Consider the following 57,671-nt stretch of genomic DNA (forward strand, 5'->3'; position numbering starts at 1 on the left):
ACCACCACCGCCCGCGACCTTCCATGGTTGCGGCGGGCGAGGGTGCGGGCCAGGGAGAGCAAGTTCGGGTCCTCGGCCTCGATGTACTCAGCGAGATCGGCAGCAGCGGCCGCGCGGCGCGAGGGCAACAGGCCGGAGACCGGCAGGGCCACCGGCTGGCCTTCGCCGACGGCGACCTGCGGGGCATCCTGGTGGGTCAGCCCGCGGTAATCGGTGAGGACGACGTGCGCGTTGGTACCGCCGAAGCCGAAGCCGGACACGCCGGCAATCTTCTGGCCGGAGTATTCGGGCCACTCGCGGGGGTCCTCGACCACTTCGAGGTGCTCGGCGTCGAAGTCGATGTAACGGTTGGGGCCGGCGTAGTTGATGTTCGGCGGGATAACACCATGGCGCATACCTTCGATGACCTTGATGAGGCCGACCACGCCGGCGGCCGACTCGGAGTGGCCGATGTTGGTCTTGGCGGAGCCCAGCAGGGTCGGTGTCGCAGCCTGGCGGCCCGGGCCGAGCACGCGGCCCAGCGCAGTGGCCTCGATGGGGTCACCGAGGATGGTGCCGGTGCCGTGGGCCTCGACGTAGTCCACGTCCTGCGGGCGGATGCCAGCATCCGCGTAGGCGCGCTCGAGGACATCAACCTGCGCCTCCGGGTTCGGGGCGGTGAGGCCGTTGGAGTGGCCGTCGGAGTTGACGGCGGAGCCCTTGATGACGGCGGCGATGGTGTCGCCGTCGCGTTCGGCGTCGGCAAGCCGCTTGAGCACCAGCACGCCGGCGGCATCCGCGCGGACGATGCCATCGGCGTCATCAGAGAAGGCGTGAATGGCGCTCGTGGGCGACGTGACGCCAAGCTCACTGAAGCCGATGGAGGCATGCGGGGAGGACAGGATGTTGACGCCACCAGCCAGAGCCACGTCCGCCGCGCCCACGCGCAGGTCCTTGACCGCCTGGTTGACCGCGACGAGGGAGGCAGAGCAGGCGGTATCCACGTTGATGGACGGCCCGCGCAGGTCGAAGGCGTAGGACAGGCGGTTGGCAATGATGGCCGAGGACGTTCCGGTCATGGCGTAGGGGTGCATCTCTGCCGGGTCGGCGGTGATGAGCATGCCGTAGTCATTGTTGGTGGAGCCCATGTAGACACCGGTAGCGGTGCCGCGCAGCTGGTTGGCGGGCACGCCGGCATCCTCGAGAGCCTCCCAGGCCACCTCGAGGAGGATGCGCTGTTGCGGATCCATATTTGCTGCTTCCAGCGGGGAGAGGCCGAAGAATTCAGCGTCGAAGCTGGCGATGTCCTCAATGTAGCCACCGTCGGTGTTCTGTTGCGCCATCTTCTCGCTGGTAATTGGGTCGGAGGAGTACTCCGACCAACGGCCAACAGGCAGCGGTCCGGTACCGGGGCGGCCCTCGGCAAGCATGTCCCAGAACTCGGCGACGTTCTTTGCGCCTGGGAAGCGACCTGCGTAGCCGATGACGGCGATATCGCCGCCTTCGATAACGGGTGCACTAGACCGCGTCACACCTGGTGTTTCTACCTGCGCCGTAGCCGCACCGTTGACGAGGCGATCCGCAAGCTGCGCGATGGTGGGGTACTCATAGGCCACGGTCGGCTCGAGTTTAATACCGAGGAGGTTTTCTAATTCGCCGGAGAGAACCACGGCGTCACGCGAGGACAGCCCGAAGTTCTCCAGCGGCTTGGTGTCCGTGATTTCCTCTGCGGACAGGCCGGTGGTCTGCGCAACCCAGGTGCGCAGCCAGCCACGAAGCTCTTCAACGGTCATAAATCTTTAGCTTTCTAACGCGGACTATATGCAAGGCGGTCGATTTTGCGCAGCACGAAGGCGCGCTCGACGACGCTTCTATACGAGTTATCGGACGATTATCTCACTTTGTTAACTTGGGTTTCATAACCGACATGCCCTTATGTTCCCCCACCTGCGAAAACCCCGTTTGAGATCCCCGCACTGACACATGCACGTGCGCGTAGAGCCGTGGCCCCACGCGCGGCCGAGGTTGACACAGACCGACAAGAGCCCCCACCACGGAAGGAAGCAGGGGCTGCGTTCGGGCTGAGCGCGGTAGGCGCCAGGCGCGGGCTAGGAGGCGAGGTACTCCTTCTTGGCCACGCGCCGGGCAATCTTGCCGGAGGAGGTGCGCTTAATCTCGTTGGCGTTGAACCACTGAATCGCCGCTGGGGTCACGCCATGGTGCGAGGACACAGCAGAACGGATGACCTCGGAGGCGGCTTCATCCTCGGCAGGGTTGGCACCATCGGCGCGCTCAATGAGCAGAACCAGCTCCTCGGTGCTGCCCCCTTCCACGGAGAAGGCCGCGATGGAATCCGCGCGCACGTGAGCGGAGGCCTCCTGCACGGTGCCTTCGATATCCTGCGGGTAGTGGTTGCGGCCAGCCACGACGATGAGGTCCTTGAGACGGCCGGTGATGTAGACCTGGTTATCCACAATCGTGGCCAGGTCACCGGTGGCGAGCCAGTTGTTGTCGTCCGGAGCATTCGCTACGCGCGAACCTTCAGCCAGGCGCTTACCCAGTGTGTTGTGGAAGGTCGAGGCAGTCTCCTCGTCGCGGCCCAAATAGCCGGCAGCGCGGTTTTCGCCGTGGAGCCAGATTTCGCCCACGTGACCGTCGGCAAGCTCGGCTCGAGTTTCCGGATCCACGATGGTCAGATCCTGGGCCACAACGCTCTGACCACAGGACGCATACGCCACCGAATCCTCGGACTTCTCCACGATGACGGCCTCGCCGTGCGCTAGGCGCTCGCGATCGAAGTGCGAAATGATGGGGCGCTCCGGGGTCTGTGGCGTCGTCACGATGAGGGAGGCCTCCGCCATGCCATAGGACGGGCGCAGGGTCTCGCGGCGCAGGCCGTACTCCTCTTTGCCGAAGGTCTCCCAGAAAGCATTCACCGCAGACTCCGTCACCGGCTCCGAGCCAATGATGATGCCCTCCACATTGGACAGATCCAGCTCCTCGCCCGCCGCCGGCGCACCGTAGCGCGCGGCGAGCTCCAAGGCAAAGTTGGGGACGACGGCGTAGGTGCCCTGCAGCTGTGCATCGATAGGCTGGCGCTTAATCTGATCCACCCACCGCTTGGGCTGCTGCACAAAGTCACGCGGGGTCATGATCTCCAGATTGAGGCCCAGAATGGTGACGAATACGGCAAGAATGATGCCCATATCGTGGTGCATCGGCAGCCAGGACACCACACGCGGCGGCAGCTTGATCTGCACCGCGGTAAAGATCTGCAGCACGTTCGTCATGATGTTGCGATTGGTCAGCAGCACGCCCGCCGGAGTACGCGTGGATCCGGAGGTGTACTGCAGGAAGGCCGGGTGATCCACCGGCGGGGTCTTCAGCGCAGCCAGGGCCGCCTTGCCCTCCTCGGTCTCCAGCGGGTTGGTCCAGCTTGCCGCCAGGGAATCCGGCAGGGAATCAATGGAGATGATGCGCGGGCGCTCCGCGGCCGGACGATCGGAGAAGTAGGCGCGGTTGGCTGCAGCCGAGACGTTGTTGGTGAGCACGACCGGCGGGTTGGCATCCCCGAACACGGCGCGCAGGTGGTCGGTGTGCCCCGGCTCATTCGGGTCATAGAGCGGAATGGGCGTCATACCCGCATACATGGCACCAAGGAAGCCAAAGATGTATTCCGGCGAGTTGCCGGCCAGGATGGCCACACGGTCCCCCATCTTGCCCACCTGCTGCAGGCGCGCGGCCACCACCTTGATGCGGGTGTTGACTTGAGAACGGGTGAAGTCACGCGGGGTACCCTCAGGGTTGTCGTTGTAGACCCACTGCCGCATAACCGGGCGGTCGGGGACTCCTGCCTGCTGTTCAGCGCCGTAGAGGTGCTCCGCGAGGCCCGCCAGAGTGAGGTGCGGGGGCAGGGCGATGTTGCCCTTCTCGTCGAAGAACTGGCCAATCAAGGCTTTCAGGTCCATGTGGGCTCCTTCGTGAGGGGATAGATAGGTCACGTACTTTTGATACTGAAAATATCAGACGGGACGGCAAGAGTGTTACATGGCACGCACTAGTGCGCGTCGATGATGTCCTTTGCCCACTGCGTTACCCACTGGCTAGCCGTCGTCCCTTCAATAACATGCGGGTTGGAGGCGTACATGGCATGCACACCGTTGGCTTCGATGAGGTCCATCGCACGATCAAGACCGTTGCTGACATCAAGCGGGGCATCACAGATGGAGTCATTGGGCGCGCAGATCTGGAAGGTGCGGTCAGCTAGTTCGCCGAACCCATTGGCGCGCGCGCCGCGCATCGTTGCTCCCGGAACGATGCCCTGAATGAGGGTAGAAACCGGCTGCAGCGCAATCTCCGCGCCGACACCACCGACGTGTGCGCCGGGGTTGATGCCAACGCCTTCTTCGCGACGCCCATCCGCAATCACCGCCACGCCGGCCACACTGCTGGCGGGGATGGGGCCATTGCCGCCACCGATGCGGTCGGCGACATCGCCCACGATGACCGCGCCCTGCGAGAATCCGGACAGGATGAACTGCGTATCGGGGCAGGTCTCGTGCATGTAGGTCAGCTCGCCCTCCAGGCGGGAGGTACCTTCATCGCGGGACTCGTCGTAGCTCATCTCCTGCTGAGCATTGATGTTCTTGAACTGCGCGGTGTACGGCAGCGTCCACACCTTGACGTCATTGGGGACGTAGGACTCCTTGAGCGGGTTGGTAATGGAAAGCATGAAGGAGTTCGGGTTCGCGCCGGGGTTGATGGGGTCATCGTCGGCGGCAGATTCCCACGTGCCCGGCGCGGAGACGAACTCGAAGCGCGGGCACCAGTCAGGCTGTGCGGGTTCCTCCTCACCGGGTTGCGCTGGGTCGTCGGAAGGCGCGACGAGCACTCCCGGTTCACCCTCGTTGCGGGTGTTGAGGAAGTGAACCGCTCCCCCGCCAATCACGGCGAGGAGGACGACGACGGCGAGGACGGTGAATGTTTTACGCATGGTGGGAAAATCTAGCTTGGGAAGGTGCGGGATTCCCTGCGGAATCCCTGACATGGAGCTGTGTGCGCTGGGCTTCGCTCTAGCCAGCGCACAGGGCGCGTCCCTGCTCAGTGATGAGCTGGGTGAGTTGCTCGTGACTCAGCTCGCTGCGGCCCTGTTCGATGAGCTGGCCGGCCACCGCGGGCACGGTAACGACATCACCTTGGCACGAAGCCTGGGCGGCGCCGATGAGCTGGTCCTCCACGCCGTCGGTGTTCACTCCACCCTGGGAGACCGCAGCCAGGAAGTCCTGGTTGGGGCCCTCATCGGGAGCGGGTGCGGGGATTTCGGAGACCTCGCGCGCGCCGCGGTCCTCAGGTTCGTCACCGGTTCCCCGGGATGAGCTGCCTGCAGAGGAGTTTTCGCTAGCGCTTGTCGACGTTTCAGAGGACGCCCCCGACGCCGCCGACGACGCGGACGCGGAACGCTCAAGCGGCGCCACGGAGGTCTCGGTGGCTTCACTCTCATCGACGGTGGCGGAACCGCAGCCGGCCAGCAGTGCGCCAGCGGCCAGCAGCGCCGCCGCTACGGTGGGATGGGAAAGACGTCGCATGCGCATGGCTTACTTCTTGTCTGCCTGAACGGTGCCCATGACCTTGCGGATGACTCCATGCTGGAAGGTCTGGGTCAGGCCGCCGGCCGGGATCTCCTTGTAGTCTTCCGTCGGCCAGCCGAATTCGCCCTGCTCGTAGCCGTGCTTGCCCCACTCCTCAAAGATGTCGCCCTTGAGGATGTAGTGCGCACCGGAGTCCATGGACCAGTAGATGTTGCCGTGCTCGAACTCTTGGAAGAAGCCGCCATTGACTGCCTTCTCCTCGCCGATCGGGTAACCCAGGTCGGATTCAGCGGCCTTGAGCTCCTTGTACTTGGCGCCGATAGCGCCGTGGACGATGTGGAAGGAACCATCCGGGTTGTGGGTGAGAACGCCGTCCTCGAATTCCTGGACCACGCCGTCACCGATCTTGCGGACATCGGAGGTCGGGTACTTGAGGTCACCGCCCTCGTAGCCGTTCTTGCCCCACTCGTCGAAGATGTCCTTCGGGATGGGCCATGCGCCGTTCTCCGGGGTCCAGTAGATGGAGCCGTGCTCGAAGTGGACGTAGCGGCCGCGGCCGTCCGGGGTCTTTTCTTCGCCGGTCACCGGGAAGCCCAGCCAGGAGGTCGGGCCACCGAGCTCGGAGTAACGCGCGCCGATGCGGCCGATGACGGCGTGGGCGCCGGTCTCCGGGGACCAGTAGGCGGTACCGGCCTGGAAGTCCTGGGCCTTGCCGCGGTCGGCGACGTCATACTCGTTGTTCAGGCACGTTCCGATGATGCCGGACTTGGTGGCATCGGCGATGGCGCCGACCGGGGTGCAGTCCGCACCGCGGTCGCTCTTGTCCAGACCGAGGGAGTCAGCAATGAACGGCCACGCCTCGGTCATTTCGAACTGCCAGTATTCCCAGCTGTGGACGCCGGTCGGGCGGAACTTCACCACCGGCTCCACGCCGGCGCGCTTGGCGTAGTCCACGAAGGTCTGGGTAGACATGCGGGAGATGGCCTCGAGACCCACGCCGGCCATGTTGGCCTGGCCCTTGGCCACGGAACCGATCTGGCCGTAGTCATCCTTGCCGTTGCCGGCGGAGACGTAGACCTTCATGTCCTTAAGATTCTCGATGCCCAGCTTCGGGTCGTGGTCAACCCAGTCCTGGGAGTACAGCTCGCCCCACATGTTGGTGGAGGTGTATCCGCCGGCATCTGCCTGGGCGGCGGTCACGGCCTCCGGCATGCCGGTGGTCGTGGTGTCGAGGTAGCCGGAGAAGGAGCCAACGAACTTGAAGGCCCACGGGTTGCGCTCGGCCAGGTTCATGGCGGCGGTACCGCCCATGGAGATACCGGTAACAGCGCGCTGGCCGTTGGAACGGTAGGCCTTTTCCAGCACTGGGATGAGTTCCTGCATGAGGAAGGTTTCCCACTTGTAGTGCTTGCCGTTGTCTGCCTTCTGCCAATCGGAGTAGAAGGAAGACTCGCCGCCCACCGGCATAATGAGGTTGACGTTGCGGTCAGCGTATTGGGACAGGATGTTGGTCTCGATGGTCCAGCCGGACTCGTCATCGCGGGCACGCAGACCGTCGAGGGCCCATACCTCCGGGAACGTCTTGTCCGGGCTGGAGTACCAGTCACGAGCCAGCTGAATCTGCACGACCTGCTCCTGGTCCGGCATGGCGGCGGACTTGATGTAGACCTTGAGGTGGCGGTTGGTCAGGTACTCGACGCGGGAGACGGAGACACCCTCCGGCAGTCCTTCGATGTCCGGGTACTCGGTATCGATCGGGGTGCGCTGCGGCGGGTTCGACGGCGCGAAGGAATCCGAGAAGTTGGAGCTTCCCAGGATGTCGGTGAGGCCCTCGCCGGAGCTGGAGCCGGAGGACTGTGCGTTAGCCATAGGCAGCAGTGCGAGGCCCACGGCCACGGCGGTGGGCAAAGCAGCAATAGTCAGGCCCTTGCGAGCAGCGGACGGGGAACGAAGGCCTGCACCTTTGGAGGGCTGTGCAGACTTCTGAGAGGGCGCAGTGTTCGGCATTGGTGAATCCTTGCGGTGTGTCGGGTGAAGGCACGTTGCATCGAGCGGGCTCCGCAGGTTCCCCTCCTGCGGAACTCGCCACTGCAGACGCGGTGAGCGGTCTAATGTGTGCTCAAGTTTAAGTTGAACTTGAGACTTTTGGAAGAGGGACACGCCCACGCTGCCCCACCGAACACGAAAAAGCCGGCTCCCCCAGCGCCTCAGCGAAAGGATGTCACTGAGACGCCAGAAGAGCCGGCGCAAAGAAGCTGCCGCGACGCTTACCAGGCGTTCATCACGTTGAGCACCTGCGGCTTGGAGTGCTCCAGCTCGTAGCCAAACTGCTCCCAGTTGTGCAGGCCCTGGGCCGGGTAGTTCGTCTGTAGACGGACACCCGACGCGCGTGCCTTGAGCTCCCACAGACGGGTCGTGGCATTCGCAAAACCTTCCAGCACCACACCGGAAGCGATGTGCTGCGGCAGGTAGCGCTGCTGATCCAGCGGGCCCGGGATACCGGAGGCCGCGGACACGAAGACGTCCGTGCCGTGCGCCGCCAGATCCGGAATCAGGTTGAACGGGTCATTACTGAAGCGCTTCGGGTTGATGACGGAGCCGTACATGGCGTTGATGTTGAAGCCGCCGGCGTCGAGAAGCGCAAGGCGCATAAAGGTCTGCGCACCCGGCAGAGTCGTGGTGAGGTAGCCGGAGTAGGACAGCGTCTGACGGAACTGCTCCGGGTGCTTGCCGGCCAAGGTGATGGCCGCGGTGCCACCCATGGACAGGCCGGCAATGGAGTTGTTGTTGCGGGCCACGCCGAAGTTGCCCTCGAGGTAAGCCGGCAGCTCCTGGGTCAGGAAGGTCTCCCACTTGTAGTTCACCGGCTTCACCAGGTCATAAGTGGCCGGGCCGCGCCAGTCCGCATAGAAGGACGCAGCGCCACCCACCGGCATGACGAGGGTGATGTTGTGATTCACGTAGGACTGAGCCGCGTTAACGTCATTGATCCAGGCGTTGGTGCGGTCCGTGGCACGGAGGCCATCGAGAAGGTACAGGCCCGCGTTGCCACCATTCTTGGCCGGCTGAACCTGAACCGGAACGGTGCGGCCCATGGCCTGCGACCAAACATCGCAGCGCTGGACCCAGTAGCCCACGCGGTCCCACTCGCAGGCGCCGGTGGCGTCCCCACGCAACCAGTCACGATTGGCCGCCGAGGCCTCCTGGGTGCCGGCGGTGACGACGAGGCCCAAGGCGACGGCGATGGCGGCGACAACCGCCACAACGCGCGTCCGCAGGGCAGAGCTCAGTGCACTCATTTTTCTCCTTAACGTTTTTACTGCCACTACTACATCGCCGACACGCCAGCGATGGTTACGGATCAATAACGAGAATCTTTTGTAGAGTAGCCCACTCGGCCGAGTTTTGCCTCCCCTCGGGGGTGGCTACCCGGCAGGAAGGTAATCGGACGGGTCCTCCGACAGCTGCAGCGTGCGGCCCGTCGTCAGGGAAAACCCCAGGTTAGCGCGGAAACGCTCCCACGACATGGGCTCGCTATAGGATGCGACAAGCTCCTTCAGCTCCGGGGTCTCCAGCGCCTCCCGCGCCTGGCGGGTTTTCTCCTTGTCGTACCACGGCGGCAGATAATCAATGTCCGCGCCGGACTCCGCGGCCTGCCATTCAAGGGCCAAGGACTTGTCGTGGCCAATGCGCCCGTTGTCCTCACGCGGCATGCGCGCCGCCAGCGGGGTGGCCAGACCGATGGTGTCCTGGACGCGGATGTCAAGCGGCGCGTTCATCGACGTCATTCCAAGGTTCACCAGGAACAGCGTCGGCTGATCCTTCCGGCCCTCCTCGCGCGGGACCGTAAGCCAGTTGAGGCGGTCGGCGTCCTTGTCCTCCACGTAGATGACGGCCAGGGCATCGCCGTCCTCGAGGTTCTCCATGGCGCTCGGGTAGCCGTTCATGAATTTCATTGTGAGGTAATCACGCGCCGAGCGCGGGGGATATCCAGCCTCGCGCTTGGTGGCGTAGGTCCAGAAATCACGCTCGTCAACGATGTCAAGGGGCTGCTCATAGGCATCCCAATCCGTTTCGTGGCCCCGCAGAATAACGACGAGGGCCCACACGGCACAGAAGGCCACCGCGAACCACGTGGCTAGGCCCTTGAGCGGCAGCACAAAAACCGGAAGTAGCGCGGCGAAAAGCGGCAGCAGGAGCATCCGGCCGTGCATAAAGTCGCCGCCGACGCGCAGGACATACAGCGTGTGTACTGCGGCCGCACCCAGGAGCACATAGGTTACGGCCGTGGGGCTGCGCAGCGCCGTGGGGCGCAGGTGCTCACGGGAGGCCCACGCGCCGGCCACCGCCAGCACGAGGACGGGCAGGTACAGGGCATACGGCCCGGCGAAATCCTGAAGATAGTTCAGGCCGCTGGCCCATGCGCTTTCCGACGCCGACTTCGCCACCGCCGTGTGCGGAGTCAACAGACCGTAGTAGCCCATGCGGAAAATCTGGTACGCACCCGGGATGGGCAGCGCCGCCCCGAGGATACCGAGCCACACCTTCCAGTTGCGGTGCGCCGCAAGGAGCACCAGCCCGGCCAATCCGCCATATAGCGCGAGTTCCGGGCGCACCAGCCAGGACAGGCCTGCCCACAAGGCCAGCCAGTACGCGCTGTGTGTGGAGGGGGACTGCGCCCAGTTCTGCAGCAGCGCCCACAGGGCCGCGAGATAGAAAATGGACAGGCCCCACTCAAGGCCGGAGGTGAAGAAGTCACGCGCCGGCGGCAGCGCGAGGTAGACCAGCGCGCCGGCGGGAAGCACGAGCGGCGCGGCACCGCGTGCAGCGGAAGCGTGGGAGCGGTAAAGCCCGCGGGCGGTTGCCCACACGCCAAGCATCATCGCCGCGACCGAAAGCAGCAGGCCCACGTTGACCGCGATGGATTCCAGCGGGGCATTCGACAGCCAGTGGGCAAGCAGGATGAGGTACTGCCACAGCGTTGACGTATTGGCTTCGACGCGCTCGCCCGCGTTAAAGACGGGGCCGTTGCCCGCTTCGAGGTTGCGGACGGTGCGGAGGACGATGAGACCGTCATCCGAAATCCAGCGGCGAGCGAACCCGCCCCAGAACGAGAAAACCCCGATCACGAGAACCGAGGCCAGCGCGCTGAGCGCCGCAACGGTGCGTGAATCGGGTTTTCGCATGGGGAAAGAGTCTAGCACTGTGACAGCAGTTAGTAGCTATCCACCAATCGAGGGCATGACGTAGACGGCCATGACGATGCAGGCCAGCCATGCCAGCGCCAGGATCTGCAGGACGCGATCCTCCAGCGCAATCTCATCCGGGGCGCCACCATTGCCGCGGTCAACGTCCGCCGCGTAGCGCAGGATGGCGATGGTAAAGGGCACCATGGACACCTGGTACCACACGCCCGCAGAACCCTCGGCCAGGTTAGACAGCTGGAAGCCCCACAGCGAGTACGACATGACCACCGCGGTGGCTGCCAGGGTCCACACGAAGCGCAGATACGTCGGCGTATAGCCTTCGAGGGACTTGCGGATCTTCGCGCCCGTGCGCTCCGCCAGAAGAATCTCCGAATAACGCTTACCGGAGGCCATAAACAGCGAACCGAAGGCAGCCACCAGCAAGAACCACTGGGAGAGCTCGATGCCGGCGGCCACGCCACCGGCCATGGTGCGCAGCATGAAGCCGGAGGACACCAGGGCGATGTCAATGACCGGCAGGTGCTTCCACCCGAAGCAGTAGCCCAACTGCAGGCCGATGTAGACAGCCATGACGATGGCCAGCTGCGGGCCCGCGGTAGCCAGGAAGGACAGGCCAATCGATCCCACGATGAGCACCGCGGCCATCACATAGGCCAGGCTCACCGGCAGCACGCCCGCCGCGATGGGGCGGAAACGCTTCGTCGGGTGCTCGCGGTCAGCCTCCACATCGCGGGCGTCATTGATGAGGTAAATCGAGGAGGCGCCCATGCAGAAGACGACGAAGGCCAGGAGGACGTCGAGAAGCACGCGCGTATGAAACAGCGCGTCCGCACCAGCCGCCGCGGGGGCTGCGAGGACGAGGACGTTCTTGACCCACTGCTTGGGGCGCAGGGCCTTGACCATGCCATCGGCGAGGTTCTTCGGCGGCTTGCGCTTGCGGCCGGTATCGATGCCGGAGGTGTGCGGCTCCGAATGAAAGACTTTCTGCTCGCCGTCATCAACGCGTCGGGTGCTCATCGGCTCTTCCTTTCATAGCGGTGACAGGCCTCCGCGGTGGCGGCGCCGAGGAGGGCGCCGAGCGCGGTATCGGACGGATAATGTACCCCGAGCACCATACGCGAGGCCATCATGACCGGCACGCCCACGAGCGGCGCTGGGGTTCCCAGGACGTGTGCGGCGCCCACGAGGAACGCGCTTGTCGACGTCGCGTGTGACGACGGAAACGACAGCTTAGACGGCGTTTTCACACCGACCTTCACGTAGTCATAGTCCGGGCGCTTGCGGCGCACAATGCGCTTGATCACAACGCTGGCTGCGTGCGCGGTAAACGCACCGACGCCGACGTAGGCCCACTGGCGGCGCTTCTGTGGCTTCGAGTAGTTCACCGCTGCGCCAAGAGCAGATAGGGCCATCCAGCCCAGGGCATGCTCACCAAAGTGGCTTAAGCCCCGAGCGGCGGGCAGGATGCCGGGTGCGTCGAAGGCCACATCCTGGATCTTTTCTAGGACGTGGGATTCAGCGACGGAAAGCTTACTGGGCATCGAAGACCTTTCGCCAGGATTCGCGGGAGGTCAGCTCCGGTAGGGCCGCGCGGTATTCAGCACGGAGGCTGTCGAAGTTCTCCTCGATTTCCTTGAGCAGCTCGCGGGTGGACTGCACCAGCTCCTTGGCCAGCTCGCGGTCGCGTTTGCGGAAGGCCACGCCGGTACCACCTGCGGTGGAAACAGTCGCCGAATCCACGCGGGAGAGCGTGAACCAACGAGCCTCCTCCGGGGTGAGGTTGAGCTGCGGCGCCTCGTGGTGCGCCGGGTCCTCCTTGCTCACCAAGTGCTTGGCAGACTTGAGAAGCCACGGGATCTTCTTGATCTTGCCCAAGCGGCCGCCGATGTTGCGGGTGGGCACGCCCGGCGCGCCCGTCGGGGCGGGCAGCTGGTCGGCGGACTCGATGATGACGGCATCGGAATAACCCTTGCGGATCTCCGCGATGCGCGGAAGAGAAGACTCCAGAATGTCGAAAAGGCGGTCCGGGCCGGCGAGGAAGTCCTTCATGGCTTCCAGCTGGATGGCCATGGTGGAGTACTCCATGCACATGGTGTGCTTGAGGGTGGACTTAAAGATGCTGCGTGTAATGCCGCGCGGGTCGCCCTCGTGGTAGAGCGCGGCCACGATGAGGCGGTTGCGTAGGTGGAAGTAGGCCTGCCAGTCGATGGCATCGTCCTTATCTGCCCAGGCCATGTGCCAGATTGCGGCACCCGGCCAGGTCACCGTGGGGAAACCATTGGCCGCGGCACGCAGGGAGTACTCGGTATCATCCCACTTGATGAACAGCGGCAAGGGCTGGCCGTTGGTCTCTGCCACGACGCGCGGGAAAAGGCACATCCACCAGCCGTTGTACTCCACGTCCACGCGGCGGTGGAGTGCGCGGGAGTCGTACTTCTTCGGGTCAAGGCGCGATTCCTTGGTGCCGATGGCGCGCAGCGGGTATTTGGCAAAGTCGTGGTCGTAGACCGCATGCTCGGCCGCGCCCCACATGAAGTCAGCGCGGTTGACACGCTCACCAGTGGTGCGCAGCTGGGAGCGCTCTTGCAGGTTGAGCATCTCGCCACCCACGATGATGGGCTTCGCAGCATAACGCGCCGCTTGGACTGCGCGCAGGATGGAATCCGGCTCGATGGCGATGTCATCATCCATGTACAGGATGTACGGCGAGTCCGTATTCTCCAGTGCTTCAAACATGATGCGGGAGTATCCGCCGGAGCCGCCCAGGTTGCCCTGGCGGAATTCGCGGAAGCGCTCGCCGAAGTGCGCCACGGCTTCGTCGTAGCCCGGCTCATCCGCCGGGTGCTGGTTACCCTGGTCCGGCATAAGCACGTAGTCGATGATTCCGTCCACCACTGGGTCTTCCGCCAGCGCCTGCAGCGCGGCCACGGCATCGGTCGGGCGGTTGAAGGTTGGAATACCCACAGCGACGCGCTTCTCCTGCGCCGGGTATTCGCTACCGTCCGGCAGGAGCTGCGGGTTCGGGGCGTGGGGGGCGCACCAGGCGGCGTCGACAAGCGTGGTGTCCTCAACCGCCGAGGCATCAAACCACAGCAGGCCTCCGTCCTCAAAGTTCTTCAGCGGCAGCTCAAACTCGTGGTGGCCGGTGGTCACCACGTGGTTGGCCACCGCGATGCGCTGGCCGTCCTGCTTGGAACGATAAAGGGAAATATTGGCCTCGCCCTCAACGTCCATCACGAGCACGATGGACTTCAGCTGAGACCAGCGGCGCCAGTAGGCGGCCGGGAAGGCATTGAAGTAGGTCTCAAAGGAGGCTTCCTCGCCCGCCGGGATGGTCACGGAGGTGCGGCCGCTCCAGCTGAGGCGCTCGCGGTTTTGCTCAGACTCGATGAGGTAGAGCATGCGGACGTCGACCGGCTCGCCGCGCTTGGGCAGCAGGATGCGCTGTACGGGTTCTAGCGTTTCGCGCGCAGCAGAATTGTTGGCAGTCACGATATTTTCGGTTCTCCACACAGGTTTCGACAGTATTCAGAAACCAAGATTAGTGGTTCAGCACTGCTGCGCTGGGTTCCCACGCGGCTGAAAGCTAAGCCGAGAGGGGTGCATCCTCCGAGATGGGTTCGATGCCCAGACGGTTGAGCATGTAAAGCACGCGGGCGCCGAGGTCGTCAGCCAGCTCGCAGGTCTCCTCTACGGTTTCTGCCGTAGCGATATCCCAAATCTTGATGTCCTTGCCGACTTCGTCGCCTATGATTGCGGCGCCAAAAGGAAATCGACCTCGATGGTCACGAACTCGTGGCCGCAATTGTCAGAGGCTCAAGAGAGTGTCGAATCGGAGGGAGATTGAGAAAGTAGAGAACAATACTGACTAATTTTTCGCTAACTGACAACTATTAACTCTGTACAGTAAGAAGGATACTCCTCATAGCAACACATGATCAGAGTGTCTTTCTTCCTATTTCAGTCAGCTCAAAGAATCGACTTTAGCGAACCTCTTCCCAACTGCTCCCCAAGTGAGATAAACGCCGGTACAAACAAGAAATGCTGCAAAAAGAACGCCAGCAAGGGAAAACGAAACCTTCAGAGAAATCCCCGCCATCACATGCCCCAATGAGGAACCAAGGATAGCCAGATGCAATGTAGAACTCAGCACAGCGAAAACTACCGACAAGGCCATTGACAAAGTCAAGTAGCAAAAAGACAAGCCGATGAACCGTGCGACATTGATCATCGGAGTTGCAACACCAATTCGCGCGAGCCGCTCAGTGGTGACTTTAATCTGGTCCACCCCCGCGAAAAAAGAAAAACAGATAGCAATCCAACGAATAGCAAGGGAAGACCAAAGATGATAAGAAAATCCCAGTCTTGAATGCCCTGGCCAAACTGCTCTAATGCCAGCACCTCTGTCTGGGAAACCGACAACACAATAGCGGGAATGCCAAGCACGTAGCACAACGGGAGAACTATCGCCTTTGTCGCTGAATGAAGCTCGGCCGAAAGAGCACCAACTATTGAAACACCCGCAGCAATCTTCGAAAAAGACGCCAATAACCTTTCAAGAGAGACAACTACAAAAAGCACTGTTCGACTGCCCACCCGCGGAGTTGACAACCTATATAGGAACACCCCCCGACGAGGTGACGAGAATCCCCTCGTCGCTGTCGGACGGCGGTTTCCCGACCGGTGGCCCGGCCACCGGCAAACCTCACCCGCGGCCGCCCGGGCCCTGTCCATGGCCAAGCCCGGTCTGGTGCCCCCGGCGCCAACGACTTCCGGTGCCGCCCCGGGACGGTGAATTGCCCGTCATCCTCATTCCCGGGACCGGGTCGTCGAACAGCTCATCGGTACCGGGCCTCGAACCACGGGCCCCGGGCGCACAGCGCAGCCGATCGCTTTGACGTCCACCCCGAGATGCGCCACGGATACTCCCGAAACGCCGGCAAAACGAACGCGCTTGCCTGGGAACAGCAGATCTCCGGTTCCATGCTGCTGAATGAGCTGACCATCGGCGACATCACTCGACCGGGCGTTCGGTACACCTTCCTGGGCACGCGGCACGACAATGCCGTGCTCCCCCACTAAAACTCCTTCGTGCGGGAACCCGGCGTCACCAACATCACCGTCCAAGACGTGTGCCCCGCCCACCGCACCGAGCACTACGGCTTCAATTACGACCCTGTCGCCCAGGGCATCGTCGAGGACCCGCTGACCGGGACGGCGTGGCGGGACCACTGCACCGGTACCGGACCGGAGCGATAGTCCTCGACGGACGAGGATCAGGCGCCCGGGGAGCCTCCCGTCCGGCACGTCCACGACTCGGCGTAGCGGCCGCCCTTCGCCAGCAATTCATCGTGCGTGCCCCGTTCTGCGACCGTCCCGTCCTCCGAAAGCACGACGATGAGGTCGGCATCGCGGACGGTGTGCAGGCGATGGGCGACGACGATCACGGTGCGATCGCCGCGCAACGCTTCCATCGTGCCGACAATCGCCCGCTCAGTGGCCGCATCCAGCGAGGACGTCGGCTCGTCGAAAAGCACCACCGGGGAATCCTTCAGAAGCGCCCGGGCGATGGCGACGCGCTGCCGCTCGCCTCCCGACAGCAGCGTCCCCTCCTCCCCCACCGGGTTATCCCACCCGGAAGGCAGCAGCTCCACGATGCGGTCCACCCCGGATCGCCGGGCGGCCTCGCGCAAGCGGTCTCCGTCGCCGGGCCCGGAACCGAATCCGGGGTCGGCGAAGACCACGTTGTCCCGCACGGACGCGTCGAAGAGGAACGTCTCCTGGAACACCGGGGTCACCAGCGAGTTCACGCCGTCGGTGCCGATCCGAGGCAAGGGCACCCCGCCAATGAGGATCTCCCCCGAGTCCGGATCATGAAACCGCGACAGCAGCCGCATGACCGTCGTCTTGCCCGCCCCCGAAGGTCCCACTATGGCGACCAGCGCTCCCTGAGGCGCACGGAAGCTGACGCCGTCGAGGACCTTCTTCTCCCCGTACCCGAAGCTCACGTCGCGGAACTCCACGTCATGCCCGTCGGGCAGCTCCGGTGCGGCAGGTTCGGGAAGGACGGGGATTGCCCGCAGGTCACGCAACGCAGCCAGCGTGTTGCGGCCCGCACCGAACCCGCCGGACAACGCTCCCGCCGTGGTGATCGGTCCGGTGAACTGGACGAGCACGATGAGCATCGGCGCCAAATGCGTCGGCGCCATCCCACCCGTCGCGGCGACTGCCACGGCGACGATCACCGCCGCTGTGAACACCGCATGGACGACCGAACCCAACCGTCCGATGGCCGCCCCCTGCGTCGACGTCGCCTTCGCGAACGCATCGTGTTGGGCCCGGATCGCCTCATCCACCATCGCATCCGCCGCCGAACCGTCGCCCGCGGCGCGAATCGCCTGCTGGCCGCGGGTGAACTCGATCAGCCTGCCGGAGACGGCAGCGACGGCATCAGCATGCGCTTCGTCCGACTCCCCGCCGACTCGACCAATGGCCCGGTAGGCGAAGAAGAGCACCGGCGCCGACGCGACGAGAACCAACCCGACGCGCCAATCCACCGCCAGAATTCCGAGAGCGATGACGGTCGGCGCAACCACAGCAGCGATGACGGGCCGCAGGATCACGTGCGGCACGGACGCCGCGAACGCTATGCCCGAAGACGCCATCTCCGAAAAGCGGCCGGCCGTGGACTTGGTGACGTACCCGAGTGGCAACGTCAGCACGCGTTCGCCCAGGGAACGCAGCAGGGACGACAGCACCGCTGCGGAATTCGCCCTGCCGACCGTCCCCGCGGCGAGGGACAGCACCGCATGGGCGGCCGCGAGGCCGGCGATGACGCCGGTGAAACGCCACGCCGTCGCATCATCTCCCACGGCCAGAGCCGACAGCAGCGGCAGCAGCGCGACGAACGCCGCTCCCTGTGCCAGCGCGGCAAGCGCGGCCAACGCAATGAGCCACGCCAGCGTCATCTTCGAGCGCCGATCCGTCATCGACCACAAGTCCCGGATCATCGGTTCCCTGCCTTTTCATCGTCTGCTTCAGTGCCCCGCGGGGCGGATGGTTCGTCGTCGAGCGCGAACGCGCGCCACAGATCCCGGTAGCGGCCACCGCGCGCAAGCAACTCGTCGTGGGTGCCCGCCTCCGCGACCGCTCCCCCATCGAGAACGAGGATGCGGTCGGCGTTGCGGATCGTGCTCAATCTGTGCGCAATCACGATCACCGTCCGCGAACGAGCCAAACGCTCGATTGCGGACTGAATGAGGGCCTCGGAAGCCGGATCCGCGTAAGCGGTTGCCTCGTCGAAGATGAGCACCGGCGCGTCCGTGACAATCGACCTCGCGATGGCCACGCGCTGCGCCTCACCACCGGAAAAGGTCACGTCGACGTTGACCACCGAATCCAGGCCCTTCGGCAGCGCCGCGATGACCGTATCGAGGTTCGCGAGCTTCGCGGCCGCCATGATTTCGCCGTCGGTGGCGTCTCTCCTGGCCAGCCGGATGTTCTCCCGCAAGGGCAGGGTGAGCAACTGCGGATCCTGGAACACCACCGACACCGAACGGTGCACGTCGCGCACGGCGATGTCGCGAAGATCGTCGCCGCCCAGCAGCACCGAGCCTTCGACAGGGTCGTGGAAACGCGCCAACAGCCGGGCGACGGTGGACTTTCCGGAACCGGAGGACCCCACCAGCGCCGTGAGGGTCCCCGGTTCGAACGTCGCGGACATCCCGTCGAGGACCCGCGGCCCATCCCCGTAGGAGAAGACCAGGTTCCGAACCTCGAGCGCGCCCCCGCGCGCGGGCACCGGATCGGCGGGCTCGGCGATCGGCGGCGTGCTCAGCACCTTCGCAATGGACTTCAGAGCGGCGAGCCCCGCGATGATGGGTTCGGAGTTCATGGCCACCCGCACGATCGCCGCGGAGAGTCCAAGGCCGAGAACCAGTCCGGCGACGAGACCCTCCGGTTTGCCGCCCGCGGTGTCCCTCAAAGCGAGGCCGGCGCCGCACACCACTGCGAGGACCGTGATCGGGGACGTCACCACGTCGATGAGCCCGAGATAGATGTTCGACTGCCGGGACCAGGCGGACCACGCGCGGACGAACGACGACGCCGCGGCATCGTAGCGGCCCGCGCCCTGGTTGGCGCGTCCGAAGGACTTCATCACAGGGATGCCGCGCACCAACTCGATGACCGCAGCCGTCACTTTTTCAGAGGCTCGCTCGTAGTCGCGCTGAAGATCGGCTCCGCGCGAAATCATCATGCCCATCAGGGCGAAGGTGACCAGCACTGGGACGACCGCCACCGCCGCGATCCGCCAATCGACCGCGACGAGCGCGATGAGGGAAAGCAGGGGAACCAGCACCGCCACCACGGTCTCACCGACGGTGTGGCCCATGAGCTGGTGGACGGCCGCGACGTCCTTCTCAACCGACCCGATGATCCCCGACGAGCGCCGGGCGTCCAGCCAGCCCAGCGGCAGCTTCCGGATATGGGCAACCAACCGGCGCCGGAGGTAGAGCTGCAGGTCGTTATCCGCCCGGTGCGAGAGCATGCCGGCGGCGCCGTCCGCGGCCATGCGCACCGTTGCGGCGACGACGATGACAGCCACGGCCAACCACGTCCGATGCTCCGGGGCCTCCGGGTACGTCATCGCGATGTCGATGATGCCGACCAGCGAAGCGACGGTAGCCACCGACGACAGGACGGATAACGCGACCACCGCACGCATCCGGGTCCGAATCGGGGCGAGCAGCGACCACGGGCCTACGGTCCCGTCCACGGCGCTCACTTGCCCGCCTCCCCGATCGCGCTTTTCTTCGTGAGAGTGCAGAAATACACCATGCCGGCGCGTGAGACTCCGTCCAGCTTCAGCCCGTTGGCTTCGGCGAGGTCCTCGAGCTCGCTGCCCCGGAACACCCGGTGGCCCGTCTTCTCCATGACGGCCATGTCGACCCGCTCGTTCACGTCGGGATCCTCGACGAACGTCTGCACGTAAGCGATGCCGCCGTCGGCGAGCAGCCCGGAGACCCTGACGAGCGCGGCTCCCGCATCCTTCATTTGGTGGAGCGCGCCACACACCCAGATTTCACAGGCCCCGCCGGGCTCTCCCGCGAGCGGCGTGAGGATGTCGGCAACGTGGAATTCCGTCCGGGCCCCGAGCCCGTCGGCGGCGGCGCGTTCGCGGGCGATGCGGATCGCATTGGGCGACAGGTCGTAGCCGACGATGTTCGCCCTGCGATAGCGAGACTCAGCGGCGAGCGTGCGGGCGAGCCACCCGGTTCCACAACCGAGGTCGAGGACCCGGGCCGGCGCATCCGGCCCGGGATCCAGCGCACGGAGCTTCCGGTACACGGCAGCGGCGTCCATCGGTTCGCGCGCATAGCGGCTTAGGAACCTCGGCTGGACCTTGTCCTCGTAGGCCGCGAGGAGCCTGCGGTTGTTCTGGACGATCTGGGCGATCGACTTCATTTGGTTCTGTCTCCGGGTGTGTGGGCCGCGTCCACGCGGCGGTTTCGGGTTAGATGCTCGGATTCGCGGGCCGTCATGCAGACTCCCCCGGCCTCGTTTTCACGGCGATGCCCCACGCCGCGAGCACAGCGATACCAAAGAACCAGGCCGCGCAGACCACCAGACCCGCAGCCCCGGTGCCGTTGACGGCCTCGCCGGCCGCGGATACGGGGGTGTGCCCGGCGATTCCGCGCAGGAGGGGACGGAAGTGGTCGGCGGGCATGAGCACCGTGTTGACGAACATCGCAACGATGATCAACGGGATAAGGGCCACGGATCCCTGGGGGCTAGTGATGGAGAACGCGATGTACGTGCCGGTGCATGCGGCCGCCGCGGCAACCATCGCGCCGGTCACCGTGATCCTCCACCACCAGGACACCTCCGGGGGGCCGTCGGAAAGCAAGGCGGCCACCGCCGCGACGACGACCGTCATCGCCATGATCCGGATGAACTCGGCGATGATCCGTGCGGTCGGCACGGCCGCGTACGGTGCCGGCATTGTGATCAACCGCTCGTGGAGGCCATTGCTGCGTTCAACGAACACGGTGGACGATCCCGTGATGGCCAAGATGAACGCCCACGCCGTCACGACAAGGATGACCGCGTCCCGGAGTTCGAACTCTCCGGTGAGCTGCCTGACCAGGCTACCGAACATGCGGTTGACGATGAACAGGTACACGAGCGGAGCAATGAACGTCATGAACCAGAAGTCAGGGCGCCGCAGCCAAGTGTGGACGATGCGCCGCAGATGCACGAAAATGGCGTCGATCATGATTCGCTCCTCAAGGTGAACCGGCGGATGAACAGGACGATTCCGACGACCGCCGCGACACCGAGCCACAGGGCGGCCTCTTCCCCGGCACTATCCGGGAAGGCATCCGGGGACGCCGCCCTGATCACCTCGATGATCGGCGAAAACGGCATGTGACGTACGACGTCGCGCAGGGAGCCGTCCAAAGCGGTCGCCGGAATGAACGCGGTGGAGAACATGAGCAGCAGCATTTCCAGCGCCTGGATCGATGAGGCTGTCGACACCGGGGCGGGCACCATCAGGATCACCCCGTCCGTGACCAGGGACAGGACCGCGGCGGCGAGCAGTGACCACAGGACTGTCCACGCGACGTCACCGAGAGCCATGTCGAGGCCGCAGGACCACGCGACGACCAGCAGCGCCGCGATCGACGCGGACATCCGCAGCACATCGGTGGCGAGCCTGCCGGCGACATAGCCGCCTGTGGCCCCGGGCAACACGCGCACGCGGTCAACGAGCCCGGATTCGACGTCCTGTCCCACCGCCATCGCCGACGCCGCGGCGGTGAACATCGCCGCCTGGAACAGGCAGCCGCCGAGCACGAAACGCAGGTACCCGAAGCCGGATTGCCCTGCCGAGTACCCAAACACCGCGTACAGGCACAGCAGGAAGAGGGGAGGAACGACGAACATGGAGATCAGCGACGCGGTGTTGCGTCGCAACAGCAGCAGATCCCGACGGAGGAACGCCGCGACCGACGTCGCACTCATCGCGCCGCACCCCCTGCGTTCATCGATATGAATACCTCGTTGAGGGTGGGCGGCGACACGCTCAGCGAATCCGGCAACGCGTCCGAGGCCTCCATCGCCTGCGCCACCGCCTCGAGGACCTGCGGTCCGGGGTCGACGTCGAGGGACACCGACTTCCCCGCGACGCGGGCGCCGTCCAGGCACGTTCCTCCGAGGCAGCGGGCGAACGCCTCCGCCTCGGCGGTGGTGGCAAAGGACACGCGGAGCACGTGCGACCCGAAGTCGCGGCGCAATTCCTCCGGCGTTCCGCTGGCGACGATGCGGCGGTCCTTGAGCAGATGGACGTGGTCTGCCAGCGCCTCCGCCTCTTCCAGGTACTGGGTGGTCAGCACCAGGGTCATTCCGTCGTCCCGCAGTTGCCGGATGAAGCCCCACAACTCTTCGCGGCTGACCGGGTCCAGCCCCGTCGTGGGTTCGTCGAGGAACAGCAACCTGGGCACGACGCACAGCGACGCGGCGATGTCGAGGCGGCGCCGCATGCCACCCGAATAGGCCGACGCCAGCGTCGAGGCACTGTCCGCGAGCGAGAATTGCGCGAGCAGTTCCGTCGCGCGGGCGGCCGCGTCGGCGCGGTCGAGTCCGCGCAGACGCCCGAAGAACTCCAGGTTCTCCCGGCCGGTGAGGTTCTCGTCGATCGCCGCGAATTGGCCGGTGGTGGCAATGGCGGCGCGCACGCCCGCCGGATCCTCTTTCACATCGCGCGAGAAGATGCTCACCTCGCCGGAGTCTGCGGTGATGAGCGTCGACAGGATTCGGATGAGGGTGGTCTTGCCTGCGCCGTTGTGGCCAAGGAACGACACGATCGACCCGGCGGGCACGGTGAAACTCACGCCGTCGAGCACATGCTTGCGCATCCGGGCGCCGCGCTTTCCCTTGCGCCCGCCGTCCGGCGGAGCACCTGCCCCGCCTTCGGGCGCGGTGCCGGCTGTGCCCGCAATCGGGTAGCTCTTCGTGAGGTCGCGGACGACGATCGCCGCACCCCGTTCAGCTTGATCCGTCATCGTTTCTCCTTTTCTTTGGTGTCGCAGTGGGCCGCTGCCGGCAGTGGCCCCGTGGTCGGGTTGTCATGCGGCGTTTCGATATGGATGCCTGCATCGCGGGCGAAGGCGAGGACCGGTTCGAGGAGCCGGGGGTGGCTGACGAGATCCCGGCACCCCGGCGCGACCGGCTTCCCCGCGACCGACGCAACGGTGGCGGCAATGGCCGCGGTCATTTTGTAGGAACCCGGGCCAGTTGCCCGGACGACGGTTGTCTCGGCCGCCGACCCCGCATCGCCCGCGCCGGCGGAGGACAGTGCGATGACCAGCTCGGCGGGTTGCGGAGTGCCGTTCGCCCGCGCCTTCCGCGACGTCACGGCCGCCCCGAGACGGGCGAGCAGACCGGAGACGACGGGCATCGCGTACAGTCTCGACGTGCGGATCTTCTCCACCGACTCATCGGGGAGAGCATCGAAGGCGACGTGATAGGAAAATCCGAGGATCGAGGGGCACACCCCGCGTACGACGTCGATGTCCGGGCATTCGTAGCCGATTCCGCTTTGCGACGACACCAGGTTGCGCCGCACTTCGACGATGGCGCCGCCGAGCATCGCGCGGTATCCGCCGCGAATGGTCCGGAACATCGACTCGACCGACGCGGCCCCGGATTCCTGGTCGGCGCCAATTCGCAGATCGACCCGCACATCGCGGACCTCTTCGGTCCCCGCAGCGCAGGCCCCGAGCATCAACAGGGCCGTCGACAAGCCCGGGCACAGGCCGAACCCGGTGAGCACGGGAACCCCCTCCCGCCGAGCATCCCCGTCGAGGGCCATGATTGCGCGGCGGGCGTCGATCGAATCGTTGACGTCGATGTACCCGGTGCCTGAGTCGATGCAAGCACGGGCGAGTGAGTCTGCATGCACCTCGAACGGGCCGATGCCGGCTTCGGCCAACCGAGTCGCAGCCGCCACCGCCTCCGCATGGACCCGGCCGTACGGGACGAGGACGTCCCGCCGATTCTCGACGAAGGTGATCCCCTTCTTCGTCTCATCGGCCTTGTCCCGAAGCACGTCGCTGATGGTCCGGATCGTGTTCACTGGTACCTCTTTCGGTTGTCGGCGCCATGCCGGTGCCGGGCGGACCGGGCCCGCATGGCGCGACCCGGAGGATGTGTCTGAAGGGTTGAAGCAACTGGGTGGGGCGCGTCTCCGTACAGGCTCGGAAACGCTCGCGGGCTCGGGGCCCGCCGGTTCCGGGTGCCCGTCAAGTCACTGCGGACACAAGGGCCGCAACGAAGGCCGCGGCGGACGCTGCGGCCGCGAAACCGTCACGCACTCGCCAGGGGTGATCGGTGCGGAAGGTACGCCCCGGATGGCGGCCGAAGTTGCGCATCACCAGGGTCAGGGACAGCTTTTCGGCGCAGCGCACGGCGCTGACGAACAGGGGAAAGGCGATGCGCGCGGGCGTCGTCGCGCGAATGAAGCCGGAGCGGAAAGACTGCCCCGGTCGCATCGAGCGCAATCTAATCGCCCATGTCAGCTGGGGGATTTCGCTGCGCAGGAACGCCGCGATGCTCACCCCGGAAATCGCTATGGTGCACCATGTGTAGGGCACCCGGAGGCGTTGTACCATGGCGTCGAAAAGCTCCTCGACGCGCATACACGCGGAGACCAGGACCGTCCCCGCAAACACGGCCGTCAGTAGCAGTCCGTGATGGATGCCGTGGCGGACAGCCTCCGCCGGATCCCCACTGCCGTAGAACTCGGAGCGCCACCCGAGCAGGCCGAAGAACACCCCGATTAACAGGACGAGGAGGACCTTCCCCGCCGTCGCCCGAACGTCACGTTCCGCGATCGCAGCGAGTGCGAGGAACGCGACCCCCGTCAGAGCGAGAACGGCGTCTCCGCCGGAGAGCAGCCCGGCGACGAGGACGAGCATCACCGCCGCGACAATCGTGATGGCGTTCAACCCCGCGCGCCTTCGAGCGGCGGATCCACTGGTCCAGGGGCTTTCGTCCAAGGACGTCCGTGCGCCGGCCGCGGGCAGTGCGCGATCCCGCCGGGACGACTCCGGGGAAGCCGGCACGTCGGCTGCGGGACCGGACCAGGCGACCTTCCCTTCGGCGACGATGCTCGCCCGATCCGCCCACGTTCGCGCAGCACGGCGGTCGTGGCACGTGAACACAACGGTTCCGCCGGCCCCTGCGTATTCCGCTAGGGCATCCAGTACGATGCGCGAGCTCGGCGAATCCAGATGCGCCAACGGCTCGTCGAGAAGCAGCAAACGGCGATTGGCCGCCACCGCCAGGAAGATGCCCAACCGTCTTTTCTGTCCGCCCGACAGGACGAACGGCGAGACGGGGTCAAGTGCCCGGGGGCACAAGGCTTCCCGCAGTTTCCGCAGCTCATCGGCGCCGAGTGGTCCGTGCGGGTCCGTGCCGGCCAGCGCGGAGTCAATTTCCGCGGCGACGGTCGCGCGGGTGAACTGGTGCTCGGGGTTCTGGAACGCCAACGACGCGAAGGCGTCGGGGACGCGCCGGGCGGACGCGCCGTCAATCCGGAGGTCCGCTCCCGCCTTCATCTGGCCCGACAGCACCGCCAGCAAGGTGGACTTACCGGCTCCGTTGGCACCGACTAGGGCATGAATCTCGCCCCGTTCCAGTGTCAGATCGGCCCCGTTCAGGATCCTCTCCCCGCCTCGGGCCACGTGGGTTCCGGTCAAGGCCAGCAGTGGAACGGCCTCCGCCTCCGATTCCGGATCGGCGCCATTCCCGGCTCCCCGGGACCTTCGCCGCCGGTCCGGACCGGGACGGTCCGGCGCCCCCGTGCCCGGCGTACTGGCGTCCGGCGTTCCGGCGGTCGCGGCCGTCGTCGCAATGCCCTTCACCGCGATGTCATCCGGCGCTCCGTGGGCGGCGACGCTCCCGTCCGCATCGAGGATCGTCACCGTGTCGACCCACCCGTCGAACGGGCGGAGGTCGTGCTCGATGAGCAGGATGACGCGCCCCGGGGCCCGCAAATCACGGATAGCGGCGAACAGCGACCGGCGACCATCCTCGTCGACGTGGGCCGCGGGCTCGTCGAAGATCATGACCTCCGGCGCACTGGCCACCGCGCCGGCGATGGCCATCCGCTGGCGTTGCCCGCCCGACAAAGCCCACGGATCCTTCTCCGCGAGCTCTGACAGCCCGAGCTCTGATAGGGCCGCGGCTGATCGCTTGGCGACGATGTCGGCTTCCACGAGGGAAAACTCGAGGGCCATGGATACGTCATCGACGACTCGAAGCGTGAGCACCTGCGTCGCCGGGTCTTGCCCGACGAAGGTGACCCGGTCCCCGTCCACGGGGCATTCGGTGCCGTCGACATCAACGATATGCACGGATCCGGCATGGTCGATGGGGATGTGCGAGGGGATCAGTCCAGCGATGAGGTGGGCCAGGCTCGTCTTTCCGCATCCCACGGGTCCCATGATGACATTGATCGTACCGAAGTCGAAGGAGAGATCCACCATGTCGGGTGCCCATCGCCCATCGGCGTGCCGCACGCCAGCGCCACTGACCCGTAACCGGGCCGGGGCCGTCCCACGTGTCGCACCGGCGCACGCAGGTGCTCCGCCGGTCACCGGGTGACCTCGCGGCTGCGAAGCCCCTTTGCGACGGCAAAGCCCAGGACCAAAAACACCAGGCTCGATGCCAAGGCTACGGCGAAGCTGATCAGGGTCATGGGCGTGGTCGGCGAGTCGACGCCAACTGCGCGCGGGGCCATCGTTCCCATCATCGCGGAGAACAACATCGCCGACGCCACGAACTGGGTACGCGTCCACCACCGGTACAGGGTGACCATGAATGGAAGCTCGATGAGCAATCCTTCCATGATCAGCGCCCCGATCGCGGCGACGCCGAACGGGGTGGTCGCCGCGGACACGACGCCCATGGCAAGGCACGCGATGAGGCTCGCGCCAGGCTTGCGGACGACGATGAGGGGAACGACGCACTGCAGGAACCACAACCCGAGCGTCGCCGCGACGAGATAAACGTGGGCGATGCCGGCGAACACCTGCAGGTAGGTCAGGGGCACGACGACGAGAGACCCCGCGACGCCGATCGCGGCGGCGACGAGCATATCGCGGGTGGATGGTCGGCCACCCGCTGCGACCGGTGCGACGTGTACCAACCGCCCGTCGTCCGTCTGCGACGCCACCGCGTCGCCGTCGCCCGTCCCGTCCGGGCCCGCGTCCCCGACTCCCCCTCCGGAGAGGGGTTCTCTGGTCGATCCACGTTTTCTGTTCATCGTCGCCGCCTCGCTTCCGTTGCCGATTCCCGATCGGGAACCTAACTTGAACCAGTATTAGGTTAGGCAATCCTTAGCAACTTATGCAAGACTCGAATTATTGACTTTTGCCCCGCTCCCCCCATTACGTTGTTAGCAGTTCCGCCTCAGGGCACCGAAGATTCATAACCTGTCCGCCCGATTGGGCTGGTTATGTTTATTTCCGTTCCCTCCGTCTGAAAGGACAGTGGAACTAGTCGCTGGCTTCGGTATGGCTTATTCCCGCCCCTGTCTGAAAATGATCCGGGGGTGATGCCGCCGAAGACAGTGACATACTCAAACTGCTAATAGGAACCTGACCCAGCCCAGGTGGTATGAGGTCTCACAGTAATGTGGATGCCAGCGCAAGCATGTCCGACAACCCCAGCGATGAAGCTTAAATAGTCCAACTTCTAATTCATCGCTAGGAGGCATACACCCATGGCCTATGACTTCGTCATTGGCGTAGACGTCGGCAAATACTTCCACCACGCCTGCGTCCTCGATCCCCAAGGCAGGCAAGTCCTGTCCAAACGCATCAATCAGCATGAAGGCTCGCTACGCAAGCTCTTCGGCCAATTCCTCGCCGACAACGGCTCGGTCCTTGTTATTCCCAACAACATCGGCCGGTTGACCGTCGCAGTCGCCCAAGACATGGGGGCAGATGTTCGCTATCTACCAGGGCTTGCGATGCGACAGCTCTCTCGCATCCACGTCGGCAACTCCAAGACCGATGTACGCGACGCCTACGTCATCGCCCATGCCGGTCTTAACCTTCCAGATTCCCTGCGCAGTGTCGACCGCGTTGAGGAAGTCTTTATCCAGCTGATTTAGGCCGTGACAGCGGCATCCTCCGAGATAGGCTCGATACCCAGGCGGTTGAGCATGTAGAGCACGCGGGCGCCGAGGTCATCGGCCAACTCGCGGGTCTCTTCCACCGTTTCAGCGGTAGCGATATCCCAAATCTTGATGTCCTTACCTGCCTCATCGCGTGGGACCACGCGGCCAAGGTACACAATGTAATCCGGGATGGTCAGCAGACGCAGGTCCTCGACGTAGCGGTCCGGATGCTCAGCCATGCCGCGCTCCTGGAGCACGTGGGCCATGTGGGAATCGGACTCGTTCTCCGGGTGAGCCACGGCAGCGTCCACCAGCAGGGCATCGCCGGCGTACTTCTTCGTCAACGCCACGGCTGCCTGGGCCAGCGCATGGTCGGCGCCGGCAGCAAAACGCACGTGGATACGGTGGCCGCCGAAGTGCTCACGCACCTCGCGCTCCACCATCACTGGCACAAAGTCCTCGAGAGTAGCGCCTTCCTCGTGTCGCTTAATGGCAGCATCCAAGACGGAGTTGATCTCGTCGGTGCTGTATTCGTGACCGTAGTCGGCCTGAAGATCCTGGCGCAGAGTATCGAAACGACGGGAATTCGGGGAGGTCATTTTAAACTCACTTTCTGTTCGCCTATTGTTAACCTGTAGTTAACTTTAGCGAGTTGTTGTCCCGACCTCAAGTTTTACTTTCACACCGCTCATGATTGGCGCCGGCGATGGTCTTCGGAGCCCACAAAGACCAAAGGCCTGCCGGGTGTTCCGGCAGGCCTTCTTTGCTTGCTGCTTCTTCTTATCGGGAATGCGGGTTGCGCGACTGCGTAGCTTGAGATGTTCCTCAAGCCGCTCCGGGGACATCTTCCACATACTGCGGTCCGCAGCTCCGGGCGCGCGCTTCCTCTTCTTACGCTGGGCCATGCCGTCACCTCCTTCCATCGAGGTGTTTCAGCATAGCGCGCCGTGCCGCACTATAGGGAGCGGCCGGGGGCAGCACTGCGGCCTAGTGGCCGCGCTCCTGCGTGATGGCTTGGCCATCACGGAAATAGGGGGCCAGCTTGTTATCGAACATGCTCAGCGCGGAAGCAATGGCCATGTGCATATCCAGGTACTGGTAGGTACCCAGGCGGCCGCCAAAGAGGACCTGGTTCTCGCGTGCCTCAGCAGCGGCGAGCTTGCGGTAAGCCGCCAACTTGGCGCGGTCCTCCGGGGTGTTGATCGGGTAGTACGGCTCGTCGCCCTTCTCGGCAAAGCGCGAGTACTCCTTCATAATGACCGTCTTATCGGCAGGATATTTATCCTGCCGTTCCGGGTGGAAGTGGCGGAACTCATGGATGCGGGTGTAGTCCACGTCCGCATCGTTGTAGTTCATCACCGGGGTGCCCTGGAAGTCACCGGTGTCCAGCACCTCCATATCGAAGTCGAGCGTGCGCCAGCCCAGCTCACCCTCGGCGAAATCGAAGTAGCGATCCAGTGGGCCGGTGTAGACCACTGGGGCTTCAGGCGACGCCTCTCGCAGCTCTTCGCGGACGTCGAACCAGTCGGTGTTGAGGCGGACGTCGATAAGCTCGTGCTCCGCCATCTTCTCCAGCCAGGCCGCGTAGCCGTCGACAGGCAGGCCCTCGTAGGTGTCGTTGAAGTAGCGGTTGTTGAAGGTATAGCGCACCGGCAGGCGCGTGATGTTGCCGGCCGGCAGCTCCTTCGGGTCGGTCTGCCACTGCTTAGCGGTGTAGTCGCGGATGAAGGCCTCGTAGAGCGGGCGGCCAATCAGCGCGATGGCCTTCTCCTCCAGGTTCTGCGCCTCATCTACAGCAAACTCGCCGGCCTGCTCCTTGATAAGCTGGCGCGCCTCATCCGGGGAGTAGTAGCGGCCAAAGAACTGGTTAATCAGGCCCAGGCCCATCGGGAACTGGTACGCCGTGCCATCGTGCATGGCGAAGACGCGGTGCTGGTAGTCCGTAAAATCCGTGAACTGGTTGCAGTACTCCCACACGCGCTTATTCGACGTGTGGAAGAGGTGCGCACCGTACTTGTGGACCTCGATGCCAGTCTCCGGCTCGGCCTCCGAGTAAGCGTTGCCGCCCAAATGCTCGCGGCGCTCGACGATGAGCACCTTCTTGCCCAGCTGGGAGGCTGCGCGCTCGGCCACGGTTAAGCCAAAGAATCCAGATCCAACAACGATGAGGTCATATGCAGTCATGGGCTCCAGCTTAAAACAGCGCTACCCCTGGTGCCGCGGATGACGAGCACGCGCGTGTCACACCTCCGACCCCACACGCAACTGTCGTAACATGTGTCCCGTTAGTTAACTTTTTTGCGCTCTTTTTAACCTGCAGATAGCCCCTAGGGAGTAACAGTGCAACAGAAACGTCGTCTCGTCCCCGCGAAATCTCGGTGGTCCACGCCGATTATCGCCGCGGTCACCTCCATCGCCGTGGTCACCACCGCCGCCTTCGGAGGGCATACCATCCTCCAGACCCAAGAGGCTGGCAACGGGCCGATTGAAGTTTCGTCCCACAGCGAGTCCTTCGGTTCGGGCGAAACGGTCGTCGTCGATGACCCTGCCATCGCCTCCCAAGGTGACGGCTCCGGGCCGCGCGCGGTGAAGCAGTTCCACCGTGACGAAACCTTTTCCTCCTTCGCCGTGACGTGGAAGGGCCCGCGCGATGTCGCCGCCTTCGTGCGCGCGAAGCAGCCGGACGGGTCCTGGTCCGAGTGGTACGACATGGACGCGATGTCCTACTCCGGCGATGACCCCTCTGCCACGAACGGTACTGAGCTCATCTTCGTGGGTGACACTAACGATGTGCAGGTTTCCATCAACAACGTCGATCTCGTGACGGGGTCCAACCTCGATGAATCCTTCGAGGAGACGGAGGTTGAGGAGGACGCCGCGCTTGACGACGTCTCCCCCTCCCTCGCCGCCGCCAATGCTGCCGCGGAGCGCTCCGCGAACCCGCTGCCGGCGCCTATTGCGTCCAATGTCGGTAACATTGCGCCAGTAGCGGACGTCGAGAACACCGCCAGCGTGGAGGGCCTTGAGGCCGTGTTTATGGACGGCAATGCTCAGGAGGGCGAGGTTATCGAACCCACTGCCGATACCGACGGTATGCCACGCGTGGTATCTCGTGCTCGTTGGGGCGCGGATGAGAGCCTGCGTTGTAAGGACGCTGATTACGATGATGGCGTGAAGGCTATTGCGCTGCACCACACTGCAGGTTCCAATGATTACACCCGCGCGCAGGCAGCTGCACAGGTCCGCGCGGCATACCAATACCACGCACAAAACCTGGGCTGGTGCGATATCGGCTACAACGCCTTGGTGGACAAGTACGGCACGATTTACGAAGGCCGCTATGGTGGCCTCGACGAGGCCGTGCAGGGCGCCCACATCGGTGGCTTCAACGAAAACACGTGGGGCATCTCGATGATTGGTAATTACGAGAAGACTCAGCCGACCGCTGCCCTGCTGAAGTCAGTCACGGACCTGGCGGGCTGGAAGGCCGCTATCTCTGGTGTCGATCCGGAATCCCGCGTGAACCTTCGCTCTCAGGGCTTCTCCGGTTCGAGGTACCCGGCCGGTGCTTATGCCCCGGTTTATGGATTCTTCGGCCACAGTGACGCTCACTTCACTGCATGCCCGGGCCGCTACACCATTGCGCTCTGGCCGCAGATTCGTGCAGCAGCGCATAAGAAATACAAGGCCATCAGGTCTGGGGCATCTGGCTCAATCGATTGGTCTGATGACTTCGAAGAGTCCACGGCAACGTCCACTGCAACCGACACAGCGACAGTCACCGATGAACCAGCACCGCGCCCGAACAAACCGGCAGCGCAAGAGCCGATGTCCTCGATTGGTGATTCCGAGATTCCGCTCAGCACCATCACGGCACTCTTCGGCCTAGCTGCCACGGTCTTCGGCATCATGTACAGCCGCTCCGATAAGCAGATTGACATGGACCAAAAGGTCGGCGGACTGCCGGTCGAGCAGATTCCGGGCATCGTGACCAAGGTGGTGTCCTTGAGCAAGAATGAGGGCCTCAAGGAGACGTGGACCGCGGTGCTCAACAACTTCGGGCCGGTCCTGGGGCTAGCCGTGGGCGGCCCGGATGAGACATCGGGTATCATCTCGCAGCTCTTCCAGAACGGCGTGGTCCTCTACTCCGAGGAGACTGGCGCCCACGCACTGGTGGGCAAGATTGCTCAGGAGTGGGCATCAGGCACCAATGCCGCCGAGCTTGGCCTGCCGACATCCGATGAACTCCTCACTGGCAACGGCAAGGAAGTCCGCGTTCACTTCCAGGGTGGTTCCATCGTCTACAACCCGGCTACTGAGCAGATTCAGGTCTTTACGAACTAATCCTCGGCACCAGCGGGGCTCTGCACAGCGCAGGGCCCCGCTTTGAGGATCGCCGATGCTGCGGAGGCCCGGTGGTGGGCGTCCGCGTGGTGGTGCGTGTCCTTGGTGGTGTCTGGCGGTTTATCCGTCAGGCGGTCCGGTGTTTGCTTGTTGGGCTGCTTGATACGCCGCTTGGGCAGTAATCGGTTCTGCCCACGGTGGGATGTAGCCAACCTCACCGCGAATCCTAAACACGTAGCCAGCACCGGTGGGTTTATCCGGGTCGTCATCATTAATCCCGTTGTGGTAGGCACACAACATGGTTAGATTCGGCGGGTCGGTAGCCCCACCGGCCTTCCACGGCACTAGGTGATGTACCTGGATATAGTCAGCAGGTTTATTGCACCCCTTCCTGGCACAGGTGGGGTTCTCAGCACTGGCCATGATGCGCTGCTCAAACCCGGCCAAGCGTTTCATGCGGTGCAGCCACACCGGCCCGATGGTGGGGTGGATTAGGGTGACGTAGCCGATTTCCGCAAACTTGTAGTTCAAAAACTCAGCCCCGGTCATACGCCCACCATTGGTTAACTCCAGGATGATGTCGTCACCGTCACCGGAGACAATCTTGTCAAGCTTATCTAAGCTCACCACCACGCTGGTGAGCACCGCAGGCTTTGTTCCACCATGGGACTTGGTGAAGAAGACCTGTTTGCAAGCCTCCAGCAGGTTGGTGTGGTTGATGGATTCTAAGGTGCCGTGCATCTCAGTAATCATCAACGCATCCCCAGTAATAGTCAGCGAGTGCGGGCCTTGCTTACGGTAGGTCATGCGCACCCCAGGTTTCGGCACACGCTTGGGCTTGAGCTCTTTGAGCCGTTTGGCTGCCACGGCTGGGATGCTGTGGGCGGGCGTGCCGGCAAGTTTTACCCGCAAGTTCCACGCGTGCAGCTGGTTCTTGAGCTTCTTGGTGTAGGACTCAATAAGGCTCAGCGTGGCCAGATCATGGCGTTGCTCTGCGGCCCGGTGGCGGGCTTGTCGTTGTTTACCCGTGAATTTCGTGGCGCCGAAGTAAATGTGGTTCAGGCGTGCCAGTTCAGCGGCATCGGCTAGCGAAGCGCCGAGTGCGCGTAAACGTTTCTCGCCTCCTACCGCTTGCTCCACCAACGTGATCCCCGAGTTACGGAAGGAGAAATAGGTCTCTAAATCCCCCATGAACCAGAACACTAAACCACCCCAGGCAACCCCGCAACCGGAAGATTAGAACCAGTGCTCAAGCACCTTGGCCACGCCGGCCTGGTGATGGGGAAGGGTGGTGGCATCGGAGACGTCGGCAAGCGCGGGGTGTGCGTTTCCCATCGCGACGCCGCAGCCTGCCCACTCTAGCATTTCGAGGTCATTAGGCATATCGCCAAAGGCGATGATGTCTTCGCGTGAAATACCGTGATGTTCCGCCAACCACTGGACACCGCGGCGCTTCGTCACGTTCGGTGCGGCGACCTCGAGCACGCCCTCCGACATCGAATACGTGACGTGGGCAAGCTCCGGATCGATGTGCGGGGCAACCAACTCATAAAGCTCCGGGGCCGAATAGTTGGTGTTACGTATCAGCAGCTTGACGGCGGGCTGCGACACCAACTCCCCCACGCTGACTAGGCCAAAGCCCTCAAACATCGCGTTCTCTGAATAGTGCGATTCCACCACAAAGAGTTCGTCCACGGGATCCAGCAGCGAGCCACCAGCGCGCTCTGCACCAAAACCCGCGCCCCCTAAGGGCTGGAGGGCTCTGGAGGCGACGTTGACAGTTTCGGCCAAAGCCTCCGGGGACAACTCGTGGGTAGAAAGGACGCGGTCCTCGGCAGAATCATAAATCACCGCGCCATTCGAGGTCACGCACACCGGGCGCACCGTAAGCTGCTCCAACACCGGCATAATCCAGCGGAAAGGTCGACCCGTGGCCAAAGCGAACTCGGCGCCGGCGTTGACAGCCCGGGCGATGACCTCCCGATTGCGCTTAGGCACGCGGTGGTTGCGGTCCAACAAAGTACCGTCGATGTCGCTCACAATGAGGCGCGGCGCGCGTTCCGGGAAAGTCATAACCATGAGTCTACGTCAGGGTATGAAGACACGACTGCGGCCGTGACGAGAAACCTCATCACGGCCGCAGGGAACGTTAGCGCTTAGGCAATCACGTCATCATCGTCCACGTCTTCCCAGTTCAGGGAACGCTTGATGGCGCGCTTCCAGTCGCGGTACAGAGCCTCGACCTCATCCTTGTCGCGCTGCGGCTTCCACACCTTGAAGTCACCCTGCTGGGAGCCCAGCACGCTGAGATCGTCCCAGAAACCAGAGTCGAGACCAGCTGCGAAGGCCGCACCGGTGGCGGTGGTCTCAACGTTCTTCGGGCGGTGAACTTCCACGCCGAGCATGTCAGCCTGGAACTGCATGAGCAGCTCGTTCATGGTCATGCCGCCGTCGACACGCAGCTCAGTGATCTCCACGCCGGAATCAGCGACCATGGCGTCAGCAACGTCACGGGTCTGGTACGCGGTGGACTCGAGGACCGCGCGGGCCAGGTGTTTGCGGTTGGCGTAGCGGGTCAGGCCCACAATGACACCGCGGGCATCCGGGCGCCAGTACGGCGCGAACAGGCCGGAGAAGGCTGGGACGATGTACACGCCACCGTTGTCCTTGACCTCGCGAGCCATGTTCTCAATGGAGGAGGAGTTCGGGATAATCTGCAGGTTATCGCGCAGCCACTGCACCAACGAACCACCCATGGAGACCGAGCCCTCGAGGGCGTAGATCGGGCGCTCACCCTCGCGCTGGAAGCAGACGGTGGTGAGCAGGCCGTTCTCGGAGAACTTCGGGGTGGTACCGGTGTTGAGCAGAAGGAACAGGCCGGTGCCGTAGGTGTTCTTCGCAGAACCCGGGCGGAAGCAGCCCTGGCCGAACATTGCGGCCTGCTGGTCACCGAGGATGGCACGAATGGGCACGCCGGACAGGGAACCGCGCTCACGGACGGTGCGGAAATCACCGAGGGACGGGCGAATCTCCGGAAGCATGGAGGTAGGAATACCCATCTCCTTGCACAGGTCCTCATCCCACTCGAGCTTCTCGATGTCCATGAGGAGCGTACGGGAGGCATTGGTGACGTCGGTTGCGTGCAGGGCCTCCTGGCCGTTGTCGCCATCGGCGCCACCGGTAAGGTTCCACAGCAGCCAGGTGTCGATGGTGCCGAAGAGCAGCTCACCGGCCTCGGCGCGCTCGCGAGCGCCCTCGACGTTATCGAGGATCCACTTCACCTTCGGGCCTGCCGGGTAGGAGTTGATGATGAGGCCGGTGCGGCGGCGCCACTTGTCAGCGCCCTCCTCTCCGGCGAGCTCCTTACAAATCTCGGTGGTGCGGGTGTCCTGCCAGACGATAGCGTTGTACACCGGCTTACCGGTCTTCTTATCCCACACGACGGTGGTCTCACGCTGGTTGGTGATGCCGAGGGCAGCAATGTCCTCAATGTTGATGTCGGCATTAGCCAGTGCTTCACCAACGGCGCGGCGGGTGTTGCTCCAGATTTCCTCTGGATCGTGCTCAACCCAACCCTTTTCCGGGAAGATCTGCTCGTGCTCGAGCTGGCCGACGGACACCTGCTCACCGTCGTGGTTGAAGATGATGCAGCGCGTGGAAGTGGTTCCCTGGTCGATCGCTGCGACGTAGCTCTTAGTAGACATAGTTTTTCTCCTTGTCGGGATGTTTTAGAGAGCCATGGACAACAGGCCAATAGCCACGGCCGACAGCATCGGCGCGACGACCGGAACCCAGGCATAGCCCCAGTTTCCGGTGCCCTTGTCCTTGATGGGGAGGATGAAGGCGTACATGATGCGCGGGCCAAGGTCACGGACCGGGTTGATGGCATAGCCAGTGGGGGTACCGAGCGACAGACCGATGGAGACCACGACGAAGGCGACACCGAAGTAGCTCAGCGGGCCAAGCTCGCCGCCGGCTGGGCCGAACGCGATGAACATGAGCAGCACACAGGTGGCGATGAACTCGGTGACCGCGTTCCAACCATTGTTCGGGTGGGCCGGGTTGGTGAAGAAAATGCCGCCAGTGCTCTTGTTGGCGCCGGTGACGTTGCCGGCTTCGTCGACATTGTTGGCGTCGAAAAGCTGCTTAAACGCTGCCCATGCCAGGAAGGCACCAAGCATGGCGCCCAGGATCTGGCCCAGGAGGTAATACGGCACCAGGCTCCATTCAAGGGAGCCGTTCACAGCAAGCATGATGGTGACCGCCGGGTTGAGGTGGCCGCCGGAAGGGTCGGCGATGCTGGCACCGACAAAGACGCCGAGGCCCCAGCCCATGGCAATAACGATCCAGTCTGCACCGCGCGCCCCAGAGGTACGCAGGTTCACAACGGCGCACACGCCGTTACCCAGGAGAAGTAGCACTGCAGTGCCGATAAACTCCCACAGGAATGCATCAGTTCCGGTCATAAGAGGTCCTTTCTCTTGTACCTAGGCCAAGGGGCCCAGCGAGTGACTTCACAACGTCCTCGCTGGGCCCCGTGACGCTTAGGCTTCTTCCTTAGTGGCTCGTGCGCTACCTGCGCGCTCGAGAATGTCATTTGCCTCACGATCGGTGAGTGCAGCCTCGGCGGCAAGCTCCGCCTCGGTGTGCTGCTTGAAGTGGGTAACCTCGCGCTCAATGTCGCTCTGGTCCCAACCCAGCAGCGGCGCGACGAACTCAGCAATGGGCTGAGCAGCGGCAACACCACGGTCAGCGAACTCGATGGCCACGCGCAGACGGCGGGACACGATGTCGTCGATGTGCAGAGCACCCTCGTGGGTGACGGCATAGCGAACCTCAGCCCAGATGTAGCTCTCAGCGCCCGGCACCGGCTCGAGGAGCGAGGAGTCCTCGGCGGCAGGTGCCAGGACCTCATCGATGAGGGAGCCATAGCGACCGAGCAGGTGCTCGATGCGGTCCTCGCTGAGGTTGTAACGGCGAGCCAGTGCAGGGACCTGGTTGGCCAAGGCATGGTAGCCGTCCGCACCCAGGATTGGGGTGCGCTCCGTGATGGATTCTGCAACCTTAGTACCCAGCTCCTTAACAGCCAGGTCCACGGCGTCCTTACCAATCACGCGGTAGGTCGTGTACTTACCACCAGCAACGGAGACGAGGCCCGGGGCTACGCGGGCAACGGCGTGGTTGCGGGAGAGGTTGGTGGTGGAGTCAGACTTGCCGGACAGCAGCGGGCGCAGGCCGGAGTAGACGCCGACGATGTCATCGCGGGTGATCTTATTGCGCACGCGCTGGTTGACCTGGTCCAAAATGTAGTCGATATCCGCCTTCGTCGGGGCCGGATCCGGCAGGGACAGGCCCTTCTCCCAGTCGGTATCGGTGGTGCCGATGATCCAGTACTCGCCCCACGGGATGACAAACAGCACGGACTTCTCGGTGACGAAGCACAGGGCGGCCTCGGCATCGAGGGCGTCCTTCGGGACCACGATGTGCACACCCTTGGAGGCGTGAACGGTGAACTTGCCCTCGGCGCCGGCCATCTCCTGAATCTTGTCGTTCCAGACACCGGTGGCGTTGATGAAGACCTTGCCGTGAATAGTGCTCTCGCGGCCGGTCTCGAGGTCACGGACGTGAGCGCCGGTGATGCGGCCACGGTTGTCCTTCTCGAAGCCGGTGACCTCAGTGCCGGTGCGCACGCTAGCGCCGTACTCGGCGGCGGTGCGCAGGACGGTCATGGTGTGGCGGGCGTCGTCGACAAGCGTGTCGTAGTAGCGGACACCACCAACAACGGCATCTTCCTTGAGGCCCGGGGTTACCTTGAGCACGCCCTTGCGGGTGAGGTGCTTCTGCATGGGAACGCTCTTGGCGCCGCCCATGAGGTCATACAGGGTGAATCCGCCGAACATCATGACACGCTCCCAACCGCGGTGGGTCAGCGGGAAGATGAACTTCAGCGGCTTCACCAGGTGCGGAGCCAGGGTGGACATGTTGAGCTCGCGCTCCTTGAGGGACTCAGCCACCAGGCGGAAGTCGAACATAGCCAGGTAGCGCAGACCACCGTGGAACATCTTGGAAGAACGCGACGAGGTGCCGGCAGCGAAGTCGCGGGCTTCGACGACGGCTGTTTTCAGACCACGCGTTGCTGCATCGACGGCGGCGCCGGCGCCGACGGAACCACCACCGATGATGACAACGTCATAATCCTCAGTGGAATAGTCGTTCCAGGCCTTTTCAAAATACTCGGGGTTGAAGCTGTAGTTACTCGTCGTGGTCATGATTGACCAAATCTCCTCTCTCGCTGCTTACTACTGCGCGGAGCCAGAAGGTTCTGTTCAAGTGACAAAGGCGCAGCTCAAAGCAAGTGTTGCTCATCCACCGCCCAGATTCGATTCCGCAGCGTTGAACACCGTGATCGCACTTCCGCGCGGGACGGATGAAGAAGAAGTTTTCTCCCAAATCCAATGTTATAGGTCACCTCAATTTCCTTCTGGAGACGCTACTCACACGTAGGTTCCGGTGAGGTAAGCAGGACTTTTGCACCCAATTCAGTAGGATCGCAAAACGAAAAATACCCCCATCAGGGGGCATTAAAGGGCAGGGACTGCGTCAAATAAGTGGGAGATGTCCTGACTTATTTCTTTTTCGGCTGCTGCAGGCGAGCCATCGCCTCGAGAACTTCCGCAATTCCGAAGCGCTCCGCCGAATAGGTCACGGCCTGAGCCGCCTTAACTACCTCAATGGGCGCGGTTTCCAGGGCCACCATGTGCACAGCAACTCCCTCTCCACCCTCGGCAAAGGTCTCATCGCCCGGCTCGTTGGCAAAGAAAAGCAGGTCCTTGGGTTCAGCGCCAATCTTCTTCACCACAGCTGCGAGCCCCTCTGCCGGTGAAGCCGCCGTAACGACATCGCCGCCAGGGGCATCGTTGAACTGCACGGCCTCTGCGCGCTCGCTGCAGGCAATGCGCCACACGGTCTGCGGAACAGCGTCCAGCGCTGCGGCATCGAGCACCGAGCCCTGCTGCGAGATGATAACCAGCTCTTCTGCCTGCGGGTGCAGTTCAGCCAGTGCTTCCTGCAGACGCTTCGAAACTTCGCCGCCGTCCATGCTCAGCGCACTTTGATCTGCCACAATCACGCGCGGGATCGCCGAGTACTCAGCCTTGATGCGATGCGGGAGGCGGGACACAATGAGGCGCGACTGCGTCGCTGCAGAGAGCAGACCCTGCTCCACAACCGAGCCCGCAAAAATCTCCTTGCCGCTCGCCGTCATGGAAGCCTGAGCCTCAGCAACGTCAGACTTCAGCTGCGCCATCACCTCGGTGACCTTCTCGCGGCCTTCCTCCAGGCCACGGGTAGCTTCTTCAACGACGGAGTTGAGGTTCTCCTTGATCCAGTCGAGGGTCTCCGGCGCGGTGCGGGGGCGATCCTTGCCTTGGTCGGGGTCGGTGGTGGCGGTAGGGGGGACGTCGCCAAGCGCGGCGTCAGCATCGGCAGCCTCAGGCGTGGAGGACTTCATCAGCGCCATGCGGTCGCGCACAAGCTCAATGGTGGCCGCAGACACGTGCCCCTTGAGGCTGGTCAGGTCATCACGAAGCCTGCGCACGCGATAGCGCTCGCTTTCCACTTCAGTGTCCTGGGCCTCGGCCTCCTCCAAAGTCGGCGCGCCGCCCCCCTTGCGCGCGGGCACCCAATACTCGCCCGCCGGCATTGGGCCAAACTCGGCCTCATACTGTTCCCAGAGGCTCTCCAGCGCGTCCTGCATGCGGCGGCGCACTTCAGCGATGTCCGCATCATGATCGCCCGTGGTGTAGTACGGCTCCAAGGCCGTGATGAGGATCGGGGTCTTCGTGCGGCCCAAGTGCTTCTTCTGGCCCTTGGTCCACAAACGCTGCGAGCCGAAAATCACCTGCGGAATGATGGGCACACCCGCGGCATGGGCAATCCGCGCGGCCCCATTACGCATGCTGCGGATCTCAAAGCTGCGAGAAATCGTGCCTTCCGCGAAGACACCCACGAGCTCGCCGTTCTTAGCCAGCTCGGTGCCCTTAACAATGGCCGCACCACCATCGATACGGTCCACCGGAACGTGGCCCATCATCTGAAAGAGCTGTCCCACCACGGGGGCCTTAAAAACGGAAGCCTTGGCCAAATAGCGCACAAGGCGCTTCTTGCGGTAGGCCAGGAAAGCCCCGAAGAGGAAATCCATGTAACCGGTGTGATTGCACACGATCACCGCGCCGCCTTCATCCGGGATATTCTCCACACCCGACAAACGCATCTTCAACCCTTGGGCCAAGGTCAGCCCGCGACCTACGTGGGTAATCTGCCGGTAGACAACGTTGCTCACAGCGCTCATGGTGCTCCAAACAGGTAAGGCCCTCGCCGGCCCGAGCCGGCGAGGAGGGACAGGGGGGCGCTGCGCACGAAACCTCGCGCGCAGCGTTCTACTGGGAGTTTACGGGGTGAAGCACGTCCTTGCCTACGAAAGGACGCAAAGCCTCAGGAACCACGACCGAACCGTCCGCTTGCTGGTGGTTTTCCAGGATGGCCACGAGCCACCGGGTGGTGGCGAGGGTGCCGTTGAGGGTAGCGGCGTACTGAGTCTTGCCGTTCTCATCGCGGTAGCGCGTGGACAGGCGGCGGGCCTGGAAGGTGGTGCAGTTCGACGTTGAGGTCAGCTCGCGGTAGGTCTCCTGCGTAGGCACCCACGCCTCGTTGTCGAACTTGCGAGCAGCGGAGGAACCGAGGTCTCCGCCGGCGATGTCGATGGTGCGGTAGGGCAATTCCATCGCAGCCAGCATGTCCTTTTCCATACTGAGGAGCTTCTGGTGCATCTGTTCTGCCTCTTCCGGCTTGCAGTAGACGAACATCTCCAGCTTGTCGAACTGGTGCACGCGCAAAATGCCGCGCGTGTCCTTGCCATGAGATCCGGCCTCGCGGCGGAAGCAGGAGGACCAGCCGGCGTACTGCACCGGGCCGTTGGACAGGTCGATGATTTCATCCTTGTGATAACCAGCAAGAGCTACCTCGGAGGTTCCGACGAGGTACAGATCATCCGCCGGGAGGTAGTAAATTTCATCCGAGTGCTGACCCAGGAAGCCGGTTCCCTGCATGACATCTGGGCGCACGAGCACCGGCGGCACCATGAGGGTAAAGCCAGCCTCGCGGGCCTTCTGTGCGGCCAGCATGAGCATGCCCAGCTGTAGGAAGGCACCATCGCCGGTGAGGTAGTAGAAGCGGGCGCCGCCGACCTTGGCTCCCCGTTTGACGTCGATAAGCCCCAGCGATTCACCCAACTCCAGGTGATCCTTCGGTTCGAAGTCGAACTGCGGCTTCTCGCCTACTTCCTCAATGATGACGAAGTCATCCTCGCCACCGGCCGGCGCGCCTTCAACCACGTTCGAGAGCTGGTACTGCAGCTCCTCCACCTTGGCCTCTGCAGCAGCCGCTTCCTCGCCGGCTGCCTTGACCTTCTCTTTGAGCTCGTTGGAGCCCTCAAGCAGTGCCGGGCGTTCCTCCGGGGAGGCTTGGCCAATCTTCTTGCCAAAGGCCTTCTGCTCCGAGCGCAGCTGGTCCGCCTTCACAATCGCCGCGCGGCGCTGCTCATCGGCAGCGAGTAGCTGGTCCACCAGCGCGGGATCCTCCCCACGGTTGACCTGGGACGCGCGGACTACATCGGGGTTTTCGCGAAGAAACTTGAGATCAATCACGCCGAACAGTTTAGCGCACAGCGAAACCTTTGCGGTGGTCATAACCAGTGGCATATCATAGGTGTTATGGCACCTCACATCATCACCGACGGCCCCGTGCCCAAGCACGCGCAGCTGCGGGATATTCTTTCCGAGCTCTGCCGCACCACACTCAAACCCGGTGACATCCTGCCCGGCGAACGCATTCTGGAAGAAACCTATGGTGTCTCCCGCATTACGGTGCGCCGCGCCATTGGGGATTTAGTGGCGGAAGGCCGCCTGCGCCGCGTGCGCGGCAAAGGCACGTTCGTCGCCCCGAATCCGCTGGTCTCCCACCTCCATTTGGCATCGTTCTCCGATGAGATGGGCCTGCAAAAGGTCACGGCCTCCTCGAGGATCCTGCTCGGTGAGCGCAGCACCGCGCCCGAGGACGTGTGCGAATTCTTTAACACCGAGTCCACCGTGGCCCATACTCACCTGCGCCGCCTGCGTCTGGGCGATGGCGAGCCTTATTCCATTGATGATGGCTGGTACAACTCCACCTTCGCGCCGACGCTGCTGGAAAATGACATCTACAACTCCGTCTACGCCATTCTGGGCTCGACCTTTGACGTCCCCATCACAGAAGCCGAACAAACAGTGACGGCAGTGGCGGCGGATGAGGAGATTGCCGCGCTTCTCGACGTCCCCCCAGCCACCCCCCTCCTCCACATCACCCGCTTCGCCCGTTCCGGGGATCGGCCCGTGGAGTGGTGCTCCTCCGTTTATCGCACCGACCGCTACCGCCTCACCACCCGTGTCGCCCGCGCTGCGGATTAGATAGCCCTGTCCCCAGTTTCACGCCCCGAATAGTCGCCGGAACGAAGCGAGTACAGCGAAGGGAGTACTATGGGGAGTTCTATGAGCACTTCTTCTGCATGGCGCTCCGCCTCCGCCATCCGCGTCGTCCTCGTGGCCGCCTTGGCTGCGGCCGCCTTTCTGGCTGCCTACGGCGTGTTTAGCGGCGAGTCTACCGGTACCGATTCTGCGGCGAGCGAGTCCACCTCCCCCAGCGTTGACGGCAGCCAGGCCGCCGATCCTTCGGCCCCCGAAGCACAGGTCGCCTCTTTCACCAGTGCCTCCGCCGGCGCGTGCGTGACGTGGGATATCACGGAGGATGGCACGGCCACGGGCTTTGAGCAAACCAGCTGCGATAAGCCGCACCGCTTCGAAATCTCCGCCCGTGAGGATTTGAGCGCCTACCCCACCAGTGAGTTTGGTCGCAACGCCGAGCGCCCCGACGTCACCCGCCAGAATGCCCTCCGCGATGAGCTCTGTGAGGCCCCCACGGTGAGCTACCTCAACGGCAAGTGGGATCCGGATGGTCGCTATGACATCGCCTCCATCCTGCCGCCAGCAGCCTCCTGGGAGAAAGGCGACCGCACCTTGCTGTGCGGCCTGCAGACCACGGACTCGGCGGGCATCCCCCAGGAGTCCACGGGCAAGGTGTCGGAGGTGGACCAGGCGGTCGTCGCCAAGCCCGGCGAATGCCGCAAGGTTGATGAGAATAAGGTGATCAGCACCGTTCCCTGCACCGAGCCGCACCAGATGGAGACCGTCTCCGTCATCAACGTGGCCGAGCGTTTCCCCGGCGGCTACCCAAGCGATGAGGAGCTGGACAAGCACCTGTCTGAGACGTGCACCCAAGATGCCATGGATTACCTCGGTGGCGAGGAAAACCTCTACCAATCCACGCTGCAACCGTTCTGGGGCGCGCTCACCCGCGAATCCTGGGAAGGCGGCTCACGCTCGGTGAACTGCTCACTGATCCACGTCAACAATGGTTTCTTCTCCACCGTGACGGGCTCCGCCAAGGACGGCCGTGACGGCCTGAGCATTGACGGCGCCCCGCCCACCGAGCAACCCAAGCGCAACCCCCTGCGTGATCCGAATGCTCAGCCAGGTGACACGAACCCTTCCGAGGCCCCAGCTGATCCCGCAGCACCTGTCGACGTCCCAGTGGCCGCGCAGTAAACGGCCCCAATCATTACGAAGGAGCAGCGATGTACGAGGTCAGCGAGGAACGCTTCGAAGAGCTCGTGGGCGAGGCCCTGGACAAGATTCCAGACAAGTTCGTCGACCAGATGCGCAACGTTGTCATCCTCGTAGAAGACCAGCATCCGGAGAACCCGAACCTCCTCGGCCTCTATGAGGGCGTGATGCTCACGCACCGCACGGCGACACACACCGGCTACCTTCCGGACACCATTTCTATTTACCGCAAGCCGCTGCAGTCCATCAGCAACTCGGAGGAGGAGCTAGCCCACGAGATCATGGTGACCGTCTTTCACGAGGTGGGCCACTATTTCGGTTTTGAGGAGGACCGTCTCCACGAGCTCGGCTGGGGCTAAACCTCGGTGTCCGCCCAGCGCTTGAGCGTCCAGTGGCCAAAGGGCTGGCCCTGCGGCTCCATGAGGGTAAAACGGCAGTTCGGCATGTAGCCGGTGTAAGCGAAGTCTGGATCGACGCCGCACGCATGGGTCGTGACCACGCGGATGGCAGCGCCGTGGCTCACCACGACGACATCCTCGTCATCATCAAGCTCCTGCGCAATATCCTCCAGCACCGGCTGGTAGCGCTCCAGTACATCCGCGTAGCTCTCGCCGCCTGGCATACGGGACTCAGCCTCACCGTCGAGCCAGCCGCGCAAGGCCACCATGTATTCGCGGTGGGTATCCTCGCTGCCGCTCATTTCGTGTTCACCGGCGAAGACCTCATGCAGGCCTACGCGGACCTCCACTGGGACATCGCGCTCATCGGCAGCCTCGGCATAGGTGCGGGCAGCCAGCATCGCGGTCTGCTGAGCACGCAGCGCGATCGAGCAGATGAAGCGCACGCGGCGGCCTTCACACAGCTCCGCCAGCTCGCGGCCGACATCCTCTGCCTGGCCGCGGCCACGCTCGGTGAGCTCGGCACCTGGTGGGCGGGTATCCATGATGCGGTCAATGTTGGAAAAGGTCTGGCCGTGGCGCAGGAGGATGATTCTTCCGGTCATGCTTCACACATTATTGCCCGGTGCGCGCCTTCGCTACCCATTCATCGGCCTCTTTCAGGCGGGCAAGATCCAACTGGGGCGCTGACGTGGCCACCGCCGAAGGCCATGAACCAACGAAGACAACCTCCTCTGCGCGCAACCACAATGCCCGCAATGCCTCCGCCACAGGCTGGTCCTCGATGTGCCCGATGAGGTCGGCGTGGAAGCGGTAGTTGCCAAAGACGGTGCGCAGCGGCCGTGACTCGATGCGGGAGAGATCCACCCCGCGGTGCGCGAATTCCTGGAGGGCGCCAACGAGTGATCCCGGCTCGTTGGGCAGAGTAAAGATGACGGACGTTCTGTCATGCCCGGTGCGCGCGGTGGGTCTGCCGGCTGGGCCGACGAGCACGAAGCGCGTGGTTGCGCCCGCCACGTCCGCAACGTTCTCCGCTAGTGATTCCAGTTCAAAGATGTCGCCCGCACGCGCTGGGGCCGCAGCGGCATCGACCTCACCGCGCGCCACCGCTTGAGCCGCCGCGCCATTCGACGCCGCCGGAACGTACTCCACCCCCGGCAGGTTCTCCTCCAACCAGCCCCGCACCTGCTGATAGGCCACGGGATGGGTTGACAATGTCTTAATCTCCTTCGCATCCTGTCCGCGGGTGAGGATGGAGAAAGACACGGGAAGGTCCACTTCGCGGTAAATCTGGACTGGCGTTCCATCCGCAAGCGCATCAAACGTGGCCGTGACCGGGCCGTCCACGGAGTTTTCGATGGCCACGCAGGCATAATCTGCCTTTCCCGAGCGCACCGCTGCAAGGGCCTCCTTGGGCGAACCGACTGGGAAGGGCTGTGTCTCACCAAGGTCCGCGGCGAAGCGTTGCATCGCCGCCTCCGTGAACGTTCCGGCGGGACCAAGGAATGCGATGGTAGTGCTCATGCAGGCAACCTTAGCCCACTAGACTGGGCCGCCATGGACGTTAACGAGTTCACCCTGGAGCAGCTCCGTGAGGATCTCGCGGGCCTCAGCCCCGAGGAGCACGGTTTCACCTATCTCGATGTGGAGCGGCGGCCGCAGCACCATGGGCGTTTAAGCGGCTGGATCCTCTCTGTCAAGGATCTCACTGACGTCGCTGGCATGCCCACCAGCCTCGGCCACATCGAGCGCACCTACATGGCGGAGGAAACGGATCCTTTCGTGCAGGAGCTTATCGACGCCGACGCGCTCATCATCGGCAAGTCCGCCACTCCTGAACTGGGCTTGCGCGTCGATACCGAACCGGTGGGCCTGCCCCATCCGGATAATCCGCTATACCCTGGGCACACGCCTGGCGGCTCCTCCGGCGGTGCGGCCGTACAGGTGGCGCGCGGTCTGCTCCGCGCGGCTCATGCCTCCGATGGCGGCGGTTCCATCCGCGTTCCGGCCGCTGCCTGCGGTGTGGTGGGCTTCAAGCCTTCCGGGGAGGACCTCTCCGTGCCTGGGTTTATTACCCGCTCAGTCGCTGAAGCCGCCACGCTCCACGGCCTTCAGCCCCGCACGCCGCGCGCTCGCATCGGGGTGCTTACCGATCCGCTCTTTGCCGAGGTAGAAGTGGCCCCGCACATGCTGCGTGCGGTCAGCGAGGCCGCCGCGCGGCTGGAGGGCGCCGGTTTCGAAACCGTGGCAATTTCGCCCTATCCTCAGGCAGCCGCCACCTTCGAGGCCTTCCAGCACATCTTCACCCACCGCTTAGCGGACCTCGACTTCGCCGAAGGTTATGCCGGGTGGATTCGCGCCCAAGGCCGCCGAGTGACCGACCTTGAGCATTCCCTGGCGCGCTGGCACGCCATTGTCCTGCCAGGGGTTCTCACGAAGTTCTGGCAGGTCGACGCCATCCTGACCCCCACGTTAGCTTTCGACCCACCGCACCGCGGACATTTCCTCGCGCTCACGCACCAGGAGAACTTCGACGAGCAGACGCGCTGGTCACCGTGGGGGTCGCTGTTCAACGTGGCCAAGCTGCCTGCTATCTCCGTACCGTGGCCCGTGCCGCATCACCCGCCGGTGGGCGTCCACCTCGGAGGCATCACGCTTGACGACGCCTCCCTCCTCGGCCTCGCCCACGTACTGCACCCATGAGCCTCACGCGATCCCGCTTGCGTGCGGAAATCTTCATTGTCCTCACCATCACGTTCGGCACCTCCGGGGTGCGTGCGATGCTACGGCTGACCGATGCCCTGCTGAACCCCGCACCGCTCAACGAACAGTCCGTCACCATCAACTCCTCGCAGTCCACCACGACGCTGCTCGACCTCGCGTTTCAGCTGTGCAGCACCGCTGTCTTGGTGGCGTGGGGAGCACTCGTGCTGTATCTCCTCGCAATGCCACCACGGCCGCGCTGGCGCGATGGCCTGCACGGCGCGGCCTTGGCCGCGATTATTGGGTTGCCGGGCCTGGCGCTCTATTACACGGCGCTCCACTATGGCTGGACCAAGGAGGTCATCCCGGGAGCCTTCGACACGTGGATTGAGATCCCCGTTCTGCTCCTCAAGTCCTTCGCTAACGCGTGGGCCGAGGAGCTCGTCGTGGTGTATTGGCTGATGACGCGGCTCAAGCAGTGTGGCTGGGCCCTTCCGGCGACACTGGCGGCCTCATCCATCCTGCGCGGCTCTTATCATCTTTATCAGGGCGTGTCAGCAGGCTTCGGCAATATCCTCATGGGGTTGCTCTACGGCTGGTATTTCCACCGAACCGGCAGAGTATGGCCGCTGGTCATCGCGCACTTTCTTATCGATGCCATCGCCTTCGTTGGCTACGCACTCCTCATCGGCGCTTAACAATTCACTGAAAAGGCCCCAGCTCGCGCATTGTGAACACTGGGGCAGGAGTGATTTAGCGGTACAGTATTCCCCATGACATATCGAGGACGCGATCCTGAGCGTGAAACCCGGCGCGCCGGCGAGCCACCCAGCGATGCCCGCCGCGCGAGCTTCGGCAGCTCTGCCGGCCCATCCGGTGCCCACGCCGCCGGTTCCGAGTCCGGCGACTTCGTCCTCGGCGCGGATGGCCAGCCCTTACGCGACCGTTATGGCCGCCCGGTGCGCCGCCGCCCACAGTCCGCAAGTGGCAACCGTCACGGCTCGCAGGGCCACCACACCTCAGCCCACCGCGGCAATCCTCCCGCGGCTCGGCCGGAGGAGACACGTTTCGACGTGGACGCCTACATGGCGCAGCACACGCCCCGCCAGTCCGCACCGCGCCAGCAGCCAGTTCAGCACAGCGGCCAGCGCTACCCGCGCCGCGGCGCCGCGCCCGCTGCTGCCGCCCCGCCGCCGCGCAGTTATGACCCCGATGCGCCAGCACGCAGTGTCCGCCGTCGCGCTGACGGCCGCCCACACCGGCGCCGCAAGAAGGTCAACCCGCTCAAGCAGGTCTTCGGCTGCGCAGGCTGGCTCATCGCCATCGCGCTCGTCTTCATGGTGGCTTTTACCCTGTGGACAGACTCCCGCCTGACCCGCATAGATGCGCTGCCTTCCGAGCAGGTGGCGTCCACCTCCGGCACAAATTGGCTGCTCGTCGGGTCCGACTCCCGTCAGGGCCTCACTGAGGAACAACAGGCAGAATTAGGTACCGGTGGTGATGTCGGTGTCGGCCGAACGGACACCATCATGCTGTTGCACATCCCTACGTCCGGCAAGGCCACGCTGGTGTCCATTCCGCGCGATAGTTACGTCGACGTCCCCGGTTTTGGCATGGACAAGGTCAACTCAGCCTTCACCTACGGTGGCCCCCAGCTGCTGACCCAGACGGTGGAACAGGCCACGGGCCTCCACGTCGATCACTATGCGGAGATCGGTATGGGCGGACTCGCCAACGTCGTTGATTCAGTAGGAGGCGTGGAGATCTGCGTCCAAGAACCCATCAATGACCCCCTCGCCGGCATCGACCTGCAGGCAGGCTGCCAGAAACTGCGCGGCCCAGATGCTTTGGGCTATGTGCGCACCCGCGCCACGGCGATGGGTGACCTTGACCGCGTGCAGCGTCAGCGCGAGTTCTTCGCGGCGCTGTTGGGCAAGGCGACATCACCGGCGACCATTGCCAACCCCTTTAAGGCCATTTCCTTGGTTAACCACACCGCTGATTCCTTCATCGTGGGCCAGAAAGATCACGTCTGGCATCTGGCGCGCGTGGCGCTGTCGATGTCCTCCGGCGTCGAGACGGTCACCGTCCCAATCGGCGGATTCCAGGACACCGTGGTAGGCAACGTGGTGCTGTGGGACGACGCCCAAGCGCAGGCCCTCTGGGATTCCATGCGCTAGGGGCGCCGACTGGTCATATCGATCAAATAGGGCTCCAAAACTCCCCCCAGTTTTGGAGCCCTATTTGATCGAAACGTACCTACGCTATGATGCGCGGCCGGCGACACGACTAGCGCAAGGTCACCTGACGGGACTTGATGTTCTGCAGCTGCTTGCGCTCATCGGCAGTGAGGTTGGCGTCGTTGGAGATCTCCTCCGTCAGAGCCTTGTTCACGCGGGAGAGCTCGGCCTCGTAAGAGTCGTGAGAAACCTCCGGGTCCAGGTCGAAGACCGGGGCGATGAGGCCGTGGGTGCGGAAGACTCCGGCAAACTTGGTGCCCTCACCCAGGTTGAGCTCACCGCGGGCAGCGACGCGGGACAGGGCGTTGAGGAAGGCGTTCTCATCATCGCAGGGACGTACCCAGCGGATATGCGCCTTGCCGCCACCAGCGTTAGCCCAGAAAGCGGTACCGATGAAGCCCTCGGCCTCCTGGCCTACCTGGTAGGACTCAATGACGGAATCATTGGCGCGCTGCAGGGCGGTGGCCATGTGCGGCGGAACCTGCGCGCCCTCCGGCATCCACCAGGAGAAGTCCTGGTAGACGGTGATATCCAGCTCTGCAGATTCGTCGAGAAGCTCAGAGAGCTCCGGCTGGGAACCATCCGCAGCGGTGGACTCCAGGGTGGAACCCGGCGCGTTGTTCTTCACCCAGTTCAGGGCGAAGGCTAGGTCGCGACCTGGGTTGTGGGTGTGGGACTGCACCTGCAGGCCCACGAAGGCGTCACCGCCGGACTCCTCATCGCGGATGAGGGCTGCGGAAGCACCCGGCAGCACGGTGGCAATGTAGACGTCCTTGTCGAAACCCTTGACGGACAGCTTCGCCGTTGCGGAAGGAACGAATTCCTGCAGAGCGACGAGGCTAGCCTCAGCGGCGAGGCCGCCAAACGGGCGGGGGTCCTTTTCTAGGGCGGCGCGCTCAGCGGCGCGGGCAGCGAGCTTGGCTTGGCGGCGGGACATGCCCTCCGGCAGCTGTTCGTTGTTCTTTTTCTTCTTGGCCATACTGAACAACTTACCTGCTTGCTACAGCTCGATGGCGTGGAGGGCCACCTCTGGCTCATTCGTGGCGAGAATATCGACGCCGTTCGCCCACGCCCACTTCATGTCCTCCGGCTTATCGACGGTCCACATGTAGGTGGGCAGGCCATGTGCCCCGATGGCATCGGGCTGGAGTTTGGCACGCAAAATGGACATGCCTAAACCCGTGGGCTGGGATAACAGGAAATCAGATCGGTTGAGGTGGCGTTCCCAATCACGGCGCAGATAAATACGATCCACATGTGGGGCCAGAGCCGTCATGCGACGGATGGCGTGATGATTGAAGGAAATCATGTGGATACGGGGGTCGTCGATAAGCCCCGCGTAGCGCAGCCGCAACACCATTTGTTCCTCGAGGATGTCGCCCTGGCCCGAGGGGTGCTTGGTCTCCACGTAGAGATGGTGGTTCTTGCCGTCGAGCATGTCGAGGAGTTCGTCGAAAAGCAGCATGCGCTGGCCATCTCCGATGTCCAGCCGTCGCAGCTCCTCCCACGTCTGGCGGGACACACGCCCCGAACCGTTCGTGGTGCGGTCCACGGTGGGGTCATGGTGGACCACCACCTTGCCGTCACTGCTCAGGCGGATATCGCACTCGATGCCGTGAATGGGCAGCTCGAGCGCTTTCTCAAAGGCAAGAGGGGATAACTCCGGATATTTCCCGGAGTATCCCCTGTGGGCGACAATCTTCACTAGCCGAAGATTTCTTCCTTGATGGTGTTCAGCGTTGTGTAGGAGTTCTCGAAGCGCTCCTTCTCATGCTCATCAAGCTCCAGCTCGATGACACGGTTGACGCCGCTGCGGTCAACGATGGCCGGGGTGCCGATGAAGACATCTTCCTTGCCGTACTCGCCCTGCAGGTAAGCAGAGACCGGGAGTGCCACGGCCTGGTTCTGGATGACCGCGCGGGTAATGCGGGCCAGGGCCATGCCGATACCGTAGGAAGTGGAACCCTTGGCGTCGATGATGTGGTAGGCCGCATCGCGGGTGTCCTCGAAGACCTTCTCAATGCGCTCGTTGTACCCCGGGTCCTTCTGGGAGCGGCGGGACAGGGACACACCTGCGATGTTCGCGGAGGAGACAACCGGCAGCTCAGAGTCGCCGTGCTCACCGATGATGTAGGCGTGGACGGAGGTCGGAGCGACATCGTCCATCTCTGACAGCATGTAGCGGTAGCGAGCGGAGTCCAGCACGGTGCCGGAGCCGATGACGCGCTCATGCGGGAAGCCGGAGGCCTTCCACACAGCGTAGGTGAGCAGGTCCACCGGGTTGGAGGCGACGAGGAAGATACCGTCAAAGCCGTTCTTCATGACGTCTCCCACGATGGAGTTCATAATCTTGACGTTCTTGTCCACGAGCTGGAGGCGGGTCTCACCCGGCTTCTGCGCAGCGCCGGCGCAGATAACAACCATGGAGGCATCCTTGCAATCCTCGTAGGTGCCCTTGGTGACGCGGGTGCGGGACGGGGCCCAGACGACACCATGGTTGAGGTCCATGACGTTGCCTTCGAGCTTCTTCTCGTCGATGTCGATGATGGCCAGGTGGTCAACGGTGCCCTGGTTGACCAGAGCGTAGGCGTAGGCAATTCCAACGTCGCCGGCGCCGATGAGTACTACTTTGTTTCCAACATGATTTCCCATGGCTCCTATTCTGCACCCAATGTCCGAATATTGCTCGTTATGCGCCCGAATTCACAGATCCGGTAGTCCGATCTCACATTTTCCATGTCCGATCGGACGCCTTTCCAGGGTTATCTGCACGGCGGCATGAAAGCTGGTTCAATGGCGGGCATGCGTCACTTCGCTCGCCGCGTCGCCCTGAAGGCCGCCCGAAAAGGCCTTCACGCTGCAATTTTTAGCCTGGAGCTGGTCAGCGATCTTACCCCCGGAGTACGCATGACGGGGAGGAGACGTCTGCCACAGAACATGTGGCCCGGCCTCTTCGGCGCCGAGGTTGCCACGTGGGCAGCCATCTCCCCATCCCTTCTGCCCCGCCCATGGTGGGTTACGGCAGCGAATGTGGCCATCGGCCAAGGCGCTGGACACCTCGCCGCGACGACACTGGCTTTCCTCACCAAGCAGGCTCTCCGCATGGCGGGACGCCGCCCCCAAGACCATGTCGGCCCTACCACCCGCCGCTACTCCTATTACGCCTTGGGCCTCGGCACCTTCATCGCGGGCCTGCGCTCGCTGAGGAACCAAACCATGCAGGCGCGTCTGGTCAACAAACTCAACGACCGTGGCCCTCAGACAGCAGCCCTCGGCATGCTCGTGGGCACCGCAGGCTATGGCGCTCTCTTAGTCCTCGGCGAGGCCACGCAGCTCACCGTCACCCAACTCTCCCATCAGGTTCAGCGCTGGCTTCCCCGATGGATCGCCTGGCCACTCGCGGGCGGCGCCGTAGGGTTTGCCGCAGCTGTCCTGAGTGACCGCATGGTGTGGCGCCGCATGCTCCGTTCGGCATCCATCAACGCCCTTGAGCTCAACCGGTTGGTCTACCCCGGCTCGTCCATGCCGTGGGAACCGGAGCGCTCCGGAAGCCCGTGGTCCCATGAGCCATGGACCGCCGTCGGCTCCCAAGGCAGAGCTTTCCTCGACCGTGGCCCGCGTGCCGAGGACATCAGGGAGGTCATGCACTATGACCGGGCACGTGAACCGATCCGTGTCTACATTGGCCTCATTCGCGGCCGCGGCCCGCAGGCCGCCGCCCGCCAAGCGGTGGCGGAGATGGATCGCACGGGTGCTTTCCACCGCAACACCATTGTGGTGCAGCTGCCCTCCGGCTCGGGGTGGATCAATAACTACTCCGTGAGCGCCTACGAGTTCCTCACTCGCGGCAACTGCGCCACCGTGGCAGTGCAGTTCGACTACTTGCCCTCAATGTTTTCCTATCTCGTGGACAACGATCTCTCACGCACGTTTGCCCGCGAGCTCATCACCGCCGTGCACGAGCGCCTCGAGCTTCTCCCGGAAGATAATCGCCCTAAGTTCTACCTCAGCGGCGAATCCCTAGGCTGCTACGCCATCGTGGAGAACTACGAGACCGTCGACGACCTCCTCGCCGACTGCGATGGCGCCGTCTTCACCGGACCGCCGCGCATGACGAGCTTCATGCGCCGCCTTCACCGTGAGCGCGGCTCCTTGGAGCGCCTGCCGCTTATCGACGGCGGCCGCCACCTCCGCTTCGCCGCCTCCCCTGAGCACATGACCCACGATGCCTTTGGCGAACCCTATGGCCCGTGGGAACGGCCCCGGGTAGCGGTGGGCCAGCACGCCTCCGATCCCATCGTGTGGTGGGATAACAAACTCATCTACGCGCGGCCCAACTGGATTCACGAGCCCACACCACCAGCCCTGCATGCTGATACCTTCAAGAACCTACACTGGTACCCCTTCATCACCTTTTGGCAGGTAGCGCTGGACCAGATCAACTCGCTCAACGTTCCCGGCGGCCACGGCCACAACTACTTCGAGGAAACCTTCTGGTACTGGGATTCCGTTCTCGGCTCGCAGACCCGCGCCCAGCTCACCCCCGAGCTCGCGGAGCGCATGCGGGAATTCGTCGCACGCGACCAGCTCAACAAACCGAGCGACTTCCGCACGCAGGTGCGCAAACAGTTCTAGCCGCACACGCGTGCAGCCCACAGTTCTAGCCGCACTTCACACCAGTGCTGTGATGCGGGCAGTAGCCGTTGGGCACCTTGTGGAGGTATTGCTGGTGCTCATCCTCAGCCAAGTAGTACTCGCCCGCCTCCGTCTCACTAAGCAGGGTGACGTCGGTAGTCGTGGCGCCGAAGCCGGCGGCGACAAGCTTGGCGGCGTAGGAATCCACCAGCTGCTGGATCTCCGCGCGCTCCTCCTCCGTCTCCGGATAGAAGGCAGAGCGGTACTGGGTTCCCACATCGTTGCCCTGGCGGAAACCCTGAGTCGGATCGTGGGCCTCCAAGGCCTTCACTACGAGGTCGCGCAAGCTTACGCGCTCTGGGTCGTAGGTGATCTGGACGGCTTCTGCGTGGTTAGTCAGTCCGCGGCAGACCTCGTAATAGGTGGGGTTCGGGGTGATTCCACCGGCGTATCCCACGGAGGTGGACTCCACGCCTTCTGTCTCCCAGTACATCTTTTCCGCACCCCAGAAACAACCGATGGCGATGATGAGGGACTTCTGTCCCTCCTTCCACGGGCCAGTGATAGGTGTGCCCAGCACGGCGTGGGGCTGCGGGTTGTCCAGGATGGGCTCCGCCCGGCCGGGGAGGGCTTGCTCCTTGGAAACGAGCTTCGGTTCGGGCTTGTAGAGGAACATGCAGGATTCTCCTTTACGTGTTGTTGCACCACTTATACTCTCCCACGCTGTACGCGAGCCAGGTTTTTGTTCACCGCCTCGGACCGGCGACTAAGCGTGGCGACTAAAAGTATTGTGGCCAAATTCTCAATCTGCCCCTACCATGGGGCCACGAACCCCAAAGAAAGGATTTCAACAATGGCTGTTTACGAACTTCCGGAACTCGACTACGCCTACGACGCACTGGAGCCGCACATCTCCGCTGAGATCATGGAGCTGCACCACTCCAAGCACCACGCTGGCTACGTTGCTGGCGCTAACGCTGCGCTTGAGGCTCTGGAGGAGCAGCGCAACGGCGAGGCTAACGCTGATGCCATCCGCGCGCTGTCCAAGAACCTGGCCTTCAACCTGGGTGGCCACACCAACCACTCCATCTTCTGGAAGAACCTTTCCCCGAACGGTGGCGGCGAGCCGACCGGTGACCTGGCTGAGGCTATTAACCGTGACTTCGGTTCCTTCGAGAAGTTCAAGGCTCACTTCTCCGCTGTTGCTACCGGCCTGCAGGGCTCCGGTTGGGCAGTTCTGGGCTACGACCACATTGCTGGCCGCCTGGTTATTGAGCAGCTCACCGATCAGCAGGGCAACATCTCCGTGAACTTCACCCCGCTGCTCATGCTGGATATGTGGGAGCACGCTTTCTACCTCCAGTACAAGAACGTGAAGGCTGATTACGTCAAGGCAGTCTGGAACGTCTTCAACTGGGAGGACGTTGCTGAGCGTTACGCTGCTGCCACCAAGTAAGCAGCTCACCGGCCTTAGGGCCAGCTAGCGCTACACCGCGCCGATGCCCCTCGGATTTTCTGAGGGCCCGGCGCGGTTTCGCCGTTTTTCAGGTGCCTGCGACTGAGCAATATGGGCCCGTGCCTGACCACAAGGGCCCTAACTGACGGAAATCCTGAGCCCGCCCTGAAGTGCCCCAGGTTTTGTTCCGTCTGAGCAGATGGGAAAATCTGGGGCACTTCAATTGACTTCCTTCACCCCGTTCACTAGGTGTGAGGAAGTTGAAGGTTGGTGCCCGAAGCAATCTTAGATCGCCGAAATTCGGCCTGCGCGATAGCTCGGTAGAAGTTATCATTATTAGCACCACTGCCAATATCTACGAAAAGCATATTTAACATGCAAAAACAACAACACCGCATCGCCGCCATGGTTGTCGCAGACGTTATTGCTTGGCTGGCCCTATAAAAACATGGACAATATCGAGCATCGCATTTCCCAATTAGAACTTAACCAAGGACGGCTCGCAATCCTACTCACCTCAGCCCCCGAAGAGCATAAAGCGTGGGATAAAGCGTGCCTACTCCATGACCTCACCTTCGAACAAGAATACAGGGCTCGACAAGAAATCCTAGATTTCCTCAACTCAGAAGCGACTGATAGTAACGAACTACTATCAAAAGTAAGCCACATCGTAGGACATCCCGCAGTAGCTCGCGACCTCGTAAGCGCATTTAAACAACGTGGCACGGCAGCTCAACGATGGAAAGAAATAGACTCGGAAAACCTACTCTGACCATTCAGCTCACTGACTGAATGTTTCACAGAAAGAGCATCAAGTGTTGAACTAGTACTCAACGTTTGATGCTTTTGTCTTTCTGTTTTCCCATATGAGGGCGGAGGAAGTGAGGGAATCTCCGTCAGTTAGGGCACCTAGGCCACCCGCCACAACTTTCCCTATAGAGATGTAGAAATTAACTGCACCTCCACACAGGGGCTATGGCATAATTCACATCACCTGCACATGCGGTGGCACCTCACTTTGTGCCGTTGCCCCGAGAATCTCTACAGGTGGTTACTGTGAATTCACTCATCCTTGTCTTTATTGGGCTCGCCATGATGCTGGCGGGCTATCTGCTGTACTCCCGCTTCCTAGCATCGAAGGTCTACCAGCTCTCCGATAACTTCACGACGCCTGCACACACCATGGAAGACGGCGTCGATTACGTCCCCACCAATAAATACGTCCTCTGGGGCCACCACTTCACCTCGGTCGCGGGTGCGGCCCCCATCATTGGCCCGGCCGTCGCTGTCATTTGGGGCTGGCTGCCGGCCTTCCTGTGGGTCACCCTCGGCACCGTGTTCTTCGCCGGCATGCATGATTTCGGCGCTCTGTGGGCCTCCCAGCGCCACCGCGGCCAATCCATCGGTACGCTGTCCGGCCGCTACATCGGCGCCCGCGGCCGCGCACTCTTCCTTGTGGTCATCTTCCTGCTGCTGCTCATGGTGAACGCGGCCTTCGCCGTGGTGATTTCCAACCTGCTCATCTCCACCCCGACGGCCGTTATCCCAACCTGGGGCGCCATTCTCGTCGCCCTGCTTATTGGTCAAGCCATTTACCGCCTGAACTGGAATCTGCCGATTGTCTCCGTCGTTGGTGTGGCCGCGCTCTACGCGCTCATGATCATCGGTGACCGTTTCCCGCTGGCCCTTCCGGAGACCGTCATGGGTATCCCGGACCGCGGTGTGTGGATCATCCTGCTCTTCGTCTATGCCTTCATTGCGTCCCTGCTGCCAGTGTGGGTACTGCTTCAGCCACGCGATTACATCAACGGCCTCCAGCTCTTCGTCGGCTTGGCCATCCTCTACGGTTCCTTCCTCATCACCGGCCCCGAGGTCGTTGCCCCAAGCGTCTCGGACCACGTTCCGGGCGATGCACCAAGCATCTTCCCGCTGCTCTTCGTCACCATTGCCTGCGGTGCCATTTCCGGCTTCCATGGAGTTGTGAGCTCCGGTACCTCCTCCAAGCAGCTGGACAAGGAAACGGATGCCCGCTTCGTGGGCTACTTTGGTTCCGTCGGCGAAGGCCTTCTAGCGCTGGGAACTATCGTGGCGACCACCTCCGGATTCAAAACGGTTGCTGATTGGGAAAACGTCTACAACGAATGGAATGCCGGCGGCGTGGACGCTTTTGTCCAGGGTGGTGGCTCGCTCATGAACGAGGGCCTGGGAATCCCCACCTC

At 63.3% G+C, this 57,671-nt stretch carries 47 protein-coding genes and 2 pseudogenes (2 of these 49 cut by a window edge); 12 read left to right on the forward strand and 37 right to left on the reverse strand.

Annotated features, from left to right (window positions below):
• From pks13 to M5J09_RS04745, 12 genes and pseudogenes are all read right to left on the reverse strand, one after another.
• On the reverse strand, positions 1 to 1,772 hold the 5' portion of the coding sequence (gene pks13, locus M5J09_RS04690; protein WP_257157132.1) for a polyketide synthase Pks13. It extends 3,064 nt beyond the left edge of the window; 1,772 of the gene's 4,836 nt are visible here — the first part of the coding sequence; its start codon is at positions 1,770 to 1,772; its stop codon lies beyond the left edge, outside the window.
• A 315-nt stretch (positions 1,773 to 2,087) separates the two neighbouring features.
• Positions 2,088 to 3,947, reverse strand: a complete 1,860-nt coding sequence (locus M5J09_RS04695) for a FadD32-like long-chain-fatty-acid--AMP ligase (protein ID WP_257157133.1) — start codon at positions 3,945 to 3,947, stop codon at positions 2,088 to 2,090.
• 89 nt (positions 3,948 to 4,036) lie between these two features.
• Entirely contained in the window at positions 4,037 to 4,972 is a 936-nt protein-coding gene (locus M5J09_RS04700; protein WP_042532631.1) for a cutinase family protein, read from the reverse strand.
• Positions 4,973 to 5,051: 79 nt separating this feature from the next.
• A complete protein-coding gene (locus M5J09_RS04705; RefSeq protein WP_257157134.1) occupies positions 5,052 to 5,570 on the reverse strand; it encodes a hypothetical protein in 519 nt (172 codons plus the stop codon).
• A gap of 3 nt (positions 5,571 to 5,573) precedes the next feature.
• Positions 5,574 to 7,574, reverse strand: a complete 2,001-nt coding sequence (locus M5J09_RS04710) for an alpha/beta hydrolase-fold protein (RefSeq protein WP_257157135.1) — start codon at positions 7,572 to 7,574, stop codon at positions 5,574 to 5,576.
• Between the two features lie 260 nt (positions 7,575 to 7,834).
• Positions 7,835 to 8,866 carry an alpha/beta hydrolase family protein gene (locus tag M5J09_RS04715; protein WP_257157136.1) on the reverse strand — a complete coding sequence of 344 codons (1,032 nt, stop codon included), beginning with the start codon at positions 8,864 to 8,866 and terminating at the stop codon, positions 7,835 to 7,837.
• Positions 8,867 to 8,992: 126 nt separating this feature from the next.
• Positions 8,993 to 10,753: a flagellar motor control protein ZomB gene (gene zomB, locus M5J09_RS04720; protein WP_257157137.1), complete on the reverse strand. Its 1,761-nt coding sequence runs from the start codon at positions 10,751 to 10,753 to the stop codon at positions 8,993 to 8,995.
• Positions 10,754 to 10,789: 36 nt separating this feature from the next.
• On the reverse strand, positions 10,790 to 11,791 hold the full coding sequence (locus M5J09_RS04725) for a decaprenyl-phosphate phosphoribosyltransferase (RefSeq protein WP_042532640.1): 1,002 nt from the start codon (positions 11,789 to 11,791) through the stop codon (positions 10,790 to 10,792).
• Positions 11,788 to 12,315 carry a phosphatase PAP2 family protein gene (locus M5J09_RS04730; RefSeq protein WP_042532642.1) on the reverse strand — a complete coding sequence of 176 codons (528 nt, stop codon included), beginning with the start codon at positions 12,313 to 12,315 and terminating at the stop codon, positions 11,788 to 11,790. Before M5J09_RS04730 ends, M5J09_RS04725 begins: the two co-directional genes overlap by 4 nt.
• Positions 12,305 to 14,266 carry a glycosyltransferase gene (locus M5J09_RS04735; protein ID WP_257157138.1) on the reverse strand — a complete coding sequence of 654 codons (1,962 nt, stop codon included), beginning with the start codon at positions 14,264 to 14,266 and terminating at the stop codon, positions 12,305 to 12,307. The genes M5J09_RS04730 and M5J09_RS04735 overlap by 11 nt, the downstream gene beginning before the upstream one ends.
• A gap of 94 nt (positions 14,267 to 14,360) precedes the next feature.
• Positions 14,361 to 14,537: pseudogene (locus M5J09_RS04740) on the reverse strand (protein tyrosine phosphatase); the annotation flags it as partial.
• A gap of 464 nt (positions 14,538 to 15,001) precedes the next feature.
• A complete protein-coding gene (locus M5J09_RS04745) occupies positions 15,002 to 15,355 on the reverse strand; it encodes a hypothetical protein (RefSeq protein ID WP_257157139.1) in 354 nt (117 codons plus the stop codon).
• Between the two features lie 510 nt (positions 15,356 to 15,865).
• Here M5J09_RS04745 and M5J09_RS04750 point away from each other — a divergent pair.
• Entirely contained in the window at positions 15,866 to 16,033 is a 168-nt protein-coding gene (locus tag M5J09_RS04750; protein ID WP_154762579.1) for a hypothetical protein, read from the forward strand.
• Positions 16,034 to 16,050: 17 nt separating this feature from the next.
• Here M5J09_RS04750 and M5J09_RS04755 read toward each other — a convergent pair whose 3' ends face one another.
• The 9 genes from M5J09_RS04755 to M5J09_RS04795 form a co-directional block, all read right to left on the reverse strand.
• Positions 16,051 to 17,784 (reverse strand): ABC transporter ATP-binding protein, encoded by a 1,734-nt coding sequence (locus tag M5J09_RS04755; RefSeq protein WP_257157140.1) that lies wholly within the window; start codon positions 17,782 to 17,784, stop codon positions 16,051 to 16,053.
• Positions 17,781 to 19,559, reverse strand: a complete 1,779-nt coding sequence (locus tag M5J09_RS04760; RefSeq protein WP_257157141.1) for an ABC transporter ATP-binding protein — start codon at positions 19,557 to 19,559, stop codon at positions 17,781 to 17,783. The genes M5J09_RS04755 and M5J09_RS04760 overlap by 4 nt, the downstream gene beginning before the upstream one ends.
• Positions 19,556 to 20,239: a trans-aconitate 2-methyltransferase gene (locus M5J09_RS04765; RefSeq protein WP_257157142.1), complete on the reverse strand. Its 684-nt coding sequence runs from the start codon at positions 20,237 to 20,239 to the stop codon at positions 19,556 to 19,558. The genes M5J09_RS04760 and M5J09_RS04765 overlap by 4 nt, the downstream gene beginning before the upstream one ends.
• A gap of 73 nt (positions 20,240 to 20,312) precedes the next feature.
• A complete protein-coding gene (locus M5J09_RS04770; RefSeq protein WP_257157143.1) occupies positions 20,313 to 21,050 on the reverse strand; it encodes an ABC transporter permease in 738 nt (245 codons plus the stop codon).
• Positions 21,047 to 21,799 carry an ABC transporter permease gene (locus M5J09_RS04775; protein WP_257157144.1) on the reverse strand — a complete coding sequence of 251 codons (753 nt, stop codon included), beginning with the start codon at positions 21,797 to 21,799 and terminating at the stop codon, positions 21,047 to 21,049. Before M5J09_RS04775 ends, M5J09_RS04770 begins: the two co-directional genes overlap by 4 nt.
• The gene (locus tag M5J09_RS04780; RefSeq protein WP_239180856.1) at positions 21,796 to 22,839 is read right to left on the reverse strand and encodes an ATP-binding cassette domain-containing protein; all 1,044 of its coding nucleotides are present in this window, start codon (positions 22,837 to 22,839) and stop codon (positions 21,796 to 21,798) included. The genes M5J09_RS04775 and M5J09_RS04780 overlap by 4 nt, the downstream gene beginning before the upstream one ends.
• Positions 22,836 to 23,912, reverse strand: coding sequence for a saccharopine dehydrogenase (locus M5J09_RS04785; RefSeq protein ID WP_257157145.1), 1,077 nt, complete (start codon positions 23,910 to 23,912; stop codon positions 22,836 to 22,838). Before M5J09_RS04785 ends, M5J09_RS04780 begins: the two co-directional genes overlap by 4 nt.
• Positions 23,913 to 24,078: 166 nt before the next feature.
• Positions 24,079 to 26,325 (reverse strand): ATP-binding cassette domain-containing protein, encoded by a 2,247-nt coding sequence (locus tag M5J09_RS04790; protein ID WP_257157146.1) that lies wholly within the window; start codon positions 26,323 to 26,325, stop codon positions 24,079 to 24,081.
• Between the two features lie 107 nt (positions 26,326 to 26,432).
• A complete protein-coding gene (locus M5J09_RS04795) occupies positions 26,433 to 26,936 on the reverse strand; it encodes an ECF transporter S component (protein WP_257157147.1) in 504 nt (167 codons plus the stop codon).
• Positions 26,937 to 27,563: 627 nt separating this feature from the next.
• Between M5J09_RS04795 and M5J09_RS04800 the strand changes: the two are divergent.
• Positions 27,564 to 27,950: pseudogene (locus M5J09_RS04800) on the forward strand (IS110 family transposase); the annotation flags it as partial.
• A 2-nt stretch (positions 27,951 to 27,952) separates the two neighbouring features.
• Here the strand turns inward: M5J09_RS04800 and M5J09_RS04805 are convergent.
• The 3 genes from M5J09_RS04805 to glf form a co-directional block, all read right to left on the reverse strand.
• Positions 27,953 to 28,561 (reverse strand): three-helix bundle dimerization domain-containing protein, encoded by a 609-nt coding sequence (locus M5J09_RS04805; RefSeq protein WP_257157148.1) that lies wholly within the window; start codon positions 28,559 to 28,561, stop codon positions 27,953 to 27,955.
• Positions 28,562 to 28,606: 45 nt separating this feature from the next.
• On the reverse strand, positions 28,607 to 28,867 hold the full coding sequence (locus tag M5J09_RS04810; protein WP_257157149.1) for a hypothetical protein: 261 nt from the start codon (positions 28,865 to 28,867) through the stop codon (positions 28,607 to 28,609).
• A gap of 82 nt (positions 28,868 to 28,949) precedes the next feature.
• Positions 28,950 to 30,146 carry a UDP-galactopyranose mutase gene (gene glf, locus M5J09_RS04815; protein ID WP_144792406.1) on the reverse strand — a complete coding sequence of 399 codons (1,197 nt, stop codon included), beginning with the start codon at positions 30,144 to 30,146 and terminating at the stop codon, positions 28,950 to 28,952.
• A gap of 156 nt (positions 30,147 to 30,302) precedes the next feature.
• On the opposite strand from glf, the gene M5J09_RS13255 reads away from it, so the two are divergent.
• The gene (locus M5J09_RS13255; protein ID WP_257157150.1) at positions 30,303 to 32,306 is read left to right on the forward strand and encodes an N-acetylmuramoyl-L-alanine amidase; all 2,004 of its coding nucleotides are present in this window, start codon (positions 30,303 to 30,305) and stop codon (positions 32,304 to 32,306) included.
• 120 nt (positions 32,307 to 32,426) lie between these two features.
• Here M5J09_RS13255 and M5J09_RS04825 read toward each other — a convergent pair whose 3' ends face one another.
• From M5J09_RS04825 to serS, 7 genes are all read right to left on the reverse strand, one after another.
• Entirely contained in the window at positions 32,427 to 33,497 is a 1,071-nt protein-coding gene (locus M5J09_RS04825) for an HNH endonuclease signature motif containing protein (protein WP_257157151.1), read from the reverse strand.
• A 45-nt stretch (positions 33,498 to 33,542) separates the two neighbouring features.
• Positions 33,543 to 34,379 carry an HAD family hydrolase gene (locus tag M5J09_RS04830; protein ID WP_239180872.1) on the reverse strand — a complete coding sequence of 279 codons (837 nt, stop codon included), beginning with the start codon at positions 34,377 to 34,379 and terminating at the stop codon, positions 33,543 to 33,545.
• A gap of 83 nt (positions 34,380 to 34,462) precedes the next feature.
• The gene (gene glpK, locus M5J09_RS04835; RefSeq protein ID WP_042532684.1) at positions 34,463 to 36,010 is read right to left on the reverse strand and encodes a glycerol kinase GlpK; all 1,548 of its coding nucleotides are present in this window, start codon (positions 36,008 to 36,010) and stop codon (positions 34,463 to 34,465) included.
• Positions 36,011 to 36,034: 24 nt separating this feature from the next.
• On the reverse strand, positions 36,035 to 36,772 hold the full coding sequence (locus M5J09_RS04840; RefSeq protein WP_042532686.1) for an MIP/aquaporin family protein: 738 nt from the start codon (positions 36,770 to 36,772) through the stop codon (positions 36,035 to 36,037).
• Positions 36,773 to 36,850: 78 nt separating this feature from the next.
• Positions 36,851 to 38,575 (reverse strand): glycerol-3-phosphate dehydrogenase/oxidase, encoded by a 1,725-nt coding sequence (locus M5J09_RS04845; RefSeq protein WP_257157152.1) that lies wholly within the window; start codon positions 38,573 to 38,575, stop codon positions 36,851 to 36,853.
• Positions 38,576 to 38,931: 356 nt separating this feature from the next.
• Complete coding sequence (locus M5J09_RS04850) at positions 38,932 to 40,656, reverse strand: 1-acyl-sn-glycerol-3-phosphate acyltransferase (RefSeq protein WP_257157153.1); 1,725 nt, start codon at positions 40,654 to 40,656, stop codon at positions 38,932 to 38,934.
• Between the two features lie 88 nt (positions 40,657 to 40,744).
• Positions 40,745 to 42,010 (reverse strand): serine--tRNA ligase, encoded by a 1,266-nt coding sequence (serS, locus tag M5J09_RS04855; RefSeq protein ID WP_042533475.1) that lies wholly within the window; start codon positions 42,008 to 42,010, stop codon positions 40,745 to 40,747.
• A gap of 66 nt (positions 42,011 to 42,076) precedes the next feature.
• Between serS and M5J09_RS04860 the strand changes: the two genes are divergently transcribed.
• From M5J09_RS04860 to M5J09_RS04870, 3 genes are all read left to right on the forward strand, one after another.
• On the forward strand, positions 42,077 to 42,808 hold the full coding sequence (locus M5J09_RS04860; protein ID WP_257157154.1) for a GntR family transcriptional regulator: 732 nt from the start codon (positions 42,077 to 42,079) through the stop codon (positions 42,806 to 42,808).
• Between the two features lie 81 nt (positions 42,809 to 42,889).
• Positions 42,890 to 44,002, forward strand: coding sequence for a septum formation family protein (locus M5J09_RS04865; protein WP_257157155.1), 1,113 nt, complete (start codon positions 42,890 to 42,892; stop codon positions 44,000 to 44,002).
• 29 nt (positions 44,003 to 44,031) lie between these two features.
• Positions 44,032 to 44,379 (forward strand): metallopeptidase family protein, encoded by a 348-nt coding sequence (locus M5J09_RS04870; RefSeq protein WP_257157156.1) that lies wholly within the window; start codon positions 44,032 to 44,034, stop codon positions 44,377 to 44,379.
• On the opposite strand, the gene M5J09_RS04875 is transcribed toward M5J09_RS04870, so the two are convergent.
• Together M5J09_RS04875 and pheA are read right to left on the reverse strand one after the other, a co-directional pair.
• Positions 44,376 to 45,023 carry a histidine phosphatase family protein gene (locus M5J09_RS04875; protein ID WP_257157157.1) on the reverse strand — a complete coding sequence of 216 codons (648 nt, stop codon included), beginning with the start codon at positions 45,021 to 45,023 and terminating at the stop codon, positions 44,376 to 44,378. The two genes, M5J09_RS04870 and M5J09_RS04875, sit on opposite strands and share 4 nt — an antisense overlap.
• A gap of 10 nt (positions 45,024 to 45,033) precedes the next feature.
• On the reverse strand, positions 45,034 to 45,942 hold the full coding sequence (gene pheA / locus M5J09_RS04880) for a prephenate dehydratase (RefSeq protein ID WP_257157158.1): 909 nt from the start codon (positions 45,940 to 45,942) through the stop codon (positions 45,034 to 45,036).
• Positions 45,943 to 45,975: 33 nt separating this feature from the next.
• Here pheA and M5J09_RS04885 point away from each other — a divergent pair, with 33 nt between their 5' ends.
• From M5J09_RS04885 to M5J09_RS04895, 3 genes are all read left to right on the forward strand, one after another.
• Positions 45,976 to 47,121 carry an amidase gene (locus M5J09_RS04885; protein WP_257157159.1) on the forward strand — a complete coding sequence of 382 codons (1,146 nt, stop codon included), beginning with the start codon at positions 45,976 to 45,978 and terminating at the stop codon, positions 47,119 to 47,121.
• On the forward strand, positions 47,118 to 47,819 hold the full coding sequence (locus M5J09_RS04890; protein ID WP_257157160.1) for a CPBP family intramembrane glutamic endopeptidase: 702 nt from the start codon (positions 47,118 to 47,120) through the stop codon (positions 47,817 to 47,819). The genes M5J09_RS04885 and M5J09_RS04890 overlap by 4 nt, the downstream gene beginning before the upstream one ends.
• A 75-nt stretch (positions 47,820 to 47,894) precedes the next feature.
• Positions 47,895 to 49,301: an LCP family protein gene (locus M5J09_RS04895; protein WP_257157161.1), complete on the forward strand. Its 1,407-nt coding sequence runs from the start codon at positions 47,895 to 47,897 to the stop codon at positions 49,299 to 49,301.
• Between the two features lie 109 nt (positions 49,302 to 49,410).
• Here M5J09_RS04895 and M5J09_RS04900 read toward each other — a convergent pair whose 3' ends face one another.
• Genes M5J09_RS04900 through M5J09_RS04910 form a run of 3 tightly spaced genes read right to left on the reverse strand, consistent with a single transcriptional unit; the run spans position 49,411 to position 52,013 of the window.
• Positions 49,411 to 50,340: a DUF5926 family protein gene (locus M5J09_RS04900; protein WP_257157162.1), complete on the reverse strand. Its 930-nt coding sequence runs from the start codon at positions 50,338 to 50,340 to the stop codon at positions 49,411 to 49,413.
• A 21-nt stretch (positions 50,341 to 50,361) separates the two neighbouring features.
• On the reverse strand, positions 50,362 to 51,066 hold the full coding sequence (locus M5J09_RS04905) for a glycerophosphodiester phosphodiesterase family protein (RefSeq protein WP_239181276.1): 705 nt from the start codon (positions 51,064 to 51,066) through the stop codon (positions 50,362 to 50,364).
• Entirely contained in the window at positions 51,066 to 52,013 is a 948-nt protein-coding gene (locus M5J09_RS04910) for an L-lactate dehydrogenase (protein ID WP_257157163.1), read from the reverse strand. The genes M5J09_RS04905 and M5J09_RS04910 overlap by 1 nt, the downstream gene beginning before the upstream one ends.
• Before the next feature lie 141 nt (positions 52,014 to 52,154).
• Between M5J09_RS04910 and M5J09_RS04915 the strand changes: the two genes are divergently transcribed.
• Positions 52,155 to 53,996 carry an alpha/beta-hydrolase family protein gene (locus tag M5J09_RS04915; protein WP_374982101.1) on the forward strand — a complete coding sequence of 614 codons (1,842 nt, stop codon included), beginning with the start codon at positions 52,155 to 52,157 and terminating at the stop codon, positions 53,994 to 53,996.
• 25 nt (positions 53,997 to 54,021) lie between these two features.
• On the opposite strand, the gene msrA is transcribed toward M5J09_RS04915, so the two are convergent.
• A complete protein-coding gene (msrA, locus tag M5J09_RS04920) occupies positions 54,022 to 54,672 on the reverse strand; it encodes a peptide-methionine (S)-S-oxide reductase MsrA (RefSeq protein ID WP_042532715.1) in 651 nt (216 codons plus the stop codon).
• A gap of 177 nt (positions 54,673 to 54,849) precedes the next feature.
• On the opposite strand from msrA, the gene M5J09_RS04925 reads away from it, so the two are divergent.
• Together M5J09_RS04925 and M5J09_RS04930 are read left to right on the forward strand one after the other, a co-directional pair.
• A complete protein-coding gene (locus M5J09_RS04925; protein WP_039672633.1) occupies positions 54,850 to 55,452 on the forward strand; it encodes a superoxide dismutase in 603 nt (200 codons plus the stop codon).
• Positions 55,453 to 56,508: 1,056 nt separating this feature from the next.
• Positions 56,509 to 57,671: the 5' portion of a carbon starvation protein A gene (locus M5J09_RS04930; protein ID WP_257157165.1), read on the forward strand. It continues 544 nt past the right edge of the window; the window shows 1,163 of its 1,707 coding nt (coding positions 1–1,163); it begins with the start codon at positions 56,509 to 56,511; the stop codon falls past the right edge of the window.

Source organism: Corynebacterium sp. BF-R-2 (assembly GCF_024586525.1).
Classification (GTDB): Bacteria; Actinomycetota; Actinomycetes; order Mycobacteriales; family Mycobacteriaceae; genus Corynebacterium; species Corynebacterium singulare.

Excerpts from the sequence above, each read along its gene's own strand:
- M5J09_RS04695 (WP_257157133.1), bottom strand. The coding sequence starts at position 3,947 with ATGGACCTGAAAGCCTTGATTGGCCAGTTCTTCGACGAGAAGGGCAAC.
- M5J09_RS04700 (WP_042532631.1), bottom strand. The coding sequence starts at position 4,972 with ATGCGTAAAACATTCACCGTCCTCGCCGTCGTCGTCCTCCTCGCCGTG.
- M5J09_RS04705 (WP_257157134.1), bottom strand. The coding sequence starts at position 5,570 with ATGCGCATGCGACGTCTTTCCCATCCCACCGTAGCGGCGGCGCTGCTG.
- M5J09_RS04710 (WP_257157135.1), bottom strand. The coding sequence starts at position 7,574 with ATGCCGAACACTGCGCCCTCTCAGAAGTCTGCACAGCCCTCCAAAGGT.
- M5J09_RS04715 (WP_257157136.1), bottom strand. The coding sequence starts at position 8,866 with ATGAGTGCACTGAGCTCTGCCCTGCGGACGCGCGTTGTGGCGGTTGTC.
- zomB (WP_257157137.1), bottom strand. The coding sequence starts at position 10,753 with ATGCGAAAACCCGATTCACGCACCGTTGCGGCGCTCAGCGCGCTGGCC.
- M5J09_RS04725 (WP_042532640.1), bottom strand. The coding sequence starts at position 11,791 with ATGAGCACCCGACGCGTTGATGACGGCGAGCAGAAAGTCTTTCATTCG.
- M5J09_RS04730 (WP_042532642.1), bottom strand. The coding sequence starts at position 12,315 with ATGCCCAGTAAGCTTTCCGTCGCTGAATCCCACGTCCTAGAAAAGATC.
- M5J09_RS04755 (WP_257157140.1), bottom strand. The coding sequence starts at position 17,784 with ATGATCCGGGACTTGTGGTCGATGACGGATCGGCGCTCGAAGATGACG.
- M5J09_RS04765 (WP_257157142.1), bottom strand. The coding sequence starts at position 20,239 with ATGAAGTCGATCGCCCAGATCGTCCAGAACAACCGCAGGCTCCTCGCG.
- M5J09_RS04770 (WP_257157143.1), bottom strand. The coding sequence starts at position 21,050 with ATGATCGACGCCATTTTCGTGCATCTGCGGCGCATCGTCCACACTTGG.
- M5J09_RS04775 (WP_257157144.1), bottom strand. The coding sequence starts at position 21,799 with ATGAGTGCGACGTCGGTCGCGGCGTTCCTCCGTCGGGATCTGCTGCTG.
- M5J09_RS04780 (WP_239180856.1), bottom strand. The coding sequence starts at position 22,839 with ATGACGGATCAAGCTGAACGGGGTGCGGCGATCGTCGTCCGCGACCTC.
- M5J09_RS04790 (WP_257157146.1), bottom strand. The coding sequence starts at position 26,325 with ATGGTGGATCTCTCCTTCGACTTCGGTACGATCAATGTCATCATGGGA.
- M5J09_RS04795 (WP_257157147.1), bottom strand. The coding sequence starts at position 26,936 with ATGCTCGTCGCCGCCGCGATCGGCGTCGCGGGGTCTCTCGTCGTCGTG.
- M5J09_RS04805 (WP_257157148.1), bottom strand. The coding sequence starts at position 28,561 with ATGACCTCCCCGAATTCCCGTCGTTTCGATACTCTGCGCCAGGATCTT.
- M5J09_RS04810 (WP_257157149.1), bottom strand. The coding sequence starts at position 28,867 with ATGGCCCAGCGTAAGAAGAGGAAGCGCGCGCCCGGAGCTGCGGACCGC.
- glf (WP_144792406.1), bottom strand. The coding sequence starts at position 30,146 with ATGACTGCATATGACCTCATCGTTGTTGGATCTGGATTCTTTGGCTTA.
- M5J09_RS04825 (WP_257157151.1), bottom strand. The coding sequence starts at position 33,497 with ATGGGGGATTTAGAGACCTATTTCTCCTTCCGTAACTCGGGGATCACG.
- M5J09_RS04830 (WP_239180872.1), bottom strand. The coding sequence starts at position 34,379 with ATGACTTTCCCGGAACGCGCGCCGCGCCTCATTGTGAGCGACATCGAC.
- glpK (WP_042532684.1), bottom strand. The coding sequence starts at position 36,010 with ATGTCTACTAAGAGCTACGTCGCAGCGATCGACCAGGGAACCACTTCC.
- M5J09_RS04840 (WP_042532686.1), bottom strand. The coding sequence starts at position 36,772 with ATGACCGGAACTGATGCATTCCTGTGGGAGTTTATCGGCACTGCAGTG.
- M5J09_RS04845 (WP_257157152.1), bottom strand. The coding sequence starts at position 38,575 with ATGACCACGACGAGTAACTACAGCTTCAACCCCGAGTATTTTGAAAAG.
- M5J09_RS04850 (WP_257157153.1), bottom strand. The coding sequence starts at position 40,656 with ATGAGCGCTGTGAGCAACGTTGTCTACCGGCAGATTACCCACGTAGGT.
- M5J09_RS04860 (WP_257157154.1), top strand. The coding sequence starts at position 42,077 with ATGGCACCTCACATCATCACCGACGGCCCCGTGCCCAAGCACGCGCAG.
- M5J09_RS04865 (WP_257157155.1), top strand. The coding sequence starts at position 42,890 with ATGAGCACTTCTTCTGCATGGCGCTCCGCCTCCGCCATCCGCGTCGTC.
- M5J09_RS04870 (WP_257157156.1), top strand. The coding sequence starts at position 44,032 with ATGTACGAGGTCAGCGAGGAACGCTTCGAAGAGCTCGTGGGCGAGGCC.
- M5J09_RS04875 (WP_257157157.1), bottom strand. The coding sequence starts at position 45,023 with ATGACCGGAAGAATCATCCTCCTGCGCCACGGCCAGACCTTTTCCAAC.
- pheA (WP_257157158.1), bottom strand. The coding sequence starts at position 45,942 with ATGAGCACTACCATCGCATTCCTTGGTCCCGCCGGAACGTTCACGGAG.
- M5J09_RS04885 (WP_257157159.1), top strand. The coding sequence starts at position 45,976 with ATGGACGTTAACGAGTTCACCCTGGAGCAGCTCCGTGAGGATCTCGCG.
- M5J09_RS04890 (WP_257157160.1), top strand. The coding sequence starts at position 47,118 with ATGAGCCTCACGCGATCCCGCTTGCGTGCGGAAATCTTCATTGTCCTC.
- M5J09_RS04895 (WP_257157161.1), top strand. The coding sequence starts at position 47,895 with ATGACATATCGAGGACGCGATCCTGAGCGTGAAACCCGGCGCGCCGGC.
- M5J09_RS04900 (WP_257157162.1), bottom strand. The coding sequence starts at position 50,340 with ATGGCCAAGAAGAAAAAGAACAACGAACAGCTGCCGGAGGGCATGTCC.
- M5J09_RS04910 (WP_257157163.1), bottom strand. The coding sequence starts at position 52,013 with ATGGGAAATCATGTTGGAAACAAAGTAGTACTCATCGGCGCCGGCGAC.
- M5J09_RS04915 (WP_374982101.1), top strand. The coding sequence starts at position 52,155 with ATGGCGGGCATGCGTCACTTCGCTCGCCGCGTCGCCCTGAAGGCCGCC.
- msrA (WP_042532715.1), bottom strand. The coding sequence starts at position 54,672 with ATGTTCCTCTACAAGCCCGAACCGAAGCTCGTTTCCAAGGAGCAAGCC.
- M5J09_RS04925 (WP_039672633.1), top strand. The coding sequence starts at position 54,850 with ATGGCTGTTTACGAACTTCCGGAACTCGACTACGCCTACGACGCACTG.